Annotated in this window: 46 protein-coding genes and 1 tRNA gene (2 of these 47 cut by a window edge); 15 read left to right on the top strand and 32 right to left on the bottom strand. The window is 69.1% G+C overall.

Going from position 1 to position 55,830, the window contains the following annotated elements:
* From ACF8LI_RS04695 to ACF8LI_RS04670, 6 genes are all read right to left on the bottom strand, one after another.
* On the bottom strand, nt 1–1,374 hold the 5' portion of the coding sequence (locus tag ACF8LI_RS04695; protein WP_016452435.1) for a multicopper oxidase family protein. Its footprint begins 9 nt before the window's first position; 1,374 of the gene's 1,383 nt are visible here — the first part of the coding sequence; it begins with the start codon at nt 1,372–1,374; the stop codon falls past the left edge of the window.
* A gap of 1 nt (nt 1,375) precedes the next feature.
* Nucleotides 1,376–2,824, bottom strand: coding sequence for a TolC family protein (locus ACF8LI_RS04690; protein WP_392412207.1), 1,449 nt, complete (start codon nt 2,822–2,824; stop codon nt 1,376–1,378).
* A complete protein-coding gene (locus ACF8LI_RS04685) occupies nt 2,821–3,189 on the bottom strand; it encodes a hypothetical protein (protein ID WP_338496892.1) in 369 nt (122 codons plus the stop codon). Before ACF8LI_RS04685 ends, ACF8LI_RS04690 begins: the two co-directional genes overlap by 4 nt.
* Before the next feature lie 121 nt (nt 3,190–3,310).
* Nucleotides 3,311–3,790 carry a hypothetical protein gene (locus tag ACF8LI_RS04680; RefSeq protein WP_312839930.1) on the bottom strand — a complete coding sequence of 160 codons (480 nt, stop codon included), beginning with the start codon at nt 3,788–3,790 and terminating at the stop codon, nt 3,311–3,313.
* A 48-nt stretch (nt 3,791–3,838) separates the two neighbouring features.
* Nucleotides 3,839–4,225, bottom strand: coding sequence for a DUF3703 domain-containing protein (locus ACF8LI_RS04675; protein ID WP_392412204.1), 387 nt, complete (start codon nt 4,223–4,225; stop codon nt 3,839–3,841).
* The gene (locus ACF8LI_RS04670) at nt 4,222–6,450 is read right to left on the bottom strand and encodes a heavy metal translocating P-type ATPase (protein ID WP_392412203.1); all 2,229 of its coding nucleotides are present in this window, start codon (nt 6,448–6,450) and stop codon (nt 4,222–4,224) included. Before ACF8LI_RS04670 ends, ACF8LI_RS04675 begins: the two co-directional genes overlap by 4 nt.
* A 39-nt stretch (nt 6,451–6,489) precedes the next feature.
* Here ACF8LI_RS04670 and ACF8LI_RS04665 point away from each other — a divergent pair, with 39 nt between their 5' ends.
* The 4 genes from ACF8LI_RS04665 (at nt 6,490) to ACF8LI_RS04650 (ending at nt 9,643) form a co-directional block, all read left to right on the top strand.
* Nucleotides 6,490–6,954, top strand: a complete 465-nt coding sequence (locus ACF8LI_RS04665; RefSeq protein WP_017404568.1) for a Cd(II)/Pb(II)-responsive transcriptional regulator — start codon at nt 6,490–6,492, stop codon at nt 6,952–6,954.
* 72 nt (nt 6,955–7,026) lie between these two features.
* Nucleotides 7,027–7,830, top strand: a complete 804-nt coding sequence (locus ACF8LI_RS04660; protein WP_012204765.1) for an ABC transporter permease — start codon at nt 7,027–7,029, stop codon at nt 7,828–7,830.
* 65 nt (nt 7,831–7,895) lie between these two features.
* Nucleotides 7,896–8,888 (top strand): MlaD family protein, encoded by a 993-nt coding sequence (locus ACF8LI_RS04655; protein ID WP_013803088.1) that lies wholly within the window; start codon nt 7,896–7,898, stop codon nt 8,886–8,888.
* Nucleotides 8,885–9,643 (top strand): hypothetical protein, encoded by a 759-nt coding sequence (locus ACF8LI_RS04650; RefSeq protein WP_312839927.1) that lies wholly within the window; start codon nt 8,885–8,887, stop codon nt 9,641–9,643. The genes ACF8LI_RS04655 and ACF8LI_RS04650 overlap by 4 nt, the downstream gene beginning before the upstream one ends.
* A 59-nt stretch (nt 9,644–9,702) precedes the next feature.
* Here the strand turns inward: ACF8LI_RS04650 and ACF8LI_RS04645 are convergent, their stop codons facing one another.
* Nucleotides 9,703–9,867, bottom strand: a complete 165-nt coding sequence (locus ACF8LI_RS04645) for a hypothetical protein (protein WP_016449910.1) — start codon at nt 9,865–9,867, stop codon at nt 9,703–9,705.
* 237 nt (nt 9,868–10,104) lie between these two features.
* A complete protein-coding gene (locus ACF8LI_RS04640; protein ID WP_016449909.1) occupies nt 10,105–11,133 on the bottom strand; it encodes a porin in 1,029 nt (342 codons plus the stop codon).
* Nucleotides 11,134–11,661: 528 nt separating this feature from the next.
* On the opposite strand from ACF8LI_RS04640, the gene ACF8LI_RS04635 reads away from it, so the two are divergent.
* Nucleotides 11,662–12,300, top strand: a complete 639-nt coding sequence (locus ACF8LI_RS04635; RefSeq protein WP_016449908.1) for a response regulator transcription factor — start codon at nt 11,662–11,664, stop codon at nt 12,298–12,300.
* Nucleotides 12,301–12,326: 26 nt separating this feature from the next.
* Here ACF8LI_RS04635 and ACF8LI_RS04630 read toward each other — a convergent pair whose 3' ends face one another.
* Nucleotides 12,327–14,978, bottom strand: coding sequence for a PAS-domain containing protein (locus ACF8LI_RS04630; protein WP_392412200.1), 2,652 nt, complete (start codon nt 14,976–14,978; stop codon nt 12,327–12,329).
* Between the two features lie 223 nt (nt 14,979–15,201).
* Between ACF8LI_RS04630 and ACF8LI_RS04625 the strand changes: the two genes are divergently transcribed.
* Entirely contained in the window at nt 15,202–16,530 is a 1,329-nt protein-coding gene (locus ACF8LI_RS04625; protein WP_016449906.1) for a dicarboxylate/amino acid:cation symporter, read from the top strand.
* 83 nt (nt 16,531–16,613) lie between these two features.
* On the opposite strand, the gene ACF8LI_RS04620 is transcribed toward ACF8LI_RS04625, so the two are convergent.
* The 9 genes from ACF8LI_RS04620 to ACF8LI_RS04580 form a co-directional block, all read right to left on the bottom strand.
* A complete protein-coding gene (locus ACF8LI_RS04620) occupies nt 16,614–17,495 on the bottom strand; it encodes a MurR/RpiR family transcriptional regulator (RefSeq protein ID WP_016452430.1) in 882 nt (293 codons plus the stop codon).
* 120 nt (nt 17,496–17,615) lie between these two features.
* Nucleotides 17,616–18,788 carry a Gfo/Idh/MocA family protein gene (locus ACF8LI_RS04615; RefSeq protein WP_017404563.1) on the bottom strand — a complete coding sequence of 391 codons (1,173 nt, stop codon included), beginning with the start codon at nt 18,786–18,788 and terminating at the stop codon, nt 17,616–17,618.
* Nucleotides 18,789–18,827: 39 nt separating this feature from the next.
* Nucleotides 18,828–19,760: a TIM barrel protein gene (locus ACF8LI_RS04610; RefSeq protein WP_392412198.1), complete on the bottom strand. Its 933-nt coding sequence runs from the start codon at nt 19,758–19,760 to the stop codon at nt 18,828–18,830.
* A 12-nt stretch (nt 19,761–19,772) separates the two neighbouring features.
* Nucleotides 19,773–20,786, bottom strand: coding sequence for a Gfo/Idh/MocA family protein (locus tag ACF8LI_RS04605; protein ID WP_016449902.1), 1,014 nt, complete (start codon nt 20,784–20,786; stop codon nt 19,773–19,775).
* 14 nt (nt 20,787–20,800) lie between these two features.
* Nucleotides 20,801–21,622, bottom strand: a complete 822-nt coding sequence (locus tag ACF8LI_RS04600; protein WP_047217206.1) for a TIM barrel protein — start codon at nt 21,620–21,622, stop codon at nt 20,801–20,803.
* Nucleotides 21,619–22,566 (bottom strand): sugar phosphate isomerase/epimerase family protein, encoded by a 948-nt coding sequence (locus ACF8LI_RS04595; RefSeq protein WP_047217207.1) that lies wholly within the window; start codon nt 22,564–22,566, stop codon nt 21,619–21,621. Before ACF8LI_RS04595 ends, ACF8LI_RS04600 begins: the two co-directional genes overlap by 4 nt.
* 24 nt (nt 22,567–22,590) lie before the next feature.
* Nucleotides 22,591–23,628 carry an ABC transporter permease gene (locus ACF8LI_RS04590; RefSeq protein WP_016449899.1) on the bottom strand — a complete coding sequence of 346 codons (1,038 nt, stop codon included), beginning with the start codon at nt 23,626–23,628 and terminating at the stop codon, nt 22,591–22,593.
* Between the two features lie 29 nt (nt 23,629–23,657).
* Nucleotides 23,658–25,208: a sugar ABC transporter ATP-binding protein gene (locus ACF8LI_RS04585; RefSeq protein WP_046240129.1), complete on the bottom strand. Its 1,551-nt coding sequence runs from the start codon at nt 25,206–25,208 to the stop codon at nt 23,658–23,660.
* Nucleotides 25,209–25,287: 79 nt separating this feature from the next.
* The gene (locus ACF8LI_RS04580; protein ID WP_392412195.1) at nt 25,288–26,268 is read right to left on the bottom strand and encodes a sugar ABC transporter substrate-binding protein; all 981 of its coding nucleotides are present in this window, start codon (nt 26,266–26,268) and stop codon (nt 25,288–25,290) included.
* Between the two features lie 218 nt (nt 26,269–26,486).
* Here ACF8LI_RS04580 and iolD point away from each other — a divergent pair, with 218 nt between their 5' ends.
* The 4 genes from iolD (at nt 26,487) to ACF8LI_RS04560 (ending at nt 31,638) form a co-directional block, all read left to right on the top strand.
* A complete protein-coding gene (iolD, locus tag ACF8LI_RS04575) occupies nt 26,487–28,370 on the top strand; it encodes a 3D-(3,5/4)-trihydroxycyclohexane-1,2-dione acylhydrolase (decyclizing) (RefSeq protein WP_392412193.1) in 1,884 nt (627 codons plus the stop codon).
* 89 nt (nt 28,371–28,459) lie between these two features.
* Nucleotides 28,460–29,386, top strand: coding sequence for a myo-inosose-2 dehydratase (gene iolE, locus ACF8LI_RS04570; RefSeq protein WP_392412192.1), 927 nt, complete (start codon nt 28,460–28,462; stop codon nt 29,384–29,386).
* A gap of 44 nt (nt 29,387–29,430) precedes the next feature.
* Nucleotides 29,431–30,528 (top strand): porin, encoded by a 1,098-nt coding sequence (locus ACF8LI_RS04565; RefSeq protein WP_392412190.1) that lies wholly within the window; start codon nt 29,431–29,433, stop codon nt 30,526–30,528.
* Nucleotides 30,529–30,663: 135 nt separating this feature from the next.
* The gene (locus ACF8LI_RS04560) at nt 30,664–31,638 is read left to right on the top strand and encodes a DUF4434 domain-containing protein (RefSeq protein ID WP_392412189.1); all 975 of its coding nucleotides are present in this window, start codon (nt 30,664–30,666) and stop codon (nt 31,636–31,638) included.
* 16 nt (nt 31,639–31,654) lie between these two features.
* Here the strand turns inward: ACF8LI_RS04560 and ACF8LI_RS04555 are convergent, their stop codons facing one another.
* From ACF8LI_RS04555 to ACF8LI_RS04500, 12 genes are all read right to left on the bottom strand, one after another.
* Nucleotides 31,655–32,800, bottom strand: a complete 1,146-nt coding sequence (locus ACF8LI_RS04555) for an acyl-CoA dehydrogenase family protein (protein ID WP_047327189.1) — start codon at nt 32,798–32,800, stop codon at nt 31,655–31,657.
* A gap of 26 nt (nt 32,801–32,826) precedes the next feature.
* Nucleotides 32,827–33,528, bottom strand: coding sequence for an alginate O-acetyltransferase AlgF (locus ACF8LI_RS04550; protein WP_016449891.1), 702 nt, complete (start codon nt 33,526–33,528; stop codon nt 32,827–32,829).
* Nucleotides 33,529–33,545: 17 nt separating this feature from the next.
* Nucleotides 33,546–35,009: an AMP-binding protein gene (locus tag ACF8LI_RS04545; protein ID WP_392412186.1), complete on the bottom strand. Its 1,464-nt coding sequence runs from the start codon at nt 35,007–35,009 to the stop codon at nt 33,546–33,548.
* A gap of 69 nt (nt 35,010–35,078) precedes the next feature.
* The gene (locus ACF8LI_RS04540) at nt 35,079–35,318 is read right to left on the bottom strand and encodes an acyl carrier protein (protein WP_016449889.1); all 240 of its coding nucleotides are present in this window, start codon (nt 35,316–35,318) and stop codon (nt 35,079–35,081) included.
* Between the two features lie 22 nt (nt 35,319–35,340).
* Nucleotides 35,341–36,921, bottom strand: coding sequence for an MBOAT family protein (locus ACF8LI_RS04535; protein ID WP_016452417.1), 1,581 nt, complete (start codon nt 36,919–36,921; stop codon nt 35,341–35,343).
* 13 nt (nt 36,922–36,934) lie between these two features.
* Nucleotides 36,935–38,068, bottom strand: a complete 1,134-nt coding sequence (locus ACF8LI_RS04530) for a cell division protein FtsQ (protein WP_392412185.1) — start codon at nt 38,066–38,068, stop codon at nt 36,935–36,937.
* Nucleotides 38,069–38,071: 3 nt separating this feature from the next.
* Entirely contained in the window at nt 38,072–39,106 is a 1,035-nt protein-coding gene (locus ACF8LI_RS04525) for a twin-arginine translocation pathway signal (RefSeq protein WP_392412182.1), read from the bottom strand.
* Between the two features lie 54 nt (nt 39,107–39,160).
* A complete protein-coding gene (locus ACF8LI_RS04520; RefSeq protein WP_392412180.1) occupies nt 39,161–42,028 on the bottom strand; it encodes a tetratricopeptide repeat protein in 2,868 nt (955 codons plus the stop codon).
* Nucleotides 42,025–43,746 carry a glycosyl transferase family protein gene (locus ACF8LI_RS04515; protein WP_074924255.1) on the bottom strand — a complete coding sequence of 574 codons (1,722 nt, stop codon included), beginning with the start codon at nt 43,744–43,746 and terminating at the stop codon, nt 42,025–42,027. Before ACF8LI_RS04515 ends, ACF8LI_RS04520 begins: the two co-directional genes overlap by 4 nt.
* A gap of 42 nt (nt 43,747–43,788) precedes the next feature.
* On the bottom strand, nt 43,789–46,020 hold the full coding sequence (locus ACF8LI_RS04510) for a hypothetical protein (RefSeq protein ID WP_392412178.1): 2,232 nt from the start codon (nt 46,018–46,020) through the stop codon (nt 43,789–43,791).
* A 99-nt stretch (nt 46,021–46,119) separates the two neighbouring features.
* Nucleotides 46,120–47,304: a non-hydrolyzing UDP-N-acetylglucosamine 2-epimerase gene (gene wecB, locus ACF8LI_RS04505; protein WP_392412176.1), complete on the bottom strand. Its 1,185-nt coding sequence runs from the start codon at nt 47,302–47,304 to the stop codon at nt 46,120–46,122.
* Nucleotides 47,305–47,888: 584 nt separating this feature from the next.
* A tRNA-Ser gene (locus tag ACF8LI_RS04500) sits at nt 47,889–47,978 on the bottom strand.
* 592 nt (nt 47,979–48,570) lie between these two features.
* Between ACF8LI_RS04500 and ACF8LI_RS04495 the strand changes: the two genes are divergently transcribed.
* The 3 genes from ACF8LI_RS04495 to ACF8LI_RS04485 all read left to right on the top strand — a co-directional run bounded on the left by ACF8LI_RS04495 (nt 48,571) and on the right by ACF8LI_RS04485 (nt 52,621).
* Complete coding sequence (locus tag ACF8LI_RS04495; protein ID WP_392412174.1) at nt 48,571–49,593, top strand: hypothetical protein; 1,023 nt, start codon at nt 48,571–48,573, stop codon at nt 49,591–49,593.
* A gap of 45 nt (nt 49,594–49,638) precedes the next feature.
* Nucleotides 49,639–50,739 carry a peptidoglycan-binding protein gene (locus ACF8LI_RS04490; protein WP_034364978.1) on the top strand — a complete coding sequence of 367 codons (1,101 nt, stop codon included), beginning with the start codon at nt 49,639–49,641 and terminating at the stop codon, nt 50,737–50,739.
* A gap of 70 nt (nt 50,740–50,809) precedes the next feature.
* Entirely contained in the window at nt 50,810–52,621 is a 1,812-nt protein-coding gene (locus ACF8LI_RS04485) for a tetratricopeptide repeat protein (RefSeq protein ID WP_392412173.1), read from the top strand.
* 51 nt (nt 52,622–52,672) lie between these two features.
* Here the strand turns inward: ACF8LI_RS04485 and ACF8LI_RS04480 are convergent, their stop codons facing one another.
* Complete coding sequence (locus tag ACF8LI_RS04480; protein WP_074924265.1) at nt 52,673–53,890, bottom strand: MFS transporter; 1,218 nt, start codon at nt 53,888–53,890, stop codon at nt 52,673–52,675.
* A 106-nt stretch (nt 53,891–53,996) separates the two neighbouring features.
* Between ACF8LI_RS04480 and ACF8LI_RS04475 the strand changes: the two genes are divergently transcribed.
* Nucleotides 53,997–54,953, top strand: coding sequence for a LysR substrate-binding domain-containing protein (locus ACF8LI_RS04475; protein WP_392412170.1), 957 nt, complete (start codon nt 53,997–53,999; stop codon nt 54,951–54,953).
* Between the two features lie 179 nt (nt 54,954–55,132).
* Here ACF8LI_RS04475 and ACF8LI_RS04470 read toward each other — a convergent pair whose 3' ends face one another.
* Nucleotides 55,133–55,396, bottom strand: coding sequence for a hypothetical protein (locus tag ACF8LI_RS04470; protein ID WP_016452405.1), 264 nt, complete (start codon nt 55,394–55,396; stop codon nt 55,133–55,135).
* Between the two features lie 202 nt (nt 55,397–55,598).
* Here ACF8LI_RS04470 and ACF8LI_RS04465 point away from each other — a divergent pair, with 202 nt between their 5' ends.
* Nucleotides 55,599–55,830, top strand: partial view of a DUF2789 domain-containing protein gene (locus ACF8LI_RS04465; protein ID WP_016452404.1) — the 5' portion only. The gene runs 62 nt beyond the window's last position; the window shows 232 of its 294 coding nt (coding positions 1–232); the start codon lies at nt 55,599–55,601; the stop codon falls past the right edge of the window.

Below are 55,830 nucleotides of genomic sequence, written 5' to 3'. Positions count from 1 at the left end.
CTCATGGCCCGCACCGGGCTTGCGCACGCTGGGTGCGCCGGGGGACTGGCCGGGCGTGGTCTGGCGCGGTGCGGAGGCCTCGGCCGCCGGCCCCTTCCATTCATAGGCCACGCGGCCCTTGGGGTGGTTGAACCAGCCCGGGTCGCCGTAGTCGTTGGCGCCCAGCTGCTCGCGCACCTTGAGGGTGGTGAACATGCCGCCCATCTCGAGGGGGCCGAAGGGGCCCGTGCCGGTCATCATCGGGAAGGTGTTGTCGGGCAGGGGCATCTCCATGGCGGCCATGTCGCCCATGCCGCGCTCGCCCATGACCATGTAGTCGGGCACGATCTTCTGGATCTTGCCGACCAGGCCCCGGTGGTCCACGCCGATCATGGTCGGCGTGTCGTGGCCCATGGCGCCCATGGTGTGGTGGCTCTTGTGGCAGTGCAGGGCCCAGTCGCCCAGCTCGTCGGCGATGAACTCCACCTGCCGCATCTGGCCCACGGCCACGTCCGTGGTCACCTCGGGCCAGCGTGCGGACCGGGGCACGGGGCCGCCGTCCGTGCCCGTGACCTCGAATTCGTGGCCATGCACGTGGATGGGGTGGTTGGTCATGGTCAGGTTGCCCACGCGCAGGCGCACGCGGTCGCCGCGCCGGGCGACGACGGGGCTGATGGCGGGGAACACCCGGCTGTTGAAGGTCCAGATGTTGAAGTCCGTCATCTCGGCCACGCGCGGCGTCATGGAGCCGGGCTCCACGTCGTAGGCCGACAGCAGGAAGGCGTAGTCGCGCTGGACCTCGGCGATCTGCGGGTGCGCCGCCTTCGGGTGCGTGATCCACAGGCCCATCATTCCCATGGCCATCTGCACCATCTCGTCGGCATGCGGGTGGTACATGAAGGTGCCGGGACGGCGCGCCGTGAACTCGTAGACAAAGGTCTTGCCGGGCGGGATGTGCGGCTGGGTCAGGCCGCCCACGCCGTCCATGCCGTTGGGCAGGCGCTGGCCGTGCCAGTGCACGGTGGTGTGCTCGGGCAGGCGGTTGGTCACGAAGATGCGGACCTGGTCGCCTTCCACCACCTCGATGGTGGGGCCGGGGCTCTGGCCGTTGTAGCCCCACATGTTGACGAAGAAGCCCGGCGCCACCTCGCGCACCACGGGCTCGGCCACCAGGTGGAATTCCTTGACGCCTGCGTTCATGCGCCAGGGGGTGGTCCAGCCGTTGAGCGTGACCACGGGGCGGTAGGGGCGGCCGTTGGGCGGGGCCAGCGGGGCGGCGGTCTCGGCCGAGGACTGGGTCGCTGCCTCGGGCAGGGCGGCCAGGGCCACGCGGCTGACGGCGGCACTGGAGACGGCGGCCACGGCGGCGCCGGTGAAGAAATTGCGGCGGTTCATGTCAGTGGCTCGCTTCGTTGGTGGGGGTGGGCGCGGCAGCGCTGGCGGCAGCCTGGATGGCTCCCGGCGACGTGCCGGTCAGTGCCAGCTGCAGGTCGGTCTCTGCCAGCCAGAAGTCGCGCTGCGCATCGGTGGCGGTGGCCACGGCCTGGGCGCTGCTGCGGGCCTCGGCCAGCAATTGCCAGACGCTGACGAACATGCCGTTGTAGCGAAGCATGGTTTCGTCCTGGATGAAGCGGCGCAGCGGCAGCACCTCGGCCTGCTGCTGGTGGGCCAGGTCCCAGGCCGTGCGGTAGCGCATCCAGCTGCTGCGCGCCTCGGCGCGAGCCTGGATGGCGCCTTGCTGCAGCTGGGCCGCGCTGCGCTGCAGCTCGGCGCGCGCGCGGCCGCTGGCGGCGCCGCCCCAGTCGAACAGCGGCAGGGGCAGGTCGATCTCCCAGCCGCGTGTCACATCGCTGTGGCCGGTGGCCCGGTCCGTGGCGGTGTTGCGGCTGTAGCCCAGGCCGATGTCGCCGAAGATGGCGCCGGCGCGCGCCCAGCCCCGGCGCTCGCCCAGATGGTCCAGGTCGCGGCGCAGGGCGCGCAGGTCCAGGCGCTCGCGCAGCGCGGTGGCCTCGGCATCGTCCCCGGCGCGCAACTGCGTGGCGGCCTGCGGGATGGCGGGCAACTGGTCGGGCAGCTTGAAATCGATGCGCCCTCCCCACAGGCCCATCAGACGGGCCAGTTGCTCATGCTCGGCCGTGGCGGCCAGGCGCGCACGCGCCAGCTGGGCTGCGGTGTCCTGCTGGATGCTGAGCTCGCGCGCCTGCTGCAGCCGGCTGAAGTTGCCCACGCGGGCCATGCGCCGCGCCAGCTCGGCCCCGGCCTCGGCCGCCTCGTGCATGCGCTCGCTGGCCGCCAGCTGCTGGCGCGCGGCCACGGCGCGCAGCCATGCGCGGCGCGTGTCGGCGGCCAGCCGCAGCACGTCCTGCGCTGCGGTCAGCGTGGCCTGTTCCATCTGCATGCCCTGCCAGCGGCTGCGCCAGGGCAGGGTGATCAGGCTGACCAGGCCGAAGCTCAGCTGGCGCTCGATCTCGCGCTCGTCGCTGTTGACCATGCGGCTCAGGGTCAGCGTGGGGTTGGGCAGTGTCAGGGCCTGCACGCGGTCTGCATCCTGCACGCCCAGTTGCGCCAGGCGCGCCTGCAGGCCGGGATTGTTGAGCAGTGCGATGCGCACGGACTGGTCCATGTCCAGCGGCTGGCGCAGCCACTCGTCGATGCGCTGCTGCGCCGCGTCGCGGGCCTGCAGATCGGTTGGTGGCAGTTGGGCGCCGTCCGGCAGGCGGCTGGCGGTATGGGACTGGACCGCGCCGCGCAGGCCGTCGGGCGAGATGCTGGCGCAGCCGGCCAGGGCCAGCACGGCAGCCATGGCGCCGACCAGCCGGGTGGGGGCGAAGACGGTGCGCTTCATGGCCGGCCTCCGTGCTGCATGTGAGAGCCGTGCGGGGACGGCGCAGGCGTGGATCGGCCGGCCTGGGCCGCCTCCCAGCGCAGGATGTCCACATGGCCGTTGGGAAACTCGGCCACGGCGGCATTGGCCTGGCGCCAGTCGGTCAGTTCGGTTTCCACGGCGCCGCTGGGCGGCAGGGCCGCATGGCGCAGGGGCAGGCTGGCGGCTGCCGGATCGATGGCGCCGGTCAGGCCTGCGGAGGAAGAGGCCGGGGGGAGGCTGCCGTCATGGGCTTGGGCCCAGGCAGCGGGGCTGGAGACGGCAAGGGCTGCCAGCCCGAAATGGATGAGGGGGATGAGGGGGGCGAGAAAATGCGCACGGCGCATGGTGATCTCCTGAATGCGTAACGGGTGACGCATCCGCAGCCAAGCGCCCTGCCATGCCCGAGAACGGGCTGCCCATGGACGGGCGGCAGGGATGGCGCGGACGCACTTCGGGCGTCAGGCTTCAGGAAATGGGTGGCTTGATGGCCTGCAGCTTGGCCGCGCTGGCAAAGCGCGTGCTGCCTTGGGGGCGCAGTGCGGCGGACGGCGCAGCGCCGTCCGAGCCGATCTGGCCAGGGGTGAAAAGGGCCGAATGGCAGATGCCGCACAGGGTGCAGCTGGGGCCGTGTTCATGCTCGCCGCAGCCGCCGCCCGGGTGGCCGCTGGCCTGGGGAGCGCAGCCTGCACTGTGCTCGGCGTGTGATGCGTGATCTGGGCCGTGATCTGCGGCGTGGGCCGCATGATGCTGCTCGGGGCTGTCCGGCGATTGCGTGATTTCCCGCGCGATTTCGGGCGCGTGGTGGTGGAGTGCCGACGCCGGATCCAACGCTGGAACAGATGCGGCAGCCAGCGCCAGGGCCGACATGACCGGCGCAGCCCCCATGGCCATGGCGTCGCCCAGCAGGCCACGAAGGACCAGCAGCAAGACCAGGACAATGGACAAGGGGCGGCGCATAGGCATGGATGATACCGGACGGTGCCGCGAAGTTCCTCAGGTGCGGGCCCTCTGCCCGGGCGGGCGGCGCGTGGTGCGCAGTGCCTCGGCGATCAGCGCCGATATGGCGGGTGGCATGTCCATGGGCAGGGTGGCCGGCACCGTGGTGCGGCCGGTGTTGCCGCGCGGCAGCCGGTCCAGCAGATGGCCTGCGGGCACCAGGGCCAGGCGCAGCAGCTGGCCGGCGACCTCCCTGCCGTCGCGCAGCTGCAGCGCGTGGCGCAGCATCCAGCAGTGGGATCGCCAGTGCAGGCCCAGCAGCTGCTGGGCCTGCACATGGCTGGCCTCCAGCAGCAGCCAACGCTGTGCGGGCGCCTGGTCCTGGCTTGAACGGAAGCTGTGCAGCAGGTGGGTGAAGGCGGCACGGCGCTGGGCGTCGGTCATGCCGTCTCCCGGTCGCTGCCCCAGCGGCGCAGCCGCAGGCCGTTGCCGACCACCAGCAGGCTCACACCCATGTCCGCCAGCACGGCCAGCCACATGCTGGCGTTGCCGGCCAGGGCCAGCGCGAAGAACACCAGCTTGACGCCCAGCGACAGGGCGATGTTCTGCCAGAGCACGGCGTGGGCGCTGCGCGACAGTTCCACCACCTCGGGCAGGCGGCGCAGGTCGTCGTTCATCAGCACCACGTCGGCGGTTTCCATGGCCATGCCCGTGCTGTGCATGCCGCCCATGGCAAAGCCGATGTCGGCCTGGGCCAGGGCCGGTGCGTCGTTGATGCCGTCGCCCGTCATGGCCGTGGGGCCGCGTGTGCGTTGCAGCTCGGCCAGTGCGTCGAGCTTGTCCTGGGGCAGCAGGCCGCCGCGCGCATCCTGGATGCCGGCTTCGGCAGCGATGGAGCGCACGGTGGCCGTGTTGTCGCCGCTGAGCACCACGGGCTGCACGCCCAGGGCCTGCAGGCGCGCCACGGCTTCGCGGGCCTGGGGCCGCAGCGGGTCGGCCACGGCGAACAGGGCACGCACGCCCCCGGCATCGGCCAGCAGGGTCACGGTGCGGCCCTGGGCTTCGTGCATGGCCAAGCCGGCGCGCAGCGCGGCGCTGTCCCAGCCTTGCTCCTGCACCCAGCGCAGGTTGGCCAGGGTCCAGAGCTGGCCGTCGATCTCGGCCTGCACGCCACGGCCGGGCAGGGCCAGCAGCTTGCTGACCGAGGCCCGCGCGGCATCGGCGGCCACGGCGGCATCAGCCTGGAGGCCGGAAGCAATGGCGCGCGAGACCGGGTGGTCCGAGCGGCCGGCCAGGGCCAGGGCGCGCGCGGCGGGCAGGGCGGGGCCAGGGGCGGTGTCCCGGGCTGCATCCTCTTCGCTCCAGGACTTCCATTCGACCAGCTTCGGGCTGCCCGTGGTCAGCGTGCCGGTCTTGTCCAGGGCAATGGCGCGCAGCTTGCGCGCCGATTCCAGCGCCTGGCCTCCCTTGATCAGCAGGCCGCGGCGTGCAGCCGCCGTCAGCGCGCTGACCACCGTGACGGGGGTGGACAGCACGAGGGCGCAGGGGCAGGAGATGACCAGCAGGGCCAGGGCCTGGTAGGCCGCGTCATGCCAGCTCCAGTCCATGACCAGCGGCGCCAGCACCGCCAGCGCAATGGCCAGCACCAGCACGATGGGCGTGTAGACGGCGGCAAAGCGGTCGACAAAGCGCTGGGTGGGTGCCTTGGAGGCCTGGGCCTGCTCCACGGCATGGACGATGCGCGCAATCAGGCTGTCATTGGCCGCCGAGGTGACGCGCATCTGCAGCTCGCCATCCTGGTTGATGCTGCCGGCGTAGAGCTCGTCGCCCGGGGCCTTGTCGGCCAGGGCGCTTTCTCCGGTGATGGGCGCCTGGTTGACCGAGCTTTGGCCGCGCAGGACCACGCCGTCAAGCGGCACGCGCGCGCCAGGGGCCACGCGCACGGTGGCGTCCAGCGCCACGTCGGCGGCGGCCACGCGCTGCACGCTGCCATCGGGCTGGAGCACGTCGGCCGTCTCGGGCGCCATCTGCAGCAGGCTGCGGATGGCATTGCGCGCCCGGTCCATGGCCTGGTCCTCGATGCGCTCTGCCGCGGCGTACAGGGCCATGACCATGGCGGCCTCGGGCCACTGGCCGATGGCGAAGGCACCCGTGACGGCAATGGCCATCAGCGCATGGATGCCCAGCTTCAGGCGCAGCACGTCGCGGATGCCGGCCTTGTAGACGCCCAGGCCCGACAGGGCAATGGCCAGCACGGCCACGGCCATGCCGCCGTATTGCAGGGCCGGCACGCCGCCCTGGGAGCCGCTGAGCCAGTGGGCGGCTTCGGCCAGCACGGCTGCAATCAGCGCGGCCGTGATGCGCGGCCAGCCGGGCAGCACGCTGTGGTCATGGCCGGCATGGGGATCGCTCTCGTCGTGACCGTGGTCGTGATTGTGGTCGTGATTGTGGTCGTGATTGTGGTCGTGATCGTGGCCATGGCCCTCGCCGTGCGCATGCGAGTGGCCATGGGCCTTCTTGCGGGCCGGCGTGGGCTGGGTGATGGTGAAGGGCGCGCAGCAATCGGTGCCGCAGGCGGAAGACGGCGAAGTCGAGGCGGGCGTGGAATGGGCTGGGAAGGCTTTCAGGGCCTCGTTGCCCTGAGGGCTTGGCAGGCGATTGGAGTTCATGCGAGCATTGGAAACGGTGAAGTCACTTCAAGGTCAAGCATGTCACAGCATGAATCTGCGCGCTGGCGCATCGGCGAGGCGGCCAAGCGTTCCGGCGTGGCCGCCGCCAACATCCGCTACTACGAGAAGGAAAGGCTGCTCAGTGCAGGCGCGCGCGAGGACAACCAGTACCGGCTGTACAGCGACAGCGATGTGCACCGGCTGCGCTTCATCCGCCTGTGCCGCGCCATGGACATGTCGCTGGACGAGGTGCGCACCCTGCTGGCGCTGGACGGCGCCAGCAAGGCCGACTGCGTGGCCGCCAACGAAACCCTGGATGCGCACCTGGGCCATGTGCGCGAGCGCCTGGCCGAGCTGCGCGCGCTGGAGCATGAGCTGATGCAGCTGCGCAGCCAGTGCGACGGGTCGGCCAGCTACTGCCATCTGATCGAGGCCCTGCACGCCCAGGCCGACGAGCCGCTGGCGCCTGCCCTGGGCAGCACCGGCGCCAAGCGCCATGTGTAGCGCCGTCCGCGGCTGCCTGTCTTGCGCCGGCGTCCGACGGACCGTCCCGGTACGGCTCGCTATCATCGACCGATGAGCCTCAGCCACGCAGCCCTGTCCCTTCCCGACCGCATCTGGGCGGCGCTGCGCGACCATGCGCTGGCCTGGTGGCGCAGCGTCTACCTGGGCGCCGTGTTGCTGGTGCTGGCCATGTCCCCTTCCAGCTACCGGCGCGGCGCGCGGCGTGCCATGGCGCACCAGATCTATGTGCAGACCGGGCCCATCCTGCTGGGTTTCACGGCGCTGGCGGCGCTGTTGTGCGCGGTGATCACGCGCATCGTCATCGTCACGGCGCTGAGCTATGGGCTGTCGCGCTATGCGCTGGAGATGGTGGTGCGCGTGCTGGTGATCGAGCTGATCCCGCTGACGGCCGCACTGTTCGTGGCCATGCGCTGCACCATTCCCAACGGCACGCTGATTGCGCAGCTGCGCGCGCGGGGCCAGCTCCAGGCCTGGCAGGAGCGCGGCTCCGATCCGCTGCGCATGGCCCTGGTGCCGCGCGCCGCCGGTGGCGTGTTTGCCTCGGTCACGCTGGCCGTGCTCAGCTGCGTGGTGGCCCTGGTCACCGTCTACCTGAGCGTCTATGGCTTCACGCTGGCGGGCCTGCCCGGCTACACGCGCATCTTCGGCCAGATCTTCACGCCGGCCGTGACCCTGGTCTTCGTGCTCAAGACCTGGTTCTTCAGCCTCACCGTGGCCATCATGCCCATGGCTTCGGGCCTGTATGCGCCGCTGCGGCGCCACCGGCTCGGCGGCGCGGCGCTGGGCGGCTTTGCGCGCATGTTTGCCGTGCTGCTGGTGATCGAGGTGATCTCGCTCATGGGCAACTACTACTGAGCACGCCCGCTGAACTCCACGAACCCCACATGCACGGCAAGGCCCGTGCCAGAACAAGGAATGCCATGACCGATACGCGGCGCACGCCGCCAGACCCCTGGGACGGCGAGGAAATCGAGGCCCTCAAGCCCGTGGCGCACCTGCGCGCCAAGGCGGCGGGCCTGCTGCTGTTCACGCTGGTGCTGATTCTTGGATCGGCCCTGTACCTGCTGTACTCGCGCGGCGTGTTCGACGCCACGCAGCGCCTGGTGCTCACGGCCGACGACTCCGAGGGCGTGAGCGTGGGCATGGACATGACCTTCTCGGGCTTTCCGATCGGGCGCGTGCGCCGCATCGAACTGGCCGAGGACGGCAATGTGCGCATCCTCATCGACGTGCCGCGCAAGGACGCGCACTGGCTGCGCGAGTCCAGCGTCTTCACCCTGGTCAAGGGGCTGGTGGGCGGCACCACCATCAAGGCCTACAGCGGCATCCTCAGCGATCCGCCGCTGCCCGACGAGGCCGTGCGCCCCGTGCTGCGCGGCGATGCCACGGCCGAGCTGCCGCAGATCATGTCCACGGCCAAGGAAGTGCTGGGCAACATCGCCCAGCTCACCGCGCCGGACTCGGCCCTGGGCGGGTCGCTGACCGAGCTGCGCGGCCTGGCCGGCCGGGCCCAGGGGCCGGGCGGCGTGCTGGGCGTGGTCATGGGCAGCGAGCAGGAGGCGCGCAAGGTCACGGCCCTGCTGGACCGCGCCAATGCCACGCTGGCCCGCATGGAGCGCATGGTGGCGCGGGCCGACAGCCAGGTGTTCGACGCCGGCGGCGTCATGCCCGAGGTGCGTTCCACCGTGGTGCAGCTCAACGGCCTGCTGGCCGACACGCGCCGCACGCTGGGCAAGGTGGACGCCGTGCTGGCCGAGGCCCAGGCCGTGGGCTCCAATGCGCGCGAGGCCACGGCCGACCTGGGCGCACTGCGCGCCGAGGTGGAGGGCAACCTGCGCCGCCTCGAAGGCGTGCTGGCCGACCTGCAGCGCAAGTGGCCGTTTGCCCATCAACCGGAGTTGAAGCTGCCATGAGTGCTGCCGCCAAGAAACTTTCTGCCGCAACCCTCCTGGCGCGCCATGCCGCCGCCGGCGCCGTGCTGACCCTGGTGCTGGCCGGCTGCAGCAGCCGCCCGCCCGCGCCGGACTGGGCGCTGAATGCCGAATCGGCTTCGCAACGCGCATCCACCGCCTACCTGGAAGGCCGCCAGCGCGTGCAGGCCCTGGAATGGGACAAGGCCCGCGCCGAGGTGGCCGCCACGGGCCGCACCGACCTGGCCGCGCGTCTGGAGCTGATGCGCTGCGCGGCCCAGGTGGCCAGTCTCGAATGGGACGACTGCCCCGGCTACCAGGCGCTGGCGCTTGACGCGGCGCCGGCGGAGGCCGCCTATGCGCGCTATTTGCAAGGCAGGCCCCGGCCCGAAGACATTGCGCTATTGCCGGAACTACAGCGCCCCGTGGCGCAGGCGCTGCTGGGTGTGCCTGCCTCGGCGCTGGCTGCCGTGGGCGCCATCAAGGAGCCGCTGCCCCGGCTGGTGGCGGCCGGCGCGGCCTTGCGGGCGGGGGCGGCACAGCCGCAGTTGCTGGAGCTGGGTGCCGAGACCGCCTCGGCCCAGGGCTGGCGCCGGGCGGTGATGGCCTGGCTGCTGCTGCAGGCCAGGGCCCATGATCAGGCGGGCGAGGTGGACAAGGCCCAGGCCGTCAGGCGCAGGCTGGCGCTGCTGGAGAAGACGGCCAGCGGTGGGGGCGCATCGGCAGGTACATCAACCGGCGCATCGGCCGGCAAATGAAAACAGCGCCAGTCCGAAAGGGATGGCGCTGAGCAGGCATTTGCAGGCGCTTGCAGGGCCTACATCGACGACAGCAGGGCGCCCGGGTCTTTTTGCAGCAAGGTGTCTGCGGCCGGGGCGGCGCTGTCCAGCCACAAGGTGGCAACGCTGGCGGCGACGGCAAGCAATACCGTGGCGGTGAAGGCAATGAAGGGATGACGTCCGAAGGGGCTGGGTCTGCGCATGGTGCACCTCCTGTCTGGCAGCGCAGGCAGAGCATGGGGCTGGGCCTGGACTCCATTGCACACCGGATTGCGCAGCGTGGCTGTCGGACAATCGCTTTCTCTCTTGACGTTCGTGAAAAAAGCGGTGGGAGAAATTCCCTATCGATCTTCAGAAGGCCGAAAAAAAAAGCGAGGCAAGGCCTCGCTGAAAGTTCGGGACGTAAGTCCCCGGCCCGTGCTGGCAGGCCAGGCGTCGCCTTAGAAACGGTGGCGGATACCCGCGATCAGGCTGGTGCCCGACTTCAGGTCCGTGATGCGGTCGTGCATCAGCACGGTGTACACATCGGTGCGCTTGGACAGGTAGTGGTCGTAGCCCAGGCTGGCCGTGGTGCGCGTGGAGTCCACGGCGCCGATCTCGGCCTTGGTGCGGGCGAGGGCTGCCTTGATGGTGCCGGCGCTGCTCACGGGCACGTCCAGGCCCAGCGAGTAGGTGCTGTTCTTGCGGTCCAGGTCCTTGACCTTGGCCTGGCCGTAGGTCGCGTACAGCTTGGCCACTTCGAAGTTGTAGGTGCCGCCCAGCATCCAGTCGGTTTTGGTGGGCATGACGGCCAGGCTCACGGGGTTGCTGATCTGGGCGCGTTCGTAGAAGGCCACCAGGCTCAGCGGGCCGCCGAAGTACATGGCGTTCACGCCGATGTTCTTCTTGCCGGAGTCGCCGCCCTTTTCACCGAACTGGTAGTGGACGTTGGCCTGCAGGCCGCCGAACTTGGGCGTGCTGTAGACGATCTGGTTGCTCCAGCCGGTGTCCGACGGCGTGGTCAGGTTGGCCGAGCCCCAGGCTGCCGTGCCCACGTTGGCGTGCAGCACCAGCGGGGAGATGGTGAAGGAGTCGCCGAAGGGGTTGGTCAGGATGGTGGGCAGGAAGTTGGGCGCCATGCCGCGGCCCAGGCGCACCGTGCCGAAGCCGCCGGACAGGCCGACGTTGGCATCGCGCGAGAAGTACGGGTCGCCGTCGAAGCGGCCGGGGCTGCCGGTGTCCACGCGCATGAAGGCCGTCAGCTGGAAATCGACCTTCAGGCCGCCGCCCAGGTCTTCCTGGCCCTTCATGCCCCACCAGGAGGTGGTCATGCCGCCCGAACCCACGACGCCCTTGCCGCTGGCGTCGCCAGCCATGCGCATGGAGCCGGCATAGGCGTCCACCAGGCCTGTCAGCTGGACCGAGCTTTGGGCGTGTGCAGCGCCGGCGCAGGCCAGTGCAGCGGCCAGTGCGATGAAGGAACGTTTCATGTTGAGGAGTCTTTCATTGTTGGATAGTGGAAACGGTTGGCCAGTGCTGTGACCGGGGCAGACGATGAGGCAAACGCCCTGGGCGGGCTATGTGGCAAACCTGGGACAGTGGCGTTTTCGCATCAGGGTCCGGCCGGTGTCGGCGTGCCTTTGCGGTGCGCGCGCGAGGCAGTCCAGACTGGCTAAGCCGCGTATTACAACGCATCCCAGCCATTGCACCGGCCAGAAAGTGGTGTCTTTGACACAGTTATGACGAAACTTAATTTGTGTTTTGCACTCTCGCGGCTTGAACGCTGCCGTGCACTGGGTTGGGGCCGGGGCACCAGGCCTGTGCAGCAGGTCCTTGCAAGAGGGCTCAAAGGTCAATTCAGGGCTCCTTGTTCGTCGGTTGGAGGAAGATTTCCGCCTGTTGCCAGGCCTGTGGCTGCAACTGATTGCAAACGGCGTGCCAGCCTGCAACCCGGCCACCGGCCTCCACGGGGGTCCATGAGCCGGGCATGTGTTTGCAGACGTGTCAGACTCGCGCCCATGTCCGAATCCACCTTGCTCGTTGCCGATGACCACCCGCTGTTCCGCGCTGCGGTGATCCATGTGCTGCGCGAGGCCCTGCCGCAGTTCGCCGTGCTGGAGGCCGCAAGCGCTGCGACCCTGGGGGCGGCGCTGCAGCAGCACCCCGAGATCGAACTGGTGCTGCTGGACCTGGCCATGCCGGGCGCGCGCGGCTTCTCCGCGCTGCTGCATGTGCGCGGCGAGTACCCCGACATTCCGGTGGTGGTGATCTCATCCAACGACCATCCGCGCGTGATCCGCCGTGCCCAGCAGTTCGGTGCCGCGGGCTTCATTCCGAAGTCGGCGCCGGCCGAGGCCATAGGCACGGCCCTGCAGGAAGTGCTGGACGGCGGCAGCTGGTTCCCGCCCATGGCCGCCGAGCGCTCCGAGGCCGACGCCGCGCTGGCCGCGCGGCTGGCCCAGCTCACGCCCCAGCAGTTCCGCGTGCTGCTGTGCCTGGCCGACGGCCTGCTCAACAAACAGATCGCCCATGAACTGGGGCTGGCCGAGAACACCGTCAAGGTGCATGTGACGGCCATTCTCAAGAAGCTGGAGTGCTACAGCCGCACGCAGGCTGCCGTGCTGGTCAAGAGCCTGGAGAACGACGGCACGGCCTGAACTCCATGCCGCGGCGTGCCGTGCCCCTACCGGTGGCGCAGCAGCATCTGGCTCATGAGCGCGCGCAGCGCGGGCGGGCGCACGGGCTTGGCCAGAAAGCCCCAGCCGCGCTCGGCCGCCTGGCGGCGCAGCATGCCGTCGCGCTCGGCCGTGACCAGGATCACGGGCGGCGACTGGCCCCAGCGCTGGCACAGCTGCGCGTAGACATCGGGGCCGTGCAACTGGCCCAGGCGCACATCGAGCAGCACCAGTTGCGGTGCCTCGCCGGGCGCGGCCAGCGCCAGCGCCTCGGCCGGGCCGCCGGCCAGCGGCACGCTGCAGCCCCAGCGCTGCAGCAGGGCGCGCATGGCGGTGCAGGACTGGGGATCGTCCTCCACATACCAGGCGTTCATGCCCTGCAGCGGTGCATCCTGGTCCGGGTCGCCGGTCTGCGCGCTTGCGGCGATCTGCGGCACGGCGCCCGGGTCGCCCAGCGGCACGCAGACCCAGAACACGCTGCCCCGCCCCAGTTGCGAGCGCAGGCCGATCTCATGGCCCAGCAGCCGGCCCAGGCGCTCGACGATGGCCAGGCCCAGCCCGGCACCACGGTCGTCGCCATGGCCCTCGTCCAGGCGGCGGAATTCCTCGAAGATCTCGTGCTGCAGGCTCTCGGGAATGCCCGGTCCCTGGTCGTGCACCTCGATGCGCAACTGCTGGCCCTGGCGCCGGCAGCCGATGACGATGCGGCCCTGGCGCGTGTAGCGTATGGCGTTGGACAGGAAGTTCTGCAGGATGCGGCGCAGCAGGGCCTCGTCGCTGCGCACGACGCAGCGCGTGTCCACCGCGCTCAGGCGCAGGCCCCGGCTTTCGGCCAGGATGCCGAAGTTGTGGCGCATGACCTGCAGCAGCGGGCCCAGCGCGAAGTCGCGCACGCGCACCTCCAGCTGGCCCGATTCCATGCGCGAGATGTCCAGCAGGCTGCCCAGGATGGCGTCCTGCGCGGCCAGGGCGCCGTCGATGCTGTCGGCCACGTGGCGGCCCGCCTCGTCATGCAGATGGCTGCGCAGCAGGGAGCTGAACATGCGCGCGGCGTTCAGAGGCTGCAGCAGGTCGTGCACCGCAGCGGCCACGAAACGGGTCTTGTAGCGGTTGGCCTGCTCGGCCTCGCGCTTGGCCTCGGCCAGGTCGCGCGTGCGCTCGGCAATGCGCTGCTCCAGCGCATCGGCCAGCGAGCGCAGCTCGCGTGCGGCGTTCTTGTAGCTGGTGATGTCGGCATAGCTGGTGACGAAGCCGCCGTCGGGCAGCGGGTTGCCGCGGATCTCCAGCACCGTGCCGTCGTCCTTGGTGCTTTCGCGCAGGTGCGGGCTGCCGCTGCGCAGATGCTGCAGCCGCCGGTGGATGGCCTCTTCGATGGGGCCGGGCCCCAGCAGGCCGCGCCGGGCGTTGTACCGAAACAGGTTCTCTATGGGCTGGCCCGTGCGCAGCAGTTCGGAGGGAAAGCGGAACAGCTCCACGTAGCGCGAGTTCCAGGCCACCAGGTTGAGGTCGGCATCGATCACCACCACGCCCTGGGGCAGGTGCTCCAGGCTGCGGCTCAGTCCCGTGTCGGCCTGGCGCGCGGCCTGGACGATGCCGTCCTGGGCCGTGCGCAGCTCCTGGGCATGCTGGCGCAGCACGGTCTCCAGCTCCAGGCGGCTGCGCAGGCGCAGCGCGGCCAGCCGCCTGCGCTGGCGCACGAACAGCACCAGCATGCCCAGGGCCAGCCAGCCCCCCGCCGCGGCCGCCGCCGCCCAGCGGCTGGCCACGGTGCTGGCCTGCGTGTCATGCAGCAGGTGCAACTGCCAGTCGCTGCCGGGCAGGGGCAGGGTCTGCCACAGCGTGGTGCCGGGCAGGGCGGGTTCCTGCATCTGCACCAGGCGGCTGCCTTGCTCCAGGCCCTGGCGCACCCGGTAGCGCATGGGGTGCAGTTCCTGGTCGATGTACTGGCGCGTGGCGGCCAGGTCCGCCTCGTCGGCGGGGCTCAGGGGTGACAGCAGGCGGTAGCGCCAGTCGGACTGGCTGGCCAGGAAGACCACGCCGTGCTCGTCCGAGGCCATGACCACGTCAGGCGTCTGCAGCCATTCGCGCTCCAGCTCCAGCAGCGCGATCTTGATCACCACCAGGCCCGCGACGGCGTTGTGCTCGTCCAGGATGGCCTGCGACAGGAAGTAGCCCGGCAGGCCCGTGGTCAGGCCGATGCCGTAGAAGCGCCCGCTGCCGCGCGACAGCGCCTGCTGCACATAGGGCCTGAAGCTGTAGTCCACGCCCACGTTGCTGCGCGTCTCGCGCCAGTTGCTGGCGGCCAGGGCCGTGCCGTGGCGGTCGATCAGGGTCAGCGTGGACGACTGGCTGGCGCCGTTGGCCTGCTCCAGCTTGCGGTTGAGGGCATCGACCTCGGCGGGAGACAGCGGGTGGGTGAGGGCGGCGCGCAGCTGCGCATCCAGCGCCAGCACCTCGGGCAGGGTGCGGTAGCGGTCTATGCGCTGGCCCAGGGCCTGGGCGTAGAGGCTGAGCTGGCGCTGCACGCTTTCGGCCTCGCCGCGCAGGGCGCGGTGATAGACCAGCTCCCCGGCCAGCAGCATGCAGGCGAGCATGCCGCCGAACAGCAGCAGCAGGGTCCAGAAGGAGCGGCGTGAAGGGCGTCGAACGGGTTGGGGCATGGTGGTCTGGGCCCGATTGGGCGCCAGCTTGGTGCCTTCCAGGGACGGGAAGGGGTTGGGGATTACCCTGATTCTGCGTCCATTCTCCCTGGGAGAGCGCCTGCGCCTAATACCAATAGGTTATCGGCGCCGGAGGATGCCAGCGGTACAACCTGCACCTTCCCGCAACTTGCCGCACCTCGGTGGTGCGTCAACCCCACAGAAATCCTGCCGGAGCCGCACCATGCATGCCGTCCCCACCCACGCCGCCAGCCCCGAGCGGCTGCCCTTCTACCGCCAGCTGTATTTCCAGGTGGTGGTCGCCATCGTGGCGGGCGTGCTGCTCGGCCACTTCGAGCCCCAGTACGCCGAGCAGTTCAAGCCGCTGGGCGACGCCTTCATCAAGCTGGTGAAGATGATCATCGCGCCGGTGATCTTCCTGACCATCGTCACCGGCATTGCGGGCATGACGCACCTGCGCACGGTGGGCCGGGTGTTCCTCAAGGCCATGGCCTACTTCCTGTTCTTCTCCACGCTGGCCCTGGTGGTCGGCATGGTGGTGGCGCACGTGGTGCAGCCTGGCGCGGGCATGAACATCAACCCGGCCGACCTGGACCAGGCTGCCGTGAAGGGCTATGTGGCCAAGTCGCATGAGCTGACGCTCACCGGCTTTGCCATGGACATCATCCCCAAGACGCTGGTCAGCCCCTTCGTGGGCGACAACATCCTGCAGGTGCTGTTCGTGGCCGTGCTGTTCGGCATCTCGCTGGCCATGGTCGGCGACGCCGGCAAGCCCGTGCTCAACTTCCTGGAGGCGCTGACGGCCCCCGTGTTCAAGCTGGTCGGCATCCTGATGAAGGCTGCGCCGCTGGGCGCCTTCGGCGCCATCGCCTTCACCATCGGCAAGTTCGGCCTGGGTTCGCTGGTCAACCTGGCCTGGCTGGTGGGCTCGTTCTACATCACCTCGCTGCTCTTCGTGGTCGTGGTGCTGGGCTTCGTGGCGCGGCTGTGCGGCTTCTCGGTGCTCAAGCTGGCACGCTACCTGAAGGCCGAGCTGCTGCTGGTGCTGGGCACCTCGTCCTCGGAATCGGCCCTGCCTTCGCTGATGCAGAAGATGGAGCGCGCCGGCTGCGGCAAGTCCGTCGTGGGCCTGGTCGTGCCCACGGGCTATTCGTTCAACCTGGACGGCACCAACATCTACATGACGCTGGCCGCGCTGTTCATCGCCCAGGCCACCAACACCCACCTGACCCTGGGCCACGAGATCGCGCTGCTGCTGGTGGCCATGCTCAGCTCCAAGGGAGCTGCCGGCGTGACCGGCGCGGGCTTCATCACGCTGGCCGCCACGCTGGCCGTGGTGCCCGAGGTGCCCGTGGCCGGCATGGCCCTGATCCTGGGCGTGGACCGCTTCATGAGCGAGTGCCGCTCGCTGACGAACTTCATGGGCAACGCCGTGGCCACCGTGGTGGTCTCGCGCTGGGAAAACGAGCTGGACTACAGCAAGCTCAACGCCGCCCTGGACGGAGAGCCCGTGCAGGCCCTGCCTGCCGAGGCCGCCGTGGCCAAGGCCTGAGAACGCCCTGGCCAGGGCAAGGGCCGGCAACGGCCCCTGCCTGCCCCACCGCTGCGCCACCCCAGGGTGGCGCTTTGCTTTGTCTACTCGCCTGCCAAGCTGCCGGGCGCGGCTGACGAGCGCAGCGACAGCTCCAGCCGGTAGGCCAGGGCCACGAAAAGGCTTTGCGCCAGCCCCATGGCCGCCGTCAGCGCGCGAAAGCCGAAGGTGGCGCTGTCCTGCACGATCAGGGCCGCCTCGGCCTCGCGCGCAATGGGGCTCATGCGGCTGTCGGTCATGGCGATCAGGTGGGCGCTGCGCTGCCTGGCCCACTGCGCCACCTGCACGGTTTCGTCCGCATAGGGCATGAAGGAAATGGCGATCATCACGTCGCCGCTGCGCACCGACCGGATCTGCCCCTGCTGCATGCTGCCCAGCGCGCTGAACAGGCCTATGCGCTTGTCGGTGTGTTGCAGCGCATATTCCAGATACACGGCCACGGGAAACGAGCGGCGCGAGCCGGCGATCCAGATCGCCTGCGTGCCGGCCAGCAGCTCCACCGCCCGGTCGAATGCCTGACCGTCCAGGTTCTGGCGCAGCTGCTGCATGCCGGCCATGCCGCCTTTGAGGAATTCGTCGGCAATCTGCACGGGCTCCAGGGCGGCGGGGCCGGCCTCGACCATGTCGCGCACGCGCAGCTCATAGGCGCGGCCCGGCGCGATCTGCTCGGCAAGGCCTTCGCGGAACAGGCGCTGCATCTCGGAAAAACCCGAGAGCCCGAAATGCTTGGCAAACCGTACGACGGCTGAGGGCTGCACACCACATTGCGCGGCAAGGGACTGTATGCCTTGCAGGCCGAGCTGGTCGCGGTGGACCTCGATGTGGCGGGCAATGGCCTTGAGCTGCCGGCTCAGGCCATCGTATTCCTGGGCAATCTGCTGCAGGAGTCGGTCCACGGATGCGGGGGGCGGCGGGGAAGGGCTCATCGCAGGCGGGCCGGTGGGCGATCCCGGGGCAAGGGATCGACTGATTTCTGGATGGGCCATGATGCCATGGCGATCCCCGGGTCCCGGGCCGCTGGCAGCCCAGGCGGGGCATGGCATTCCCTAGCAGTAGTCCACCCAGATCCCGCCGGCATCGGCCGAGCGCACGCAGTTCTCCACCCAGCGCACGCCCTCGATGCCAGCGTGGATGTCCGGATGGAGGATGGTTTGCAGCGCCTCGCGATCGCGCCTGTCCGTGGCCTCCATCGCCAGCGCGAAGCGGTGGTAGAGGTTGGACCATGCTTCGAACAGGCCTTCCGCATGGCCTGCGCTGATGCGGTCTTCCTGCAGCGCGGCGGGGTGCAGATAGCCCATGCCGCGATCGAGCACCTGCGCCGGCTGGCCCTGGACTTCGTGGCGCAGCTGGTTGGGGTGTTCGTCCCACCATTCGAGGCTGGCCCTGGCGCCGATGACGCGCAGCTTGTGCCCATGCATGGAGCCGCTGTTGACCGCGCAGGCCCACAGGTAGCCCATGGCGCCGCCCTGGTACTGCATGAGGGTGAAGGCGTTGTCCTCCAGCGGGGCGCGGCTGCTGACGAAGCTCTGCCGGCTGCACATCAGCCGCTCGATCTTCAGCCCCGGCAGCATCACCTGGGAAAGGTACAGCGGATGCGTGCCAATGTCGCCCAGCACATAGCTGGGGCCGGCAAAGGCCGGGTCCATGCGCCAGCGCGCGGCGGGGCTGGACTGCTCCACCGCCTCGCTGTGAAAGCCGTGCGAGAACTGCATCTGCACGATGCGGATGTCGCCCAGCTCGCCCCGCGCGATCATCTCGCGCGCCTGGGCGATGAGCGGGTGGCCGGCATAGCCGTAGGCCACGCCGACCATGCGGTTCCTGGCAAGGGACAGCTCCAGCAGCTCCTTGGCCTCGGCCGTGGTGAAGCACAGCGGTTTCTCGCAGACCACGTGCAGGCCTGAGAGCAGGGCGGCCTTGCAGATCTCGAAATGGGTGTTGTTGGGCGTGGCGATGGATACCGCGCGAATGCCGTCCGGGCGGCCGGCCTCGGCCTCGAACATCGCCCGGTAGTCGGCGTAGCAGCGCTGCACGTCCACGCCCAGTTGTTCGCCGAACCGGCGCCCGCGCGCGGCATCGATGTCGAACGCCCCGGCCACGAGCCGGAAATTGTGGTCGCGCAGCGCCGCCGACCGGTGCACATGGCCGATCTGGCTGTTGTGTCCGCCGCCGACCATGCCCCAGGCAATCGGGCGGCCGGGCAGAAGGGTTCCGTCGATCATGGTGTCCACCTTTGTGTTGCGTCTTCAGCAAAAGCGTCTTCAGCAAAAACCTGTGCGGGCCAGGAAGGCGCGGCTGGCGGCCACGTCGGGCAGGCTGGCACCCGCATTGCGCGGGTCGCGCTCCTGCTCCACCGTGATGCAGCCTGCATAGCCGATCTCCCGTAGCGTGGCGCCTATGGCCGGATAGTCGAGCACGCCTTGGCCGATGGGGCACATCACGCCCCGGGCGCAGGCGTCGAAGAACGCAATGCGCTCGCCCATCACCTGCCCGTACACCTGGGCGTCTATGTCCTTGAAATGCACGTATTCCAGCCATGCCGCATGCCGGCGCAGCCAGCTTGCCGGGTCCATGCCGCTGTAGTGCAGGTGGCCGGTATCCAGGCACAGTCCGGCGGCCTGCGCCGGCACGTCGGCGGCGATGCGGTCGATCTCGTCGGCAAATTCGATGTAGCCGCCCGCATGCGGATGGATCACCGCGCGCACGCCGAAGCCGCTCCAGGCAAGGTGCGCTATCTGGCGGATGTGATCGACCATGGCGGCCCAGCGTGCATCGGACAGGCGCGGGGCGCGGTCCGGGTGGCCGGCCTCGAAGTCGCGCTCGGGGTGGCCCCAGTCCATCACCACGAGATAGGGCGCCGGGTAGCGTTGCCCGGCTGCAGCGGCCGGCCTGGGAAGCTGGCTGATGAGTCCGCAGATCTCGCGAGTCTGGCGCAGCAGCTGCGGCAGCCGGGCCGGCGAGACGAGATCGTCGAAGATCGTACCGGCGGTGATGCACAGGCGCCGCTGCGTGAATTCCGTGCGTACCAGGGCCGCGTCGAGCGGGATGTAGCCGCAGGGGCCGAGTTCCATGCCCCGAAAGCCCGCCTCGCAGGCCTCGTCCAGCACCTGGCGCCAGGGCGGCAGGTGCGGGTTGTCCACGTTGTCCACGCCCCAGCAGCAGGGCGCGCAGCCAATGGTCAGGGTCGCAGTCATGGCGTCAGGGGCTCAGGGCTGGTAGAACGCAGGGCGTGCTGCGCTCGCCATGCGCTCTATCGCGCCGGAGGACTGCGCCAGCAGGCAGGCATCGGCGGCCACTGCGGCGGCGTAGCCGTCCCAGGCCGAGGGACCTGTCAGTTGCCGGTCGCGCACGCCGTCGATGAAGGCCTGCAGCTCCGCGTCGTAGGCGGCGATGAAGCGCTGCTTCCAGTCGGTCAGCAGGGGCGTGCAACTGCTGGCCGCGCGCTTCATGGGCACGGCCGCAGGCTCCGGCAGGCGCGCGATGCCCGTCTCGCCCACCACTTCGCACTGGATGTCGTAGCCGTACCGGCAGTTGACGAATACCTCCACGTCGATGCGCACACCGCCCACGGTCTCCAGCAGGATGATCTGCGGATCGTTCAGATGCGGCAATGCGTGGCGCGTCTTCCTGGGGAACACCACCTGGGCGCTGGCGTAGTCGTCGTCCAGCAGCCAGCGCAGGACATCGAGCTCGTGGATCAGCGTGTCGGTGATGGCCATGCTGGTGGTGTAGCCCCCGGCCACCGTGGGATTGCGGTGCGCGCAGTGCACCATCAGGGGCGCGCCAATCTCGCCGGCGGCGATGACATGGCGCAGCGCACGGTAGCCCGCGTCGTAGGGGCGCATGAAGCCGACCTGCACCAGGCGCCGGCCCTGCGCCACCTCTGCTTGCACGATGCGCATGCAGCCTGCGGCGGTCACCGCCAGCGGCTTTTCACAGAACACGGGCTTGCCGTGGGCGATGGCCTCCAGCACCAGTTCCTCGTGCGAGGGACCCCAGGAGGTGACCAGCACCGCCTGCACCTGTGGCGCAGCGATCAGTGCCCGGCCGCTGTCCATGATCTCGATGGCCGGATCATGTCTGGCCACCACGTCCCGCGCCTGCTGCGCATCGATGTCTGTCACCGCCACCACCCGGGCGCCCGACAGCACCCGGGAGATCCTGCGGATGTGGTCTTGTCCGATGGCTCCGCAGCCTATTGCTCCGATCTGCAGCGTCATATGGTTCCCTTCTTTCAAAGCAATGAATGGCGGATGAAGTCCATGCTCTGGCGCAGCAGGGCTTCGTTGCTGTCCGCGTCCGTGATCCGGGCCGCGAACGGCTCGAACGAGACCGGGCCGCCATAGCCGCGATCGAGCAGTTCTCGCAACTGGGCGATGTTGCCCAGGCGGTCTCCTTCGCCGACCAGCACGCGGTGGCCGTCGCGCATCTGGCCGTCTTGGAGCCGGTGGTCCTCGACGCCCGAGACATGCACCAGCCCGGTCAGGTCGGGAAAGAAGATGTCTTCGCCGGCCAGGTAGTGGTGGAAGCTGTCGTGCACCAGCCTGAAGTGGCGTTCGCCGGCTGCGCCGTAGATCGCCTCGACGGCATCGGACTTGCGGCGCAGCGCGCACTCGGCAAAGCCCAGGGGCTCGACCAGTCCCTGCACGCCATGGCCATCGAGGAGGGGGCGCAGCTGCCTGAGGGCACGCACCAGGTCGCGCCGCCGCTGGCCGGGCGTGCGCGGGTCGGCCCTGTCGTTCAACGGGCACATGACCAGGGCCCGGGCGCCGCAGTCACGCGCATACGCCGCCAGCGCGCGCGCCTTGCGCTCCAGGCCGGCGTCGAAAACGTCGAAGGGATACAGCGCGTTGATGGACACGATGGTGATGCCGGCCTGCCGCGCCGCGGCCTGGATGGCGGCGGGCGCCGTGCCGTCGCAGGTCTCGGCATGGGACAGGTCGTTGCGGATCTCGATGGCCGACACGCCCAGGCGCCGGCACATGGCCAGGTAGCCGGCAAACGGCATGCGAGAGGCGCTGATGCGGTTGATGGCGAAATGGATGGGATTCGTCATGGGCCGGGACTCGGGTGGGAAGCGGTGGTCAGGGGCGCAAAGCGGTCCGGGAAATGCCTTTCCAGCTGTTGCTGTATCTGTTGGCGCATGAAGCGGCTGGATTCGGCCGCACGCTCTTCCCAGGCGAACACGCAGGACGACAGAACGCCGTCGAAGCCGGCGCTGCCCAGCGTGTCGAAGAACAGGTCCCAGTCGATCTCGCCCTGGCCCATGTCCAGGTGCTGGTGCACGCGGATGTGGTGCGAGCCCGGCGGGTTGACGATGTAGCGCAGCTGGCTGCTCTTCCTGTGGTCGAAGGTGTCGGCCACGCGCACATGGGCCAGCAGCGGCGCGGCTTCGCGCAGCATGGCGGCCATGTCGCCGCCGTAGTGGAAGGTGTGCGGGGCGATATAGGACAGCCGCAGCGCCTTCGAGCCCATGTTCCTCACGATGTCCATGGCCGGCCGCAGCTGCTCTATCCAGTCCTCCGGATGCGGCTCCACGGACAGCGTGATGCCTTCGCGCTCCAGGATGGGCAGCAGCTCGTCCATGGAGCGGAACCAGGCGGCCTCGCACATCTCCTTCGGATTCGCGCCGGCAGGACCGTTCACCGAGCGCTCGGGCGAGGCTCCACGGCCGAACTCCGAGACCATCAGCGCGCACTCCATCTCGATGGCCACCTCGATGGCCTTCTTCCAGCAGCGCATCGCCCATTGCCGTTCGTCCTCGAACGGGCTGGCCCAGCGGTACATGGGCTGCAGCGATGCCAGTGCCACGCCGCTGGCGCGCATGGCCTGGCGGAATGCGGCCATGCGCTCCTTGGTGGCGCGCGGCATCACCCACCAGTCCAGGAAATCGCTGCGCGGCGACAGCTCGATGTGCGCATAGCCCAGTTCGGCCACGGCCTGCGGCAGCCGGTCCAGCGGCTCGTGCCGGATCATGTAGGGATCGAGGGCGATTTTCATGGTGTCTGCCTGCAGGGCGCGCCGTCAGCGCCGCGCCTTCTTGTTGCGGTACTGGTCGGCGACCACGGCCGCGACGATGATGGCGCCCTTGACCATCTCCTGGTAGTAGGCGTCGATGCGGATGAAGGTGAAGCCCGAGGTCATGACGCCCAGGATCAGCACGCCGATCACCGTGCCGGTGATGCGGCCCATGCCGCCGGCCAGCGAGGTGCCGCCGATCACCACGGCGGCAATCGCATCGAGCTCGTACATGACACCCATGCCCGACTGGCCCGAGATGGCCCGCGCCGCCGTCACCGTGCCGGCGATGCCGCCGAGCAGGCCGGCAATCATGTAGACCCAGACCAGATGCCGCTGCACGTTGATGCCCGAAACCACGGCTGCCTGGCGGTTGGAGCCGATGGCATAGGTGAATTTGCCGAAGCGCGTATGGCGCAGCACCACGTGGAAGACGGCGGCGAGCACCAGAAAGATGATCACCGGATGGGCGCCGGAGCCGATCGCTGCGAAGTCGTCGGTCAGCATGGAGACGGGCGTGCCGTTGGTGAACCACTTGGCAAAGCCGCGTGCGGCCACCATGGTGCCCAGCGTGGCGATGAAGGGCGGAATGCCCGTGAAGGCGATCAGCGAGCCGTTGAGCAGGCCGACCATCAGGCCCACGCACATGCCGGCCGCCACCGGCCAGACCACGGGCAGGTCGGTCAGCTGCGGGAACACGGCACGCGGAAAGTCGGACACCTGTGCCAGGCTGGCGGACACCACGGCGGTGGCGGCCACCACCGAGCCCGACGACAGGTCGATGCCGCCGGTGATGATGACGAGGTTGACGCCCACGGCGATGATGCCGATCACCGCCATCTGCAGCACGATGATCTGCAGCCGCTCGGCGTTGAGCAAAAAGCTCTGGCCCACGGTGAGCCAGCCGGCCGCCTCGAAGAACAGTGCAATGCCCAGCAGCACCAGAAAGATGCTCAGTTCCGGCGGCCGCCTGGCCCGGTGCAGCGGGCCGGTGCCCGGGCCGGGCGGGGAGGGGGCCTGCGAAATCGATGGGGTATTGCTCATCTTGCCTGTCTCCGCTTGGGGTCCCCGGCTCAGCGGGAAGCCAGTTCCATGATCCGTACCTGGTCGGCGTCCCTGCGCTCGACGATGCCCGTCATGCGTCCCTCATGCATGACCAGGATGCGGTCGCTCATGCCCAGCACTTCGGGCATCTCCGAGGAAATCATCAGCACGGCCGCGCCCTCGGCGGCCAGCGTGCCGACAAGGCGGTGGATCTCGGCCTTGGCGCCGACATCGATGCCGCGCGTGGGCTCGTCGAGGATGAGGATGCGGGGCCGCGTCAGCAGCCAGCGGCCGATCAGCAGCTTTTGCTGGTTGCCGCCCGACAGGTTCTGTATCTGTTCATGCAGGCCGGGCGACTTGATGCGCAGCGTGCGCGCCATGTGCTCGCAGTCGCGGCGCAGCGCAGCCCGCTCGACGAAGCCGCACTTCACATGGCGGCTGCTCAGTACCGCCATCTCCATGTTGGCCTGCAGGTCCAGGCCCATGAAGCAGCCGGTGTCCTTGCGGTCCTCGGTGAGAAAGGCCATGCCGTGCCGCATGGCCTGCGCGGGCGAGTCGATCTTCACCGGCCGGCCGTCGATGCGGATCTCGCCGCTGGTGGCGGGCACCACGCCGAACAGCGCCTCGGCCAGATTGGAGCGCCCGGAGCCCACGAGGCCGGCCACGCCCAGGATTTCCCCGGCGCGCAGCTCGAAGCCCAGGCCGCTGAACACGCCCTGCACGCCCAGCCCGTCCACGGACAGCACCACGTCGCCCAGGGCCACGTCCTGCTTGGGGAACATCTGTGTGATCTCGCGTCCCACCATCATGCGGATGATGTCGTCGCGCGTGACGTCGGCGGCCGCATGCGTGCCTATGTAGCGGCCATCACGGAACACCGAGAACTCGTCGGCGATCTCGAACAGCTCGTTCATCTTGTGCGTGATGTAGACGATGCCTTTGCCCTGGCTGCGCAGGTGGCCGATGATGCGAAACAGGTGCTCCACCTCCCTGTCGGTGAGCGCGGAGGTGGGCTCGTCCATGATCAGCACCTCGGAGTCGAAGGACACGGCCTTGGCGATCTCCACCATCTGGCGGCTGGCCACGGTCAGCGTGCGCACCTCGGCCCCGGGATCGATGCCGATGGCCAGCCGGTCGAACAGCGCCTGCGTGCGCTGGCGCAGCTGGCGGTGGTCGACCAGGCCGAGGCGATTGAGCGGCTCGCGGCCAATCCAGATGTTCTCGGCCACGCTCATGCCGGGCATGAGGTTCAGCTCCTGGTGGATCATGGCAATGCCCTGCTGCAGCGCATCCAGCGGGCCGTGCAGCGTGACGGGCCTGCCCCTGAGGCGGATCTCGCCCTGGTCGGGCGCATGCATGCCGGCAATGATCTTCATCAGCGTGGATTTGCCGGCGCCGTTCTCGCCCATCAGCGCATGCACGCTGGCGCTGCGCACGCGCAGCTGCACATCGGCCAGTGCCACGACGCCGGGAAACGACTTGCCCACGCCACGCACTTCCAGAAGCCAGTCGCCAGCAGGGGATGGGGAAGCTGCTGGCCAGGGGGCGGCCTGCGGCCTGCCCGGCGAGACGGTGGGCATGGGCACTCCTTGGAGGACAGGTTGTGAAGAGGTGGCGGGGGCGGGGGTGACGGGGCGACGCGGACCAGGCGAGGCCGGCTCAAGGCCTGGCGTACTGGTCCATGTTCTCGGGCGTGACCAGTTCGAAGGGCACGTTCACGAAGCGCTCCACGGCCTGCTTGCCGGCCAGGCGCAGGGCGGCATCGACGGCATTGGCGCCCTGGCCCGCCAGGTTCTGGAAGACGGAGACCTTGAGGTCGCCGTTCTTCATGGACGCCAGCCCGTCCGGCGTGGCGTCTATGCCGGCCACGATCATGTCGGGCGTCCATTTCCTGGCCGACTTCAACGCGTTGATGGCGCCTATCGCCATCTCGTCGTTGTTGGCGAGGATGGCGTCGAACTTCATGCCCGAACTCAGCCAGTTCATGGTGATGTCCTGGCCCTGCGTGCGGCTCCATTTGCCTTCGCGCTTGTCCAGGATCTTCATGCCTGCGCACTCGCGGGTCGCCAGCACTTCCTCGATGTCGCGGGTGCGCACGCGCGCCGAATCGTTGGACAGCTCGCCCATCAGCACCAGCAGGTCGCCCCGGCCGCCCAGCAGCTTGCAGACCTGGCGGGCCTGCAGCGTGCCCGACAGCTTTTCGTCGGACGCGACCACGGCAGTGCCTGCGGGCAGCTTGTCGAAATCCACGGGCTGGCGGTTCACGTAGACCAGCGGAATCCGGGCGGCGCTCACCATGCGGGTGATCTTGGGCGTGGCGTCGGTATCGACCGGGTTGACGATGATGGCGTCGGCCCGCTGGGCAATCATGTTCTGGATCTGGCTCAGCTGCTTGCCCACGTCGTTGCTGGCGTCCTCGATCTGCACGCCGGCTCCGTGCCTTTTCGCTGCATCGACGATGCCGTTGCGCAGGATGGTCAGGCCCGTGTCGTCAAACAGCGCCATCGCCACGCCGATCCTGAGGGGCTGCACTGGGGCCTGGGCCTGCGCTGCCCGTGGTTGTGCCTGAGCCTGGCCATGCAACGGCAGGGCGGCCAGAAGGGCTGCGGCAATGGCAGCCAGCAGGTGTCTTTTACTCATCCCTCGTCTCCTTGTTCCTGAGCGGCAGCGGGGCGCATGCAGGCCCGCATGGACTCGCCACACACCGGATTGCACCGGACCGTGAGGAGAACTGTAGTTCCGCGCCGCGAAATTTTGGAAATTAATTTCTAAGTGATTACACCTAAGGAAAATAATTTCCAATAGTTTTAATCTTTTGACCATGTTCTGAACGGCGGACATCGGAGACAAGGCAAGCCATGACAAGCACTGTGAGATTGACCGTCAGCCAGGCGCTGGTCCGCTACCTGGCGGCCTTGCGGGCCGAGGTCGTGCAGCCGGACGGCAGCACCTCCATCCAGCCCTATTGCGGCGGCGTGTTCGCCATCTTTGGGCATGGCAACGTGGCCGGGCTGGGCGAGGCCCTGCATGCCGAAAGGCACAGGCTGCCCACCTTTCGCGCCCACAGCGAACAGGGCATGGCCCATGCGGCCGTGGCCTTTGCCAAGACCCATTTCCGCCAGCGCATGATGGCCGTGACCTCCAGCATCGGCCCCGGCGCCACCAACCTGGTGACCTCCGCCGCGCTGGCGCATGTGGCGCGCCTGCCGCTGCTGCTGCTGCCCGGGGACATCTTTGCCTCGCGCCTGCCCGATCCCGTCCTGCAGCAGGTGGAGAGCTTCGAGCAGGGTGATCTGAGCGCCAACGACTGCCTGCGTCCGGTCACGCGCTACTTCGACCGCATCATGCAGCCCGGGCAATTGCTGGCGGCCTTGCCGCGCGCCATCCAGGTCATGACCGACCCGGCGCAGTGCGGCCCCGCCTGCCTTGCGCTGCCGCAGGACGTGCAGACCCAGGCCTTCGACTGGCCCATGGATTTCTTCCACCCGCCGCTGATCCGCCTGCGCCGCCAGCCGGCCGACGCTGCCGGGCTGGCCGAGGCCGTGGCCTTGTTGGCCTCCGCCAAAAGGCCGCTGATCGTGGCGGGCGGCGGCGTGCTGTACAGCCAGGCCTGGGAGGCCTTGCGCGTGTTTGCCGAAACGCATGGCGTGCCGGTGGCCGAGTCGCAGGCCGGCAAGGGCAGCCTGGCCTGGGACCATGCCCTCAACCTGGGCGCCATCGGCGTGACCGGCTCGCCGGCTGCCAACCACGCGGCCCGGCACTGCGATGTGCTGCTGGCCATCGGCACGCGGCAGCAGGATTTCACCAGCGGCTCGCAGGCGCTGTACAGCCAGGCCACGGTGCTGGGCCTGAACGTGCAGCCCTTCGATGCCGCCAGGAAGCGTGGCCGCCAACTGGTGGCCGATGCCCGTATTGGCCTGGCCCAGCTGGGTGCAGGATTGGCCGGCTGGCGGGCCGACCCACGGTGGACCGAAGAGCTGCGCGCCCGGGCCTCAGCCTGGGCACAGCGCGTGGCGGAGCTGACATTGCACGCGCCCCAGGGCGAGCTGCCCTGTGACGCCGAGGTGATCGGGGCCTTGCGCGAGTCTGCCGCCGACGCAGGGCTGGACAGCGCCCGCAATGACGTCGTGGTCTGCGCGGCCGGCACGCTGCCGGCCGAGCTGCACAAGCTGTGGCGCAGTGGCCTGCCGGGCAACTACCACGTGGACTATGCCTATTCCTGCATGGGCTACGAGATCGCGGGCGGCCTGGGCGTGAAGCTGGCAAGGCCCGAGCGCGAGGTCATCGTGGTCGTGGGCGATGGCTCCTACATGATGCTCAACGCCGAGCTGGCCACCTCGGTGCTGCTGGGCCGCAAGATCATCGTCGTGGTGCTGGACAACCGCGGCTACGGCTGCATAGAGCGGCTGCAGGTGCGCTGCGGCGGCGCCAGCTTCAACAACATGCTCGATGACTGCGTGCCCGAGGGGGGCGAGCGCTCGTCCATCGATTTCGCCCGCCATGCCGCTGCGATGGGGGCCGAGGCCGTCCACGTGGGCGGTGTGCAGGAACTGCGCCGCGAAATGCTGCGTGCGCGGGCGTCCCGCCGCAGCCAGGTGCTGGTGATAGACACCACCCACCACCGCACCACGGCCGACGGCGGCGCCTGGTGGGAGGTTGCCGTGCCCGAGGTCTCGGGCCGCCCCGAGGTCCAGGGCGCGCGGCGCGAGTACCTGCACCACAAGGCAGGCCAGCGGCGCTGACGCCGCGCCACCGTCGCCCTGCCCGATTTCTGCCCATCTGCCCATCTGCCTAACTGTCTAGGCGCCTATCTGCCCCAAGGAGGACTCGCATGAACTGGAAGGTTCGCATCGGTATCAATCCCCTGTCCTGGATGAACGACGACCTCCCTTCGCTGGGGAGCGATACGCCGCTGGACACGGCACTGAAGGAGGGTGCCGAGATCGGCTACGCGGGTTTCGAGCTGGGCAACAAGTTTCCGAAAACCGGCCCCGCGCTCAAGGCCAGGCTCGACGCGTACGGGCTGGCCTGCGTCTCCGGCTGGTACTCGGGCTTTCTGGCGCAGGCCGATGCGGGCAGCGACGACCAGGCCCTTGCCGCCGAGGCCGAGCGCTGCAAGCCCCACATGGACAGGCTGCGCCACAACGGCGTCGACGTGGTGGTCTATGGCGAATGCGCGGGCACGGTCCAGGGGCAGATGGGCACGCCTGTGTCCCGGCGCCCGCGCTTTGCCGACGATGCGGCCTGGCAGCGCTATGCGTGGCGGCTGGATGCCTTTGGCGCGCACCTGCTGGAGTGTTACGGCATCCGGCTGGCCTATCACCACCACATGGGCGCCCAGGTGGAATCCCCGCAGGATGTGGACCGCCTGATGGCGCTGACCGATCCGCGCAAGGTCTTTCTGCTGTTCGATACCGGCCATGCCTACTACGGCGGCGCGGCCGATCCGGCGGCGCTGCTGAAAAAACATGTGGCGCGCGTGGCGCATGTGCATTGCAAGGATGTGCGTCCCCAGGTGATTGCCCAGGCGCGCCAGGGCGACTGGAGCTTTCTGCAGGGCGTGGTCAACGGCATCTTCACGGTGCCGGGTGACGGCGCGCTCGACTTCGAGGCGGTGCTGCGCACGCTCAGGGATGCCGGCTACCAGGGCTGGCTGGTGGTCGAGGCCGAGCAGGACCCCGCCATCGCGCCCGGCTACGCATACGCGAAAAAGGGCTACGAGACGCTGCGCGCGCTCGTGGAGCGGCTGGGCGCCTGAGGCCATCCGGCATCGAGGCATGAAAACCAAGGGAGGACAACGTCATGACATCTGCAATCCACCACGCCCTGCGGGGCCCTGCGGCCCGGGCCACCGTACCTTGCCTGTGCGCTGCGGCGCTGGCCGGCGCAGCCAGTCTGGCCACGGCGCAAGGCAGCGTCACGCTGTATGGGCGCATCGTCAGCGGTGTCGACTATATGAACCGCATTGCCGTGGGGCCGGGCCGGTCTTCCGATCAACTCCGGCACGCCGGGCAATGGGGCGCGACCTGGTGGGGGCTGCGCGGGGCCGAGGACCTGGGTGGCGGCCTGAGCGCCGTCTTCCATCTCGAAAGCCAGTTCTCGGCCGACGACGGCACGGTGGGCGACAGCTTCTTCAGCCGCTATGCGGTGGTCGGCCTGCGAAGCCAGACGTACGGCACGCTGCTGCTGGGCCGGGCCATGGGCATTCCGGACGGCGAGGTCTGGGCGCTGGACCCCATGGGCCTGCAGGCCATGGGCGCGGGCACGCTGCAGGGCAACCGGACCTGGGGGTCGCGCCCCAATGCCATCAGCTACCAGTCGCCGGCCTGGGGCGGGCTCTCGTTTCGCACCCAGCTGGGGCTGAACGGGGAGGCGGGCCGTTCCCGGGCCTGGCGCCAGGCCGCCGCCAGCGTGGGCTATGAGCAGGGGCCGCTGGTGCTCAAGGCCTTCTACGAAGAAATCCGCGACGGCAACGGCGCGTTCGCCTCGCTCTACACGGCATCGCGCCTTTACACGGTGGGCGCAACCTACCGCGTGGGCAGCCTGAAGCTGTTCACGGGCTACAGCCAGATCCGGTCAGGCCTCCTGACGGTGGCCGACGCCGACAACCCGGCAGGCGCCCGCAGGCAGCAGACCTACTGGATGGGCGCCAACTACCAGGCCACGCCGTCGCTGGTGCTGGTGGGCGGCGCCTACCGCGCCAACCGAAGTGGCGGCGGCGCCAGCCTGCTGAGCCTGGGGGCCAATTACCATCTTTCCCGGCGCACCATGCTGTATGGCACGGTCGGCACCCTCTCCAACGGGGGCACAGCCTCGTTCTCGGTGGAGGCCAACAGCGGCAAGCCGCTGCCCGGCTCCGGCCAGCAGGGGCTTTACGCGGGCGTCGTGCACTCGTTCTGAAGCCGCCTTTGCCGCGCATCAACCCTCAGCCCGGCCGGGTCAACCCCCGCTGGGCCGGCCCCCTTGGGGCGGGGCGGTGCCGCTTGGCTGTATTCTTGGCGCTTGCCTTCACGCAGCCTTGCGGCCGTCCCCAACATGCATTTGTCCAGACGCGAATTCCTCGGCGCCGGCGTGGCCGCCGCCTGTGCCTCGCTGGTCGGTTGCGCGGCCTCGGCGCCCGTGTCGGGCAGTTTCCTGCAGCCGTGGCGCAGCCATCTGGAGATGCCGCGCGACCAATGGCGCCAGCGCCTGGCCGCCACCCAGGCGCTGGGCTGCCGCGAGCTGTTCGTGCAATGGAGCGGCCTGCTGGGCGATACCGAGGCGGACAGCTGGATGCTGGCCGACGCGCAGATCGCCGACCTGCTGGACATCTGCACCGAACTGGGCATGGGCGTGCACCTGGGCCTGCCCTATGACGAGCGCTGGTGGAAGCAGATCAGCCTTGACAACGCCGTAGGCCCTGCGCCCTACCTGGCGCATATCGCCGAGCTGGGCGCCAGCCACATGTACGCCAGCACCTGGCCGCGCCATGCGGCCTTTCGCGGCTGGTACATCCCCTACGAGCTGGAGCAGTACCACTGGGCCGCGCCCGAGCGCATCGAGCTGCTGGTGAGCGCGCTGCAACCGCTGGCCCAGGCGGCAGCGGCCACATCCGGCCAGGTGCCCGGCATCTCCACCTATTTCAGCCAGCTGCAGACCCTGGGCAGCCTGCCCACGCTGTGGAGCATCCTGCTGGACCGCGTGTCCCTGCGCCCCATGGTGCAGGACGGCGTGGGCGTGGCGGGCCTGGGCAACTACGAGGCGCTGGCGCCGCTGCAGCAGATGCTGCTCGAGCGCAGGGCGCCGTTCGATCTCATCGTGGAGCTGTTCGAGCAACTGCCGCCCGCGCGGCCCGATGGCTCGGACTTCCAGGCGCGCACGGCCAGCTTCGAGCGCGTGCGTCGCCAATGGGACGTGGCCCGCGACTACGGCGCCCAGCGCGTCGTTGCCTTCGCCATCGATCCCTGGGTGCTGAACGACACGCCCGAAGCCCGGCAACTGCTGCGCGGGTGGAAATCCGCCGCGCGCTGAGCGGCAGGCGGCCGGGTCAGAAGCGCTTGGCGATGATCTCTCGCAGGATCTCGCTGCTTCCGCCGAAGATGCGCAGTGCCCTTGCATCGGCCCAGGCACGGCCGATGCCGTATTCCGCCATGTAGCCGTAGCCGCCGTGCAGCTGCAGCAGCTCGTCCAGCACCTGGCCCTGCAGCTCGGTGGCGTTGAGCTTGGCCATGGCGGCGGTGACGGAGTCCAGCGAGCCTTCCAGGTGCTGGGCCAGGCAGTCGTCCAGGAAGACGCGCAGCATGGTGGTCCTGGCCAGGGCGTCGGCGAACTTGAAGCGGGTGTTCTGGTAGTCGAGCACGCGGCGCCCGAAGACCTTGCGGTTGCGCACGAACTCGGCAGCCTCGTCCAGCATGCCTTCGGTGGAGGCCGCCGCACGCAGCGCGATCGCCAGCCGCTCCTGCGCCAGCTCCTGGGTCACATGCTCGAAGGCTGCGTTCTCGCGCCCCAGCAGGTGGTCGGCCGGCAGGTGCAGCTCGTCGAAGAACAGCTCGCAGGTGTCCTGGCTGTGCTGGCCTATCTTGCGCAGCGCCGGGCCCTTGCCCAGGCCCTTCATGCCTTCTTCCACCACGAACAGCGACAGGCCGCGCGCGCCCAGGTCGGGCTCGGTGCTGGCCAGCACCACCATCAGGCCGGCGTTGACGCCGTTGGTGATGAAGGTCTTCTGGCCGTTGAGCACGTAGCCGCCGCCTTCACTCTCGCTCTTGCGGCGGGCGCGCGTGCGCACGGCCTTGAGGTCGCTGCCCGCGCCGGGCTCGGTCAGCGCGATGGCGCCGATCAGCTCGCCCGTGGCCATGCGCGGCAGCCAGCGGTCCTTCTGCACCTGCGTGCCGAAGTTCCAGAGATAGGGCGCCACCATGTCGGAGTGGATGGAAAAGCCGATGCCCAGGCAGTTGGCACGCGCCAGCGCCTCGATGACCACGGCCGCGTGGCCGAAGTCCCCGCCCTGGCCGTAGGGCGGGGGCAGGTCGCAATTGAGCAGGCCGCTGTCGCCAGCCTTGCGCCACAGGGCGCGCGGCGTGATGCCCTCTGCCTCCCAGTCATTGATGTGGGGCAGGATCTCGGTGGCCACGAATCTGTCCACCTGTTCCTTGAACAGCAGGTGGTCTTCACGCAATACGGAGCGGGTGCGCATGTCTGTGTCGGTCTCCTTGGGCTGGGTCAGGGGCGATAGGTGTCGGTGGCGCTGGCCTGGCCGCGCAGCACGGGGGAGGCGGCCGTACCCGTCATGAACAGGCTGTAGTGGTCGCCCGGCTGCAGCTGGGGCAGTGCCAGCGGCGCGCTGACGGCCTTGGCGCAGCTGGCACTGAGCTGGGCGCTGACCGGGTTGATGGAGCGGCTGGCCGATGCAGCCGGCGCCACGCCCGTGAACAGGGGCGTGCCCGCGGGTGCGACCTGCAGGCTGCCCTGGGGGCAGTCCGTGGTGAGGTTGTAGAAACGCAGCTCGGCCTTGAGCGCGTCCTGGCTGCCGCCGGAGTCGTCGATGGCCGTGAAGCGCGTGGCCGCGTTCTTGCCCTGGCGCTGCGGCACCAGGGTGGTGAAGCTGCCCGGTGCCACCTTCATGCTGCCGGCGCTCTTGCCGTCCAGCTGGATGGCAAAGGGCGTGTCGCCCTTGACGATGGCGTAGCTGCTGGCCGGCTTGCTGCCGGACAGCGTCTGCTCGGGGCCGTCGGCGATCTTCACGCGCAGGCTGCCCGCGTCGGGGTGGACCACGCGCACGAAGGACGAGCCTGCGGGGGGGCGCGCGGCGTACAGCTGGGCCAGCGTGCCTTCGGCATGCGCTGCAGGCAGGCAGGACAGGGCCGCCAGCCCGGCCAGGGTGAACAGTGCTTGGCGCCTCACAGCGGAAAAAACGGAAGTCATGCCTGCAGATCCTTGTTTCATTGGGCGGGGCGCATGCGCGAGTCGAGGTACATGCGCTCCAGTTGCTTGCGGTCGGCCTTGTCGGTCTGGGTCAGCGGAAAGCCATGGCAGGCCAGCAGTTCCGATGGAATCATGTAGGGCGGCACGCGCTGGGCCAGCAGTTCGCGCCATCCGGCCAGGTCTTCGGGCAGGGGGTGCATGCCGGGCGGGCCGCTGCGGTCCAGGTCCACGAAGCCGATCATGCGCACGATGAAGCCGTCGGGCCGCTTGAGTGCCACCGCCGCGCCTGCGCGCACGCCAGGCAGGGTGGCCAGCACGGCATCGACCTCGGCCAGCTCGATGCGGTAGCCGTGCATCTTGATCTGGTCGTCGCGCCGGCCGTGGAAGGTGACCAGGCCCTCGCCGTCGATCTCGCCCAGGTCGCCCGTGCGGTAGCCGCGCTTGCCGTTGCGCATGAACATGCGGGTGGCGTGCAGGTCGGGGCGGTTGAGGTAGCCGCGCATCACATGGTCGCCGGCCACGCAGATCTCGCCTTTGTCCAGGAAGACGTCGGCATAGGGCTTGGCCCGGCCGATGGGAAAGGGCAGCGGCGCGCGCTGGCGCAGCGCGGGGTCGATCTCCACCCAGGTGGTGGAGCAGGTGGCCTCGGTGGGGCCGTAGGAGTTGATGATGCGCGCCTGGGGAAAGCGGCTCCACAGCGCCTCGGCCACGGTGGGCGTGAGCGATTCGGCGCCGAAGACGAAGACGCGCAGGTCGGGCAGGTGCTGCTGGTCGAAGTCGGCATCCAGCAGCTGCTGGCGCACGAAGGAGGGCGTGGACGCCCAGACGTTCACATGGGTGCGCGCCAGGTAGGCGGCAAAGGCCTGGCGGTCGGCAATGGTCTCGCGCGCGCACAGCACGCAGGCACCGCCCGTGACCAGGGCGCCCATCCAGTTGAACAGCGAAAAGTCGAAGCTGAACAGCATCTGGTCCATGAACACCGGCGCCTCGCCCAGGGCCAGGCAGTCGCGTATCCAGCCGGCGAACAGGCCCATGCTCTCGCGCCCGATCTGCACGCCCTTGGGATCGCCCGTGCTGCCCGAGGTGAACATGATGTAGGCCAGCGATTTTTCCTGCAGCGGCTGCGCGGCGATGCCGGTGTCCACAAAGCTGCGGGCCTGCGCGTCGTAGCGCAGGCCGGCCTGCACCAGCGTGGCGATGCGCGCCATGCGCTCGGCCGGGTTGATCACGTCCACGGGGACAAAGGGCACGCCCAGGCGCAGGCAGCCGAGGATGGCCACGAGAAAGGCTGTCTCCTTGTGCCCCGTGATCAGCAGCGGCTCGTCGCGGCGAGCGCCGCGCGCCAGCGCCTGCTGCTCCCATTGCGCCACGGCCTGGGTCAGTTGCTGCCAGTCCAGCGTGCCGGCGGCATCGATGACGGCCGGCCGCTGCGTGCCGGCGTCGGGCTCGATGAAGTCGAAGCGGTCAAAACTGAATCGCATGCGGGCTCCTTGCGGCGGTGGATGGATGGGGATGGCTGCGCAGGCCGGGCCGACAGTGCCGGCGTCTCATCACGCCTTGCGCTGCTCGGCCACGTACTGCGCCAGCGTTTGCACGGACTCCAGGTGCAGGTCGATCTCCGATGGCGGTATCTTGACGCCGAATTCCTTCTCGATGGCCAGGGCCACGTCCACGGCGGACAGCGAGTCCACCAGGCCCGATTCGAGCAGCAGCGTATCGGGCTCGACCGAGGTCAGGATGATGGCTCCGATGATCTGGGCAATCTTGGTTTCGATGTCATTGTGGGACATGCTTTTTTCTCCAACAGGCGTTTCAGAACTGGAAATACAGGAAGCGGGTTTCCTTGTGCAGGTTGACCAGGCACAGGAAGAGCAGGACCAGGGTCACGGCCGTCCAGCCCGCGCTGGGGCGCCAGCGCATCCAGGCCCGGGGCGCTTCCTGCACCTTGAACATGGCGGGCGAGAAGCGGCCCAGGATCTGGTGGGCATTGGGCGTGAACCAGGCAATGGCCAGCAGCAGCAGCACCAGGGCCAGCTGCATATGGTGGCCTATGGCCAGGCGGATGGCATCGCCCAGTGCCAGTCCCTGGACGTGGGACAGCGACTCCAGCGCCTCCACGCCGCGCAGGCCGGCCATGCCCTTGAGCAGCAGCATGGCGTCGCCCACGCCGTGGGCGCGGAAGAAGGTCTGGGCGATGAGCACGGCGATGAAGGTGATGACAACGCACAGCGCCTGCACGCCCCGGCCCGATTTGCGGGCGGCGGCCGGCTTGCGGCTGACCACGAAGATGCGCCAGGCATGGTTGACCGACAGGTAGAAGGCATGCAGCAGGCCGAAGATCACGTACTGCAGGCCGGCGCCGTGCCAGATGCCCGCCAGCCCCATGGTGAACAGCGTGGGCACGACGATGGTGGCCGCAAAGCCGCCCGGCGTGCGCGCGGCGCTGGAGCCCACGGACAGGCCGCGCTTTTCGCGTGCGCGCGAGATGGCCATGGCCACGGGGTAGTACAGGTAGGCCGTGAGGTAGCGCGTCAGCGTCATGTGCCAGCGCGCCCAGAAGTCGATGATGCTGCCGGCCTTGTAGGGCGAGTTGAAGTTCAGCGGGAAACGGATGCCGAACATGCGCGCCAGGCCCAGGGCCATGTCCGAATAGCCCGAGAAGTCGAAGTACAGCTGCAGCGCGTAGCTGAGGCTGGCGCCCCAGGCGGCCCAGAACTGCAGCTCGCCGGGCGCGGCGAAGCCGGCGTCCGCATAGGGTGCGATCTCGTCGGCCAGCAGCACCTTCTTGGCCAGGCCGATCACGAACAGCGTGCCCCCGATGGACAGGTTGTCCGCGCGGAACCGGTAGTTATCCGGCTGCGCGAACTGCGGCATCATTTCCTTGTGGTGCAGGATGGGCCCGGCAATCAGGTGCGGGAAGAAGGTGACGAACAGCACGTAGCTGAGCAGGCTGCGTTCCTTGACGATGCCCGAGCGGCAGTCCAGCAGGTAGCCGATCTGGGTGAAGGTGAAGAACGAGATGCCCAGGGGCAGGATCAGCTCGTGCATGCCGCCCTGCGTCAGCCCCCATTCGCCCAGGAAGTTGAACAGCGTGGCGAAGTACTTGTAGTGGAACAGTGCCGCCAGGTCCGCGCCCACGCCCAGCGCAGTCACCAGCCCCTGCAGCCGCGCATGGCCGGCAAAGCGCAGGATCAGCCGGCTCACCACGTAGTTGAAGGCAATGGACAGGGCCAGCAGGGCGACGAACTGCGGGTTCCACCAGCCATAGAAGACGAAGGATGTCAGGCACAGCCAGAACGCGGCCAGCCGCAGGCTGATGGCGCCGGCCAGGTAGTGGCCCGCCAGCGCGATGGGCAGGAACAGCAGCAGGAAAAGATAGGAGTTGAACAGCATGTAGCGGGCGGTTTCACGCAGGCGGGGAGGCGGCGTCCAGCTCCTTGAGCGCCGCTTTTTCATCATCCGTCAGGGGCAGGGACAAGGTGTTTTCCGAGAACTCCCAGATCACCAGCCGCAGGCTGGCCGGCCAGGAGGCGCGGCGCTTGAGGGCGGACACCATGGCGCCGCTGAACTGGCCGCCATCCATGCTGAGATTCCAGACTTCATGGCCCAGCGCGCGGCCCAGCTGTGGCGCGAAATTGCTGCGCAGGCCGTTGGAGCTGCCGGCCAGCAGCACCTGCACGGGCGGCGTCTCGTCCAGCAGGCCGCCGCCGCGCACGGGGGTGATGGCCTGGGGGCGTATTTCGTCGCGCTGCGGGCGCCAGCCTGCCGGTGCGTCGGCCAGGCCGGCCAGGGCCAGCAGGTCGCCGGGCAAGGGCTGCAGCGGCCCGGGTGCAGACTCCTCGAAGGCCTGGCTGCCGCGCTGCCCGCCCAGCAGCGGCAGCGCGGCCCGGGCCACGGCCAGGGCGGCGGCGCGTGCGCCCTCGGCGTTCATGTGCACGTCGGTGCGAAAGAACACGGGCTGCGTCTGCTCCTGGGCCTGCAGGGCGGGGCGCAGGTCGGCAAAGGCAATGCCGTCGGCCTGCAGGCGCTGCTGCCACAGGTCCAGGCGCTGCAGCATCACGGGGGCCACGGGCAGGCCGCACAGATGGGCGGCCTCGATGCGCGACTTGTCGGGCACGGCCACCACCAGGGTGGCAATGCCCTTGTCCTGCAACTGCCGCGTCCAGTGGCGCAGCAGGCGCTGGCGCGCCTCGAAGGGTGCGGCGCCCACCCCGGGCTGGGGCCGCAGGCCGTCGCGGTAGAACATCCACTGCGGGCAGCCCAGGGCCACCTGCGCGCCCGTATCGCCCAGCAGGCGATAGCGCAGCGCGGCCTGGCCCGTCTCCAGCGAAGACTGGGCGGGCAGGCGCAGGCCCTTGTTCAGCGCCGTGCCCGCGCGGCCATCGAGCCAGGCCGACAGCTGCAGCTCGCCGGCCTTGGGGCCGTGGCGGGCCAGCGACCAGCCACCCCAGGCCAGGCCCGACAGCAGCAGGGCGCCCCAGATCCAGGCATTGCGCCGGTGGCCCTTGTCGGTTTGCAGGTCTTGCGCGGCGTGGTCCACGGGTCAGCCCTTGAGTGCGGCGCGCAGCCGCTCCAGCCAGGTGGCGCTGGGCATGAGGGAGGCGTTGTCCCACTGGCCGGCCGCGTTGGGGCCGTAGCTGTAGGTGGGCTCGAACATCTGCCACACCAGCACCTGGGGCTTGTGGGCCTTGAAGGCAGGTGACTCCAGATATTCCAGCAGCATGGTCCACTGGCCCACGTTGCCGGGCTTCCAGTTCAGCGAGACGGGGCGGTCCAGCAGGCTGGAGAGCTTTTGCGGAAAGCCGAAGTAGGGCTGGACCATGCTGTGGCCCGTCACATGGACGGGCGCGGGCTCGTCGTCGAGCAGGCCCTTGGCGGGGGCCTGGCGGCGCACGGTATAGACCTCGCGGCCCACCTGCTTGCGCTCTTCGGCGGTGAGAAAGAGCTCGGCCAGGTCGCCATAGCGGCGCTCGGTGACGGTGTCGCCCAGGGCCAGGCCGCTGCCGGCGCGGCCCGCCAGCTGGGGCACCTCGCCCTGGACCATGCGGGCCGTGGCTTCGGCCGTGGCGTCGGCCGCCGCCTGGGTCCAGTGCTGGTCGGTGCGGTAGAACACGTCCTTGCCGCTGTCGCGCACGGTGCGCAGCACGGCCTCGTCGTCGAAGCTGGGAATGCCTGCGCCCTGCAGCGCCTGCAGCACCTGCTTGTAGCGGCCCTGGACATCGGCGCTCATGGCCTTGCCATCGGGCATTTTGTCAGCGTAGAAGCGCACCTTGTCGGGCAGCAGCAGCACCTGCAGCTTCACGCCGCGCGCGGCCAGCAGGTTGCGCGCCTCGGTGATCAGCCGCGTGGATTCCGTGATGCCGGCGCGGTCCACCTGGGTCAGGCTGCCCCAGCCCGGAAACAGCCAGCCGTCCTTGCCCCTGAGAACGATGGAGGAGCTGTCCTGTGCCTGTGCCGTTCCCTGCGCTGCCAGCGCGCCCAGCACCAGGGCGCAGCCGGCCAGCCCGCGTGCGGCGCGCGCCATGCCCGAGCGCAGTCCGTGCAGGGCGAGGCGGGGTGCTTGCTTGGTCGAATCCATGGGAGCTTTCTCCTTTTCTCTTGTCTGTGTGGTGATGGCGGCGGGGCAGGGCTTTCAATAGGACAGCGTCAGCGTCATGAAAAGGCCCTTGGCCCGGTCGGCCTGGCCGCCACCGATGTTGAAGCGGTACTGCATGGACCAGTCCACATAGGACTGGGCCGTGCTGTAGTGGCTTTCGCGGAACCATTGGCGCAGGCTGACGCCCACGCCGGCGCTGGCGGACCAGCTGCTGCCATTGCCTTGCAGGGCCAGCGTCTGCCCCTGCTGGGCGGCCAACTGGGCTGCGGTGGGCGTGGCGCCCGGGGCGGCCTGCAGGGAGCGCACCTCGACGCGGTTCCTCTGCTTGATCCAATCGGCCGCGACCACGCCGAACGGAAAGATCACCAGCCCCTGGTTGATGCCGTCGGCGCGGAAGCTGCGCCCGATGCGGGCCTCGGTGGAGAAGAACCATTGCTCGCGCTTGTAGCGGCCCGAGCCGTCGCCCACCAGGGCACCATTGGTCTGGTCTGTCAGCGTGAAGCGCGAGGCCATGCTCTGGTTGGCATAGCCGGCCTGGCTGTAGCCTTCCATGGTGAACCAGCTGGAGCGGTCCGTGCGCCGGCCCGTGCCTTCGTAGAAGCCGTGGGTGACATAGGCCAGCCAGCCGCCCTGGCCCGCGCCCGCGCTGTACTTGGCCGAGATGGGATTGCCCAGTGCCGGGCCCGTGGGGTTGAGCGGATCGCGCCCGCTCATCAGGCAGCGCAGCTGGGGCGATTCAGGCGTGATGAAGCCCGAGCGCGTGGCGGAGCCGATGTTGAACTGGCGCTCTATGCCAAAGGTCAGCGCGTACTTGGTGGACGGCGTGAAGCGCATGCCCAGCGAGCCCGTGGTGGTGGGCAGGCCCGAGATGCCGCGGTTGTCGCCTGCCTGCACATTGATGGGCAGGCCCGTGCAGGGGTCGATGGCGCTTTGGCCCAGCGTGGTGCCGCCCCCGTCATGCAAGGTGCTGCCCAGCCGTCCGTAGACATCGAAGATGCGCGTCGATGAGTTGAGGAAGTTGGACGGGCGCCAGTAGGCCTCGGCCGTGCCGAAGACGGCGTCGCCCGCCTGGGTGAGGATGCCGTCCGAGAATGCACGCCCCGCCGGCCGCGCGCCCCGGTAGCCCAGGGAGACGATGGCGCCCCATTCGCGCGAGTAGCCGGAGACGGCGCTGCGCGCGTTCTCGCGCTGGCCCGGCGTCAGCTTGGCGGTGCCGGCATCGTCCAGGTCGATGGCTTGCTTGAAGGTGCGCACGGCGCCCCGGCTGTCGCCGGTGCCGGCCAGGGCATAGCCCTCGTCCAGGATGGCGCCCGCAGGCGCCTCGCCCGTGGCGCGGGCGGCACGAAAATCCTGCAGCGCCTTGGCCGGCTCTTCCTGGCGCGAGTACAGGTAGCCGCGCTGCATCAGCAGCTGGGCGTCGTTGGGGGTGAGGGACAGGGACTTGTCCAGCCGCAGCAGGGCCTGGCCCTGCTGGTCGCGGTTGCCTGCGGCCAGCGTGGTGGTCAGCAGCTTTTGCAGCTGCTCGTTGTCGGGGTCCTGCTCCACGGCCGTTTGCGCATGTTCGATGGCGGCCTTGTAGTCCTGGCGCGCGTAGGCCGCATAGGCCTGGGCGCTGGGGCCGCCTGCGCCCTGGGCATCGGAGGGCTGCAGCTCGCAGACCGTTCCGTAGGGCGTGTCGCGGCAGTCCTGCAGCGGCGGCGGGTAGTCGGCCATGGCCAGGGTCTGCGAGGCACCGCGCGTATCGGCCACCATGGGCGTGTCGCGGCCCGGGCGCAGTCCATCGGCTTGCTTGAGGCGGCGGGCCACGGATTCATCCTGCGCCGGCATGGGCGCCAGCAGCGCGCGGGCGCGTGCCGCGTCGCCCGCAGCCAGGGCTGCGTCGGCCGCGATCAGGCGCAGGTTGGCCGATTGCTTTTCGTCCAGCCAGTCCTGCTTGAGCACGTCGTCGAAGTCCTCGTTGGCCAGCGTGGTCTTGCCCTGGCGCTGGCGTATGTAGCCGCGCATGCCCAGGGCGGCCGTGTCCTCGTTGTCCTGCGCCAGTGCCTCGTCGGCAGCCTTTTCCGCGTCGGGCAGCTGCTCGGCCAGCATGAGCGAGGTGATCAGCAGCAAGCGGTGCGATGCCGTTCCCGGCGCCAGCGCCACTGCTTCGCGCGCAAAGGGCACGGCCTGCGCCGGGTTGTTGGCGATCAGCGCCTGGTAGGCCTTTTGCGCCGGCAGCACGGCCTGGCTGCGGCGCAGGGTCTGGCGCTTGGCCACCAGGTCGCTTTTGTTGGGAGGGTCCAGGGCCAGGGCGGCATCTGCGGCCTCGATGGCGGCGCCCAGCTGCTCCTGCGCCTCCAGCGCACCAATCCACAGCAATGCCCATTGGCCTTGCGTGGGGTCCAGGCGAAAGGCCTGCTCGGCCTTGCGCGCGCTGTCTGCGTAGTTCCTGGCGTTGTAGTCGGCGTAGGCCTCGGTGGCGATGGGAAAGGCCTTGTTGTAGGCCTCGGAGGCCGTGGCCGCGCCGCCACCTGCGGCGGCCCCGCCTGCCGCAGCCGCGCGCACATTCGTCTCGGCCTGCTGCAGCGTGGCCTCGTCCATCCCGGCGGCGCGGGCCGAGGCGATGGCCTTGAGCGCTTCCTCGTTCTTGCCCTGCCTTTGCAGCGAGTAGATCAGCAGCATGCGCAGGCGCAGCAGGTCGGGGCGCAGCTGTATGGCCGATGCGGCGGCGCTGGCGGCCCGCGCAAAGCGGCCGGCCTGGTAGTGGGCATAGGCCTGGTTGGCCAACTGCCATGCGCGGCCCCTGAGCGGCGCCTCGGCCTTGACGGCTGCTGCGGCCTGCGGCCAGGCCGGCGGCGCGTTCCAGCCGGCGCCCAGCAGGGCGGCCAGGGTGAGTGGGCGAACGAGGGGTGCGAGACGCTTCATATGCCGGCCCTTGGTGTGCTTGGATTGCCTGTTGCGGCCAAGCCGGGATGTGCCGGGGGATCGGTGGGCTCCCCCTGCTGGAAGCTGATGGCCTCGCGCAGCGTGGCCTCGTCGAGCCAGCCTTGCTCCATGAGGATGGCGCCCAGCGGGCGGCGTTCGCGCCGCTGGATCTCCAGCGCGCTGGCCAGCCGGGTTTCGTCGATGGCCTGCCAGGACAGCAGCAGCTCGCCCAGGCGCTGGCGCTGGTGCACCAACTGGTCTGTGGAGGGGAAGTCGTGCATGGTCTTGTCCCAGGCCAGGCGCTTGCCCGTGACCAGGTGGACGATGAACAGCTTCCAGGCGCGCGCCGCTGCCATGGCATTGATGAAATTGCCGATCACCATGCGCGGGACGGACAGCAAGGCGTGCTCCCAGCCGTACAGGCGCGAGACGAACCAGGCGCGCTGCACCACGCGCAGCAGCAGGGCGACGACGTTGACGCTCATCAGCGTCACCAGCCAGCCATTGGGGGCGAACAGGGAGGGGTAGTAGACCGTCCACCAGCCCATGTGGTCGGCCAGCAGGAAGACCAGGAAGTTCAGCAGCAGCAGATAGGCCAGGATGGCCACGAAGGAGGTCACCAGCCCTTTGCGGTCGCGGAACAGCAGGTACTTGGTGGACAGCGGCCCGGCCCAGCCGACCTGGCTCCAGCCCTGCAGGCCGATGCCCAGCGTCCAGCGCGCCTTTTGCCGGTAGGCGGTCTTGAAGGTGTTGGGAAAGAACTCGCGTATGCCCAGCGGCATGGTGAGGGTGGACACCTTTTCCTTGCCCAGGCCGAATAGCGGCTTGCGCCGTATCACGTAGTCCACGGGGAATTTGCCGAAGATCTGCTTCATGCCCCGGCGCGCCAGCCGCGCGCCGATGTCGTAGTCCTCGGTCAGCGTGTCGGTGTTGAAAGGCTGGTTGTGGGTCTCGGCGGCCAGTTCCTCCATCGCCTTGCGCGAAAAGCAGGTGCCCACGCCGGCCGAGGGCACCATGTGCGACATGCTCTCGCGCACCACCAGGTCCTTGGTGTGCCATTCGGCGAATTCGTCCATGTAGGTGCCGGCCACCAGTTCGTACCACTCGCGCTCCAGCGAGGTCACGGGCAACTGGATGAAGTCCATGCGCGGCAGCAGGTAGTTGTAGTACTTGAGTTCCAGCGGGTGCAGCACGTCTTCGCTGTCGTGCAGGATCAGGCCGGCAAAGGGCTCGGGCTGCAGCGTGTTCTGCTGGAAGATGGCCTGCACGATCCAGTTGAGGCAGTCGGCCTTGCAGGTGGGGCCGTCATGCGGCACCTCCACGCGGACCAGCTGGCGGTAGCGCCGGCGCATGCGCTCGACCTCATTCTTGGTGCGCTCGTCGTTGCGGTAGGTGCCCACGAAGATCATGTAGTTCTTGTAGTCCAGCGTGCCCACCATGCTCTCGAGCATGGGCGCGATCACGTCGTACTCCAGCCAGGCCGGCACCATGATGGCCAGCGGCTTTTCCTCGACCTCCTGCAACTGCTGTGCCTTGAGCGGCTGGTAGCGGCGCTTGACGGTCAGCGCGCGCCAGGCCTCGCGCACCCAGTACCAGGCATCGATGAACAGGTCATCGATGCTGGACAGCAGGATGATGACGGCCACCACGGCGCTGGTGATCTCCAGCGCGTGGTAGTAGTCGGCCACCAGGTAGGGCCAGTAGAGGGAAGAGATCATGGTGATCGCCTCATGCCGTCGTCATCGTGGCTCGGGCCCGGCTCAGTGCCTGGGCTGCTTGCTGCGCGCCACCGCCCAGGCCAGCAGCACCAGCAGCACCACCACGACCAGCGCAATGGCGATGCCGGGCACGCTCCAGGACAGGAAGTTGCGCCATTCGTGGAAGGCGCCTTCGCGCGGACCGGGCGGAATGCCGGCATCGGGGTTGCTGCTGTCCACCCAGGCCAGCGGGCCGTCACCGCCGATCACGGCGATGTTGCCGCGATTGAGCAGGAAGGGCTCGCCCAGGCCGCCAGTCCACTCGCCGATGGCACGCCACAGCACGCCCTGCTGGCCGCCGGCAGTGACCACTTCGGCCGAGGACAGCTGTTTCAGCCCCTTGATGTCCAGCCAGTCCAGCGACTTGCCGCGAATGCGCAGCTGCTGACCGTCCGTGACCGTCACCAGGGGCTTGGCGCCGTCCACCGGCACCTCCATGGCCACGAAGGGCATGGAAGGCTTGGCGGGCGCATCGGCCTGGGCCACGACCAGCTCGGCCTGCGAGGCCGACAGGCCGCTGGCGGCTGCCAGGTTGGCCATGCGCTCCAGCGCGGCCGGCGCGGCCGACAGGTAGCTGGCAGGCACCAGCAGCTGCGACCTGGCGCCCAGCAGGGGCAGCAGGCCGATGAAGCTGCCGTTGGGCTCGGCCTTGCCGGGCGTCACATAGCTGATGGCCGGCAGCACGCTGGCGGGATAGGGCTGGGGAATCTCGTTGCAGTCGGCCGAGTAGGGCTGGCGCTGCACCGACACGCGCAAGGTGTTGTTGATGCCCAGCGCGTAGCCGGGCACGCGGGCGCGCAGGCGCTCGGGCTGGCCGTTGGCGTCCAGCTGGCGGGCCGACAGCAGCATGCCGTTCCAGAACAGCGTGGCCACGGGGCGCGTGGCCGAGGCGCCGGGGGCTGCGGCCACGTACAGCGTGATCTCGCCCGGCATCCGGCCCTGCGAGGCGACGGCGCTCAGCGGGAAGTTCATCGTCCACTCGCCGCGCGACAGCACGTCGAAGCTGTCGGGGCTGCCGCCCAGGCTGGACAGGCGTATGCCCTTGGCCTCGTCCCATTGCGGGGGCTGGGCCGCAGCCACCGTCACGTTGTCGCTGACCAGCAGGCGCTGCAGGGCGGCCTCCTGCAGGCCGGCCACGCGCGCACCCGCATCGGAGGCCACGGCCAGCACCATCTGGCGGCCCATGGGCAAGGCACGCAGTTGCTGCGAGGCCAGCGCCTCGCTGGCCAGCGGCGCGCGGCGGGCACGCCATTGCTGCAGCGCCTGGCCCGCATCGGGGTCGGTCGCCAGCTGGGTCTGCAGGGCTGCGAAGGCGGCGGTCAAACGCTGCTGCAGTGCCTTGTCGGCCACCACGATGTCGCCGCTGACCTGGGCGGCCCCGAGCATGAGCAGCGCGCCCAGTTCGGCGTCACTGGCCAGCTTGTGCTGAGGCTCGGCGCCCCGCAGCGCGGCAAAGGCGGGCACGCCGGCCAGGGCGGCGGGAACCTCCAGGCCGCGCAGGTCGATCACCTCGCCCACGGCAGGAAGGGCCCGTACCTGCATGCGCCTGTTGTTGCGCTGCAGGCTGGCGCCGATGCGCCAGGCGCTGTCGAACGAGGCCTGCTCCAGCTGCCTGCCCGACACCAGCACGGTGGTGCGCACGGGCAGGGTGTTCCAGACATCCTCGATGGTGCGCACATCGCGCGGGTCCACGCGGTAGCTCAGGCGTGTCTGCGGTGAGATGGTCAGCGAGTTGGCGAGGGAGTGGTTTTCGTCGCAGCGCTGCTGGCTGTTGTTGCGGTTGCGCCAGTTCACGCCCAGGCGCACGAAGTCGCTGGCGCGCGCAGGCTGGGCCACGGGCAGGTTGCGCTGCAGCGTGCCTTCGCCGTCCGGCACGGTCTGGGATACGGCCGGCGTACCGTTGAGCGAGATCACCACGGTCGAGGTCCCCGGCTCTCCCTTCAGGTAGCGGCCATCGAAGGCGATGCTGGCATCGACCAGAGGCAGGCCGCGCGGCACGGGCAGGTAGAAGTCCTGGGTGGCCGTGCCGGCCAGCACGACCGGGTCGACAATGCCCAGCTCCTTGAGCGTGACGCTGCGCTGCAGCCCGTCGCTGGCGCCCAGCTGCCGTATGGCGTCACCCAGCGCCGAGGCGGATGCCGTCTGGGCGAACAGGGCGCCCAGGCCCAGCAGCGAACCCAGCGCCCAGCGGGCCCCGGTGCGGGAAAACGAATGGCGGTGGATGGTCGGTTGCATGGGGGGCCTCTTTTTCACTTCGGTGCTCGGTTCGTGACGCGATTCGTGACACGTTCAGTTGCTGCAGGGCGGCTGCCGTTGCGTTGGGACTGGCGGCCTTCAGGCCGGCGCCAGGCCCTTGCCCATGGTGGCGAGGATGCCTGCCGGTCCGGCGGCAAACTCCTCGAAGGGCTGTCCCAGCAAGGCCCGTACGATGCGCTGCGAGGCCCGTCCGTCGCCATAGGGATTGATGCGGCGCGCGAACGAGGCGCGGTGACCTTCATCGGTCAGCAGGCGGTTCACCTCGGCCACGATGCGCGCGCGCTGCGTGCCCACCAGCAGCACGGTGCCGGCCGATACGGCCTCGGGCCGCTCGGTCACATCGCGCATCACCAGCACGGGCTTGCCCAGGTAGGGTGCTTCCTCCTGCACGCCGCCGGAATCGGTCAGGATGATGCGGGCCCGCTGCATGAACCAGACGAAGTCCACATAGTCCAGCGGATCGATGAGGCGGATGTTGTCCATGCCGCCCAGCGTACGCATGACCACCTCGCGCACGGCAGGATTGAAGTGCACCGGGTAGACGATGAGCAGGTCCGGATGGCGCCGCGCCAGCTCGGCCAGCGCGGCGCAGATGTTCTGGAAGCCTTCGCCGAAGTTCTCGCGCCGGTGGCCCGTGACCAGCAGCAGCGGGCGCTGCGCGTCCACCCAGGGATGGCGCCCGGCAATGTCGCGGGCCAGCTCGGGCTGGGCATCGAGCCGGTCGCACAGCGTGGCCAGCGCATCGATGACGGTATTGCCGGTCACGGCGATGCGGCCCTGCAGGTTCTCGCGCAGCAGGTTGGCACGCGACGTGGGCGTGGGCGCGAACATCCACTGGCTGACCACATCGACCACGCGGCGGTTCATTTCCTCGGGAAAGGGCTGGGCCAGATCCCCCGTGCGCAGGCCGGCTTCCACATGGCCCACGGGAATGCGCCGGTGAAATGCTGCCAGCGCACAGGCCGTGGCCGTGCTGGTGTCGCCGTGCACGAGCACGTAGTCGGGCTTTTCCTGCTCCAGCACGCCGTCGGCGCCCGCCACCACGCGGGAGAACAGGCCGTTGAGTGTCTGGCTGGGTTGCATGACGGCCAGGTCGTGTCGGGCCTGCAGGCCGAACAGCTCCATCACCTGGTCCAGCATCTGGCGATGCTGGCCCGTCACGCACACCACGCTTTCGATGCCGCGCGTCTGCGACAGGGCCGTCACCAGCGGCGCCATCTTGATGGCCTCGGGACGGGTCCCGAAAAACGAAAGAATTTTCATGCCAACCCCTTTGCGTCTTCTTGTGCTCTTCGCTCCTGCGTTGTTCTGGTGCTCCGCGCCCGGAGAGCGGGGGCCGTCTCAGCCCGAGGGCGGGCCGGGCAGGCTGCAAGGCGGTGTGGAATATACGTCGGGTTTTTGGCTTTTTCGATCGGCTTGGCGTCTCTGATTGAAAACTATCGTCAATTGAGTGAAATTGACGGAAATTAAGAGGACTTGAAGGGATTTTGTGACATTGCTTTCCATTTGGAACCTCCGTCGGATCACTCACCCTGCAAGCCTCTTGCGGCTGGGCCTGGATGCTTGTTCGCGCCGCGCTGCGGTTGCACAAAGCTGCGCGCCTGGGTGCTTTGTTGCAGCTAGTACATCACTGAAACAAGGCTGTGCCTGTCGGACACCTGCGTATTGCATGCCCAGGCAGGGGTCTGCGCAAGGCTTGAGGGGCAGGTGCAGCCTGTGACTTTCCCTGATGCGCTGACGGCCTGCCGGGTGGATGCGGCGCGAGGCTGCGCAGGGCAGGGCCCGGGCCGAATGCAGGCCCGGAAACGAAAACGGGCCCCGTGTAGGGGCCCGTTTTGCTGGGTGTATGGCGGAGAGGGCGGGATTCGAACCCGCGGTGGGGATTAGCCCACACACGCTTTCCAGGCGTGCGACTTAAACCGCTCATCCACCTCTCCGAAGCCCTCGATTGTAGCAGTGATTTCGGGCGTCCACGGTAAGAAACTGGTGCCGGCTGCGCTGGCCCGTGCGGCGATGGTTGCCCCACTCAGGGCCTGCAGTGCAACCGTGGCAATGCCGGGTGTTGCCTGTCCGGGCGCGGACAGGCGGGTAGTGACGGCAGGCAATACCGTGACATGGGACGGATTTGCGATGGGTTCAATGCATGCGCCTGGTGGTCATCCACTGATTTTCAGGGTGGAAAATGTAATGGAGTTCGTGTAAATGGAAGGTGCCGGAATGCGGTGTAAATCTCCGGTGCGGCGCGTCCATCTGTGGCGACATTTTTCATGTGTACAAGATGGTATTTTCATTGCCCATCTGTGTTGGTGCAAGCTATTGATATTGTTGAGGTTTCTTGAAAAAAACACCGCCAATGAATCGGTATTTGCACGGGGTCCGGGAGGCATTGCGGGGGACGAATTTCCTTCATGCGGCGTTGGATGCATTTTGCAACAGACATCAAATGGGAGCTTGTGGAAAATGCCTGCGCCGATGAAATGCAGCAGTAACGGATTTCCGTCTGGCAAATCATAGGAACTCGCTATCACCATGGCTTCCCACTCAATGCACGCCGATTCTCCATTTCGCCAGACGCCGGTATTGCCCGCACTGGCCTTCGGGCTTGTGGCGCTGCTGGGTACGACGGCGTTCGCTGCCGGGCTGCAGCGGCAGGTGCTGGAAAGCCTGCCGTCCGGCACGGCCAAGGGGGCGCCTGCCTATGAGTTGTCCCTGCCTGCCTGCACGGCGTCGGCCTGTCCCTTCGAACTGAGGCTGGTGCGTGCCGGTATGGAGCAAGGCAAGCCAGCGGCGCTGGCCTGGCCTGCTTCAAGAGGGCAGGCCCAGCTGGCGCCATCCGATCCGCTGTACGGCGTGGGCGATCCCTTGTCCGAGGCCGCGCAGCGCGCGCGCGTCTGGACGACCGGCGAGGAAGAAGGCACGGTCACCGCTGCGGCGCGGACCTTGCGCCTGCCCGGCGTGCAAGGCGGGGCGCGCGCCCTGCTGGTCACGCAGATGGGCGGCTTCGACCATCCCAAGCGCCGCCATGCGCTCTATGTCGCCACGGCCCAGGGACCGCATCTGGCCTGGCAGTACGAAGAGCCTCCAGGCAGCCACCAAAGCTGGGTGCTGGCGCCCACGGGCCGGATCCCGGTGCTGCTGGTGCGCTATGACTCACCGCAGGACGACGCCCCCGACCAGATCGAGACCCGCAGCCTGCGCTGGAACGCAGGCCGGCAGGCGTTTGCCGAACAGGCATCGGCGCCGCCGGCTGCCGTGCAGGCCGTGGTGGCTGCGCGCTATGCCGGCGTGGCCGCCGCGCGTGCAGCGCGCGCGCAGCAGGCCGACTGCCTGGGAGGCTATGCCGTGGTGCTCACACGCCCCGCAGGAGCTGCGCCGCATCACGCCCTGGTGCAGGTGGCCGCGGATATGGCACAGGCACATGCCGAATCGCTGCGGCTGCGTGCCTGCTCGGCCAGGCTGCAGCCGCGCACGGTGCCTTTGGCGCATCTGCTGCCGAAGGCGGAACAGGCGCCCGGCCGGAAACCTGAACGCAAGACCGATCCCGCCCGCTGAGCACGTGCAGCGCGTGACACCGACAACCGCAAAGAGGGAAGACACATGCCAGACATCAAGGACAGCGTAGGCGAGGGCGGCAGCAACCAGGTCCATGACGTGGCCCTGCTGCAGGCCATGCTGCGCGTGGTGAAGGACGCCAAGAATGCACCCTATCTGGGCGTGGACTACGACGGCAGCTACGGCGCGCAGACGCGCGCCGCGCTGGAGCGTTTCCAGAACGACCACAAGCTGGCGGCGGCCAAGGCCGCGCCCGGCCAGCCGCAGGCCGGTGGCGCCAAGGAGGCACTGGGCCTGGCGGCAGCCGGTGGCGCCACGGTGGCCAAGCTCAGCGCCATGCTGCCCGCATCGCACCAGAACATGCGCTCCGCGAACAACTCCAAGACGGTGTATATCGAGGCCAAGGCCCAGGATGCGGCCACCAGCAAGGCCGCCATTGCCAACGATGCGGAGTACGAGCCCACCTTTCGCGCCAAGCTGGCCAGCCTGGTGCAGCAGATGTACGACACGCACAAGATCGCGCTGTGGATCACGCCCACCGGCCGCCGCCGCACCTTTGCCCAGCAGGCGGCAGAGACCCAGACCAAGGCCGGCCCCGGCGAGAGCAACCACAACTTCGGCCGGGCGGCCGACATCGGCTTCAAGCGCTTCCAGTGGGTCAAGGGCGACGGCAGCATCGTCACCGATGCCGACTGGCTCAACCAGCTGCACACCGCCAAAGCGGCCGATGCCGCGCGCTGGTGGGATGAGCGCGACCGCCTGGCCGCCAAGCAGGGCCTGCTGCCGCTGAAGTTCGAGCGCGTGCACCTGCAGGCCTTCGCCCAGGAAGGCGTGAGCAACCAGCGCTCGCTGGCCAAGCTGCTCAATGCCGTTTCGCAGAACAACATGCGCTGGAAATCCGCCTACCAGGCCGACCTGCAGTCCCAGGGCAAGCACTGGGTCACCGTGGGTTCGGCCAAGTCCATCTGGGCCGGAACGGCCTCCGTGACCAAGGCCGATCTGGCCAAGGCCCGCACCCTGGCCACGGGCAAGCAGGTGAAGGAAACGCAGATCACCCAGGACGAGGTGGCCGCCATGCGCCGCATGCTCAAGGCCGATTTCGAGCAGGCCGACCTGAACTGGTCCAAGTGGGCACCCGTGCCCTGAGCCCGGCCGGACGTCTGCCGCCCGCCGCGCGGGCAGGCGCCACTGCCGTGCATCTCCCGGAGAAAGCATCTTGAGAACCGACTATTCGAAGGGCGAGGCCGCGCTGCGCGTGCCCTTGCCCCTGTCCATGTCCATGTCCATGCCCGTTTCCCTGTCCCTTTCCGCCTCTGCCGGTGCGCCCACCGGGCCGCCCGCTGCGGTCCGTGCGCCGCAGGACGTGCTGTCCGGTGTGCGCGTCGCCTCGCAACTGCTGCAGGACTTTCGGCCCATCACCGAAAGCATCGAGTGGGAGCTGGGCCATCTGCATTGGGCGCAGGCGGGCCTGTTGACCTTTGCCGAGAACGAGGTGCCCTATGTGGTCAACAACAGCGGCCGCCTCTCCGAAGATGCGGCGGCCCTGCTGTTCCATCACTGCGCGGACACGGCGCCGCAGGGCACGATTGCCGTGCTGGAGCTGGGCGCGGGCTGCGGCCTGTTCGCGCGCATGTTCCTGCAGGCCTTCCGGCACCTGTGCCAGCAGGAAGGGCGTGATTTCGACCAGCGGCTGGTCTGCTACGTGACAGACGGCCCGCCGCGCACCGTTGCGCAGTGGCACGAGCGCGGCCTGTTTGCCGAGTTTGGCGGCCAGGTCGTGGCAGGCTGCTGCGACGCCATGCACCCCGAGGCCGTTCGGCTGCACGACGGCAGCACGGTGCCGCTGCCGCCGCTGCATGCCGTGTTCTGCAACTACGTGCTGGATGTGCTGCCCGCCACCGTCGTGCGGCGCCAGAATGGCGGGCCGGTGCAGGAGCTGCGCATACGCACCCGCCTGACGGACGATGCCCAGCTCGTGCGCCAGTACACCGCGCTGTCGCCGCATGAGATCCGCGCCCTGGTGGATCACGCGGATGCGGCAGAGCGCGCGCGCCTGCTGCCCCTGGTGGGCCTGTTCGAGCAGGAGACGGGATTTTTCGACTGCGGCGACGCGGCACTGTCGCCCTGGGTGGATGCCGCCCTGTCCGTCAGCCAGGACGCGACACGCCTGCTGGTCAACCACGGCGCCTTCGGCGCGCTGCAGACGCTGCAGCAGCGGCTGGCGCCCAAGGGCCTGGTGCTCATCAACGACTACGGCGCCTGCACGCCCGAGGCGGCGGCCCAGTCGGGTGCCTCCCAGCGCTTTGGCCGCACCAGCGCCATCGGCCTGAACTTCCCGCTGCTGGCGCAATTGTTCGGGCGCGAGGGCTGGCAGGTGCTGGCGCCTCCGGGCGATGCGCAAAGGGCCATCCATGCGCGGCTGCTGATCGGCGAGGGATGCGAGCGCACGGCGGCCGCCTTTCTCAACCGCTTCAGCGCCGACGCGCAGCAGTTCTTCGAGGCCCCGGCCCATGAGGCCCGCACGCACCTGGAGTCGGGCCGGCAGGACGCCGCGCTGGAAAGCTACCGCCAGGCCATCACCCGCAGCCCGCGCGACTGGCGCCTGCTGGGCGAGGTGGCGGAGTTCGTGGGCCTGCAGCTGCGGGACTTTGCGGCAGGCATCGAGCTGGCGCGCAGCGCGCTGGAGCTCAACCCCTGGCTCAGCACCTGGCTGTGGAACGTGCTGGGCGACTGCCTGTTCTGCCAGGAGCAGTTTGCTGCCGCGCATGACGCCTACCTGCAGGCCGAGCGCATAGACCCGCGCGATGCCCGCACCCAGCTCAACCTGGCCTACACCTGGCAGCAGTGCGGCGACCCGGGGCGCGCGCTCGCCTGCATCGCCCAGGGCCTGGCGGGAGATGCCCATGGCGTGCACACGCAGCGCCTGATGGAAAAGCAGCAGCAGATCCTGGCGCAGATCGCTGCCCTGCGTGCCTCGCAGGAGCAGCGGCTGGCGCAGCGCGCGGCGCGTCTGCAGGCCGGGGCATAGGCAGGCCAGGGCATAGGCTGGCAGGCCCGCCAACGGCCCGGCCTGCCAGCTTCAGTGCTGGCGGCCGGCCAGCCGCACGCCCAGCGCTGCCGCCGATGCCGCGCAGGCCAGGGCCACCACGCCGCCCCAGCCCCATTGCGCCAGGGCCAGCGCGCCCAGCGCGGAGCCCGAGGCCATGCCGATGAACACGCCCGTGAACAGCAGCGCATTGAGCCGGCTGCGCGCCGCAGGCTCCAGGCCATACACCAGGGTCTGGTGCGCCACCAGCGTGGCCTGGATGCCGAAGTCGAAACCGATGGCGCTGGCCACCAGCAGCGGCAGCTGTGCGCCGGCCGGCAGCCAGGGCGACAGTGCCAGCACGGCGAACGATGCCAGGGCCAGGCCCGCACCCAGGCAGGTCACGCGCTGCGGGCCGCTGCGGTCGGCCAGCCGGCCTGCCAGCGGGGCGGCCAGCGCACCGGCCGCACCCGCCAGGCCCAGGGCGCCGGCAGCGGCGCTGCCCATGTGGAACTGCTGGTGCAGCATCACGGCCAGCGTGGACCAGAACGCGCTGAAGGCCACCGACAGCAGGCCCTGTGCCAGTGCCGCGCGGCGCAGCGCAGGCTGGCTGCGCCACAGCTGCACCATGGAGCCCAGCAGCGCGCCATAGCCCAGTTGCGTGGTGGGTTTGAAACTCGGCAGCCCGCGCCACAGGGCCACCCCCAGCAGTGCCATGGCAGCGGCGGCCAGCAGGTAGACGCTGCGCCAGCCCCCATGCTCGGCCAGCAGGCCGCTGACCACGCGCGACAGCAAGATGCCCAGCAGCAGCCCCGTCATCACCGTGCCCACCACCTTGCCGCGCTGGTGCTCGGGCGCCAGCGTGGCGGCGGCCGGCACCACGTCCTGCGCCAGGGTGGCGGCCAGGCCCACGGCCAGGCTGGCAGCCAGCAGCGGCGCCAGGCCCGGAGCCAGCCCGCTGGCCAGCAGGGCCAGCATCAGCGCGGCGGTCTTGGCCAGGATGATGCGCCGGCGGTCCATGCGGTCGCCCAGCGGTGCCAGCAGCAAAATGCCCAGCGCATAGCCCAGCTGGGTCAGCGTGGGCACAAAGCCCACGGCGCGTTCGCCTGCGCCCAGGTCGGGGCCGAGCACCCCCAGCATGGGCTGGCTGTAGTAGAGCGAGGCCACGCCCACGCCCGCCGTGGTCGCCATCAGCAGCACCAGCGATGCCGGCACGCCGGCAGCCTGCGCGCCCGCAGCGGTTTGCATATGCGTAGATTGAATAGAAGACATGTTGAGGCGCCTGTCAGGCGCAGTTGAAAAGCGATGGCCGTAGTGTGGTGCGGCGCAGCACACCACGGTAGTGGCTGCGCCTGCAGAATCGATATACGCTTGGCGTATGACCCTTGCCGACCTTCCCCTGCCTTCTGGCGCTGACCGCATCGAACTGCTGCAGACCTTTGTGCGCATCGTCGAAAGCGGCAGTCTTTCGGCCGCTGCGCAGCAGATGTCCACCACCCAGCCCACGGTCAGCCGGCGCCTGCAGACGCTGGAGCGCGCGCTGGGCCTGCGCCTGCTGCGGCGCTCCACCCACGCCATGGCGCTGACCGACGACGGCCAGCGCTGCCTGGAGCACGCGCGCGAGCTGCTGGAGGCATGGCACGCGCTGGAGTCCGACCTGCGCGGCGCCCAGGACACGCCGCGCGGCCTGCTGCGTGTGGTCGCGCCCCACGCCTTTGGCCAAGACCAGCTCATGGCGCCGCTGCTGGCGTTTCTGGACCGCCATCCGGCCGTCAAGGTCGAATGGCTGCTGCATGACCGCCAGCCGGACTTCATTGCCGAAGGCATCGACTGCGCCGTGCAGGTCGGCACCGTGGTCGACCCTTCGGTGATTGCGCTGCGCGTGGCCGAGGTGCCGCGCATTGCCGTGGCCGCGCCTGCCTTGCTGGGGCAGGGCAGCGTGCCCCAGCACCCGCGCGAACTGCAGGGCCTGCCCTGGATTGCGCTGCGCACCTTCTACCAGCGCGAGCTGCAGCTGCACCGCGTGGGTGATGAGCGGGTCTGCAAATCCTGGCGCCTGCAGTTCGAGCCCCGGCTCAGCACCGACAGCCTTTATGCGCTGCGCAACGCCGCCCTGGGCGGACTGGGCGCGGCCCTGGCCTCGGCCTGGATCGTGCGCGAGGATCTGGAGGCCGGCCGCCTGGTGCATCTGGCGTCCGACTGGCAGGCGGCGCCGCTGCCCGTGCATCTGGTCTACCCACCCGCGCGCCACCAGCCGGCGCGGCTGCGCGCCTTCATTGCGGCCATGCGGGAAGTCATGCCGGGCCTGACGGGAATGCGCGCGCCGCTGCCCTGAGTTGCTTGCTGCATCGTGTCCGCCCACGGCACCAGCCCCGACCTGAACCTGCCCGGTGCGCCGCGCAGTGTGATGTTGGCGCTGCGGCACAGCTTCTGAGGCTGCGCCCGGCATGGCCGGGCTTCTCCAAAAGACAAAGGCCCACGCGAGTGGGCCTTGGTCTATCCGGGCGTTGCCGTCTACTCGGTCGCCTTCTTCAGCGATTCCTTGGCGTTCTCTGCCGACTGCTTGGAGCGCTTGTTGTGGTAGTCCGACTTGACGTTGTTCACGGCCTTGCCGACTGGCCCGCTGTCCTTGGCCTTGGCGTCGGCCTGCTTTTCCTTCACCTTGTGGTCTGCAGCGTCGGCGGCTTCGGAGGCGGCCTTGCCCACCTGGGCATGGACGGGTGACAGGGCAGCGGCAGCTGCGAAGGAAATGGCGGTAGCAAGCAGCAGTTTCTTCATGGAATGCAATGTCCTGTGATGAGATGGCTGCATGGTGCGCCGGACCGCCGAGGCAACCGTGTAGGAGCAGGGCTTTGCACGGCGCGGGCGCTGCGGCCCACTCGCAGAAGGGCCGCCGACGGCAGCTTGCTTCAGTGTCCGACATGGTGCCGCCGGCCGAGCTTCTAGCCTTGAGCCAACCCCGTACAACAAGGACCCCCCCATGATCACAGCCGAACCCACCATGACCAATCTTTTCGACCAGCTGGGTCTGGACTCCAGCCCGGAGGGCATCAAGCAGTTCATCCTCTCGCACCGGCTGGAAAAGGACACGCTGCTGGTGGATGCACCGTTCTGGACCGACGCGCAACGTGCCCTGTTCTCGCAGCAGTGGCATGCCGATGCGACCTGGGCGCTGGTGGTGGACCAGCTCAGCGAGGCCTTGCATGCCGAGC

This window comes from Delftia sp. WSY_12 (genome assembly GCF_043104645.1).
Taxonomy (GTDB): Bacteria; Pseudomonadota; Gammaproteobacteria; order Burkholderiales; family Burkholderiaceae_C; genus Comamonas; species Comamonas tsuruhatensis.
Note: the sequence above shows the minus strand (reverse complement) of the source record. Positions and strands in the feature narration are given on the sequence as shown.

What these genes read in the sequence shown, in the direction of transcription:
- ACF8LI_RS04690 (WP_392412207.1), bottom strand. Translation starts at nt 2,824, where the DNA reads ATGAAGCGCACCGTCTTCGCCCCCACCCGGCTGGTCGGCGCCATGGCT.
- ACF8LI_RS04685 (WP_338496892.1), bottom strand. Translation starts at nt 3,189, where the DNA reads ATGCGCCGTGCGCATTTTCTCGCCCCCCTCATCCCCCTCATCCATTTC.
- ACF8LI_RS04675 (WP_392412204.1), bottom strand. Translation starts at nt 4,225, where the DNA reads ATGACCGACGCCCAGCGCCGTGCCGCCTTCACCCACCTGCTGCACAGC.
- ACF8LI_RS04670 (WP_392412203.1), bottom strand. Translation starts at nt 6,450, where the DNA reads ATGAACTCCAATCGCCTGCCAAGCCCTCAGGGCAACGAGGCCCTGAAA.
- ACF8LI_RS04665 (WP_017404568.1), top strand. Translation starts at nt 6,490, where the DNA reads ATGTCACAGCATGAATCTGCGCGCTGGCGCATCGGCGAGGCGGCCAAG.
- ACF8LI_RS04660 (WP_012204765.1), top strand. Translation starts at nt 7,027, where the DNA reads ATGAGCCTCAGCCACGCAGCCCTGTCCCTTCCCGACCGCATCTGGGCG.
- ACF8LI_RS04655 (WP_013803088.1), top strand. Translation starts at nt 7,896, where the DNA reads ATGACCGATACGCGGCGCACGCCGCCAGACCCCTGGGACGGCGAGGAA.
- ACF8LI_RS04650 (WP_312839927.1), top strand. Translation starts at nt 8,885, where the DNA reads ATGAGTGCTGCCGCCAAGAAACTTTCTGCCGCAACCCTCCTGGCGCGC.
- ACF8LI_RS04645 (WP_016449910.1), bottom strand. Translation starts at nt 9,867, where the DNA reads ATGCGCAGACCCAGCCCCTTCGGACGTCATCCCTTCATTGCCTTCACC.
- ACF8LI_RS04640 (WP_016449909.1), bottom strand. Translation starts at nt 11,133, where the DNA reads ATGAAACGTTCCTTCATCGCACTGGCCGCTGCACTGGCCTGCGCCGGC.
- ACF8LI_RS04635 (WP_016449908.1), top strand. Translation starts at nt 11,662, where the DNA reads ATGTCCGAATCCACCTTGCTCGTTGCCGATGACCACCCGCTGTTCCGC.
- ACF8LI_RS04630 (WP_392412200.1), bottom strand. Translation starts at nt 14,978, where the DNA reads ATGCCCCAACCCGTTCGACGCCCTTCACGCCGCTCCTTCTGGACCCTG.
- ACF8LI_RS04625 (WP_016449906.1), top strand. Translation starts at nt 15,202, where the DNA reads ATGCATGCCGTCCCCACCCACGCCGCCAGCCCCGAGCGGCTGCCCTTC.
- ACF8LI_RS04620 (WP_016452430.1), bottom strand. Translation starts at nt 17,495, where the DNA reads ATGAGCCCTTCCCCGCCGCCCCCCGCATCCGTGGACCGACTCCTGCAG.
- ACF8LI_RS04615 (WP_017404563.1), bottom strand. Translation starts at nt 18,788, where the DNA reads ATGATCGACGGAACCCTTCTGCCCGGCCGCCCGATTGCCTGGGGCATG.
- ACF8LI_RS04610 (WP_392412198.1), bottom strand. Translation starts at nt 19,760, where the DNA reads ATGACTGCGACCCTGACCATTGGCTGCGCGCCCTGCTGCTGGGGCGTG.
- ACF8LI_RS04605 (WP_016449902.1), bottom strand. Translation starts at nt 20,786, where the DNA reads ATGACGCTGCAGATCGGAGCAATAGGCTGCGGAGCCATCGGACAAGAC.
- ACF8LI_RS04600 (WP_047217206.1), bottom strand. Translation starts at nt 21,622, where the DNA reads ATGACGAATCCCATCCATTTCGCCATCAACCGCATCAGCGCCTCTCGC.
- ACF8LI_RS04595 (WP_047217207.1), bottom strand. Translation starts at nt 22,566, where the DNA reads ATGAAAATCGCCCTCGATCCCTACATGATCCGGCACGAGCCGCTGGAC.
- ACF8LI_RS04590 (WP_016449899.1), bottom strand. Translation starts at nt 23,628, where the DNA reads ATGAGCAATACCCCATCGATTTCGCAGGCCCCCTCCCCGCCCGGCCCG.
- ACF8LI_RS04585 (WP_046240129.1), bottom strand. Translation starts at nt 25,208, where the DNA reads ATGCCCACCGTCTCGCCGGGCAGGCCGCAGGCCGCCCCCTGGCCAGCA.
- ACF8LI_RS04580 (WP_392412195.1), bottom strand. Translation starts at nt 26,268, where the DNA reads ATGAGTAAAAGACACCTGCTGGCTGCCATTGCCGCAGCCCTTCTGGCC.
- iolD (WP_392412193.1), top strand. Translation starts at nt 26,487, where the DNA reads ATGACAAGCACTGTGAGATTGACCGTCAGCCAGGCGCTGGTCCGCTAC.
- iolE (WP_392412192.1), top strand. Translation starts at nt 28,460, where the DNA reads ATGAACTGGAAGGTTCGCATCGGTATCAATCCCCTGTCCTGGATGAAC.
- ACF8LI_RS04565 (WP_392412190.1), top strand. Translation starts at nt 29,431, where the DNA reads ATGACATCTGCAATCCACCACGCCCTGCGGGGCCCTGCGGCCCGGGCC.
- ACF8LI_RS04560 (WP_392412189.1), top strand. Translation starts at nt 30,664, where the DNA reads ATGCATTTGTCCAGACGCGAATTCCTCGGCGCCGGCGTGGCCGCCGCC.
- ACF8LI_RS04555 (WP_047327189.1), bottom strand. Translation starts at nt 32,800, where the DNA reads ATGCGCACCCGCTCCGTATTGCGTGAAGACCACCTGCTGTTCAAGGAA.
- ACF8LI_RS04550 (WP_016449891.1), bottom strand. Translation starts at nt 33,528, where the DNA reads ATGACTTCCGTTTTTTCCGCTGTGAGGCGCCAAGCACTGTTCACCCTG.
- ACF8LI_RS04545 (WP_392412186.1), bottom strand. Translation starts at nt 35,009, where the DNA reads ATGCGATTCAGTTTTGACCGCTTCGACTTCATCGAGCCCGACGCCGGC.
- ACF8LI_RS04540 (WP_016449889.1), bottom strand. Translation starts at nt 35,318, where the DNA reads ATGTCCCACAATGACATCGAAACCAAGATTGCCCAGATCATCGGAGCC.
- ACF8LI_RS04535 (WP_016452417.1), bottom strand. Translation starts at nt 36,921, where the DNA reads ATGCTGTTCAACTCCTATCTTTTCCTGCTGCTGTTCCTGCCCATCGCG.
- ACF8LI_RS04525 (WP_392412182.1), bottom strand. Translation starts at nt 39,106, where the DNA reads ATGGATTCGACCAAGCAAGCACCCCGCCTCGCCCTGCACGGACTGCGC.
- ACF8LI_RS04520 (WP_392412180.1), bottom strand. Translation starts at nt 42,028, where the DNA reads ATGAAGCGTCTCGCACCCCTCGTTCGCCCACTCACCCTGGCCGCCCTG.
- ACF8LI_RS04515 (WP_074924255.1), bottom strand. Translation starts at nt 43,746, where the DNA reads ATGATCTCTTCCCTCTACTGGCCCTACCTGGTGGCCGACTACTACCAC.
- ACF8LI_RS04510 (WP_392412178.1), bottom strand. Translation starts at nt 46,020, where the DNA reads ATGCAACCGACCATCCACCGCCATTCGTTTTCCCGCACCGGGGCCCGC.
- wecB (WP_392412176.1), bottom strand. Translation starts at nt 47,304, where the DNA reads ATGAAAATTCTTTCGTTTTTCGGGACCCGTCCCGAGGCCATCAAGATG.
- ACF8LI_RS04495 (WP_392412174.1), top strand. Translation starts at nt 48,571, where the DNA reads ATGGCTTCCCACTCAATGCACGCCGATTCTCCATTTCGCCAGACGCCG.
- ACF8LI_RS04490 (WP_034364978.1), top strand. Translation starts at nt 49,639, where the DNA reads ATGCCAGACATCAAGGACAGCGTAGGCGAGGGCGGCAGCAACCAGGTC.
- ACF8LI_RS04480 (WP_074924265.1), bottom strand. Translation starts at nt 53,890, where the DNA reads ATGTCTTCTATTCAATCTACGCATATGCAAACCGCTGCGGGCGCGCAG.
- ACF8LI_RS04475 (WP_392412170.1), top strand. Translation starts at nt 53,997, where the DNA reads ATGACCCTTGCCGACCTTCCCCTGCCTTCTGGCGCTGACCGCATCGAA.
- ACF8LI_RS04470 (WP_016452405.1), bottom strand. Translation starts at nt 55,396, where the DNA reads ATGAAGAAACTGCTGCTTGCTACCGCCATTTCCTTCGCAGCTGCCGCT.